The 56431-nt window shown below is 45.6% G+C and carries 63 protein-coding genes, 2 tRNA genes and 2 other annotated features (1 of these 67 cut by a window edge); of the genes, 46 read left to right on the top strand and 19 right to left on the bottom strand.

Annotation, left to right across the window (positions count from 1 at the left end):
* Positions 1-2140 (top strand): DEAD/DEAH box helicase family protein (locus AC1U9U_RS01335; RefSeq protein WP_479958749.1); only part of this gene is annotated, 2140 nt, incomplete at its 5' end.
* Positions 2141-2240: 100 nt separating this feature from the next.
* A complete protein-coding gene (locus AC1U9U_RS01340) occupies positions 2241-2807 on the top strand; it encodes a Uma2 family endonuclease (RefSeq protein ID WP_479958750.1) in 567 nt (188 codons plus the stop codon).
* On the opposite strand, the gene AC1U9U_RS01345 is transcribed toward AC1U9U_RS01340, so the two are convergent.
* The 8 genes from AC1U9U_RS01345 to AC1U9U_RS01380 form a co-directional block, all read right to left on the bottom strand.
* Positions 2778-2978: a YjfB family protein gene (locus AC1U9U_RS01345; protein WP_479958827.1), complete on the bottom strand. Its 201-nt coding sequence runs from the start codon at positions 2976-2978 to the stop codon at positions 2778-2780. The genes AC1U9U_RS01340 and AC1U9U_RS01345 overlap by 30 nt on opposite strands.
* Positions 2979-3109: 131 nt before the next feature.
* Entirely contained in the window at positions 3110-3958 is an 849-nt protein-coding gene (locus AC1U9U_RS01350) for a homocysteine S-methyltransferase family protein (RefSeq protein WP_479958751.1), read from the bottom strand.
* A 51-nt stretch (positions 3959-4009) separates the two neighbouring features.
* Positions 4010-4810 carry a helix-turn-helix domain-containing protein gene (locus tag AC1U9U_RS01355; RefSeq protein WP_479958752.1) on the bottom strand — a complete coding sequence of 267 codons (801 nt, stop codon included), beginning with the start codon at positions 4808-4810 and terminating at the stop codon, positions 4010-4012.
* Between the two features lie 188 nt (positions 4811-4998).
* On the bottom strand, positions 4999-6039 hold the full coding sequence (gene nrfD, locus AC1U9U_RS01360) for an NrfD/PsrC family molybdoenzyme membrane anchor subunit (RefSeq protein ID WP_479958753.1): 1041 nt from the start codon (positions 6037-6039) through the stop codon (positions 4999-5001).
* Positions 6040-6044: 5 nt separating this feature from the next.
* Positions 6045-6650: a 4Fe-4S dicluster domain-containing protein gene (locus tag AC1U9U_RS01365; protein WP_479958754.1), complete on the bottom strand. Its 606-nt coding sequence runs from the start codon at positions 6648-6650 to the stop codon at positions 6045-6047.
* A gap of 37 nt (positions 6651-6687) precedes the next feature.
* The gene (locus tag AC1U9U_RS01370; RefSeq protein ID WP_479958755.1) at positions 6688-8988 is read right to left on the bottom strand and encodes a molybdopterin dinucleotide binding domain-containing protein; all 2301 of its coding nucleotides are present in this window, start codon (positions 8986-8988) and stop codon (positions 6688-6690) included.
* A gap of 57 nt (positions 8989-9045) precedes the next feature.
* The gene (locus AC1U9U_RS01375; protein WP_479958756.1) at positions 9046-9804 is read right to left on the bottom strand and encodes a twin-arginine translocation signal domain-containing protein; all 759 of its coding nucleotides are present in this window, start codon (positions 9802-9804) and stop codon (positions 9046-9048) included.
* A 96-nt stretch (positions 9805-9900) separates the two neighbouring features.
* The gene (locus AC1U9U_RS01380) at positions 9901-10608 is read right to left on the bottom strand and encodes a TorD/DmsD family molecular chaperone (protein WP_479958757.1); all 708 of its coding nucleotides are present in this window, start codon (positions 10606-10608) and stop codon (positions 9901-9903) included.
* A 376-nt stretch (positions 10609-10984) separates the two neighbouring features.
* Between AC1U9U_RS01380 and AC1U9U_RS01385 the strand changes: the two genes are divergently transcribed.
* The 12 genes from AC1U9U_RS01385 to AC1U9U_RS01440 all read left to right on the top strand — a co-directional run bounded on the left by AC1U9U_RS01385 (position 10985) and on the right by AC1U9U_RS01440 (position 19414).
* Entirely contained in the window at positions 10985-12238 is a 1254-nt protein-coding gene (locus tag AC1U9U_RS01385; protein ID WP_479958758.1) for a DNA polymerase Y family protein, read from the top strand.
* Positions 12239-12453: 215 nt separating this feature from the next.
* A complete protein-coding gene (locus tag AC1U9U_RS01390) occupies positions 12454-12987 on the top strand; it encodes a nitroreductase family protein (RefSeq protein WP_479958759.1) in 534 nt (177 codons plus the stop codon).
* A 163-nt stretch (positions 12988-13150) separates the two neighbouring features.
* On the top strand, positions 13151-13882 hold the full coding sequence (locus AC1U9U_RS01395; protein WP_479958760.1) for a M48 family metallopeptidase: 732 nt from the start codon (positions 13151-13153) through the stop codon (positions 13880-13882).
* Between the two features lie 85 nt (positions 13883-13967).
* Positions 13968-14231, top strand: a complete 264-nt coding sequence (locus tag AC1U9U_RS01400; RefSeq protein WP_479958761.1) for a glutaredoxin family protein — start codon at positions 13968-13970, stop codon at positions 14229-14231.
* A 301-nt stretch (positions 14232-14532) separates the two neighbouring features.
* Positions 14533-14733, top strand: coding sequence for a hypothetical protein (locus AC1U9U_RS01405; protein WP_479958762.1), 201 nt, complete (start codon positions 14533-14535; stop codon positions 14731-14733).
* 12 nt (positions 14734-14745) lie between these two features.
* Complete coding sequence (locus tag AC1U9U_RS01410) at positions 14746-15402, top strand: hypothetical protein (RefSeq protein WP_479958763.1); 657 nt, start codon at positions 14746-14748, stop codon at positions 15400-15402.
* A 22-nt stretch (positions 15403-15424) separates the two neighbouring features.
* Positions 15425-15586 carry a hypothetical protein gene (locus tag AC1U9U_RS01415; RefSeq protein ID WP_479958764.1) on the top strand — a complete coding sequence of 54 codons (162 nt, stop codon included), beginning with the start codon at positions 15425-15427 and terminating at the stop codon, positions 15584-15586.
* Positions 15587-15794: 208 nt separating this feature from the next.
* Positions 15795-16652, top strand: a complete 858-nt coding sequence (locus AC1U9U_RS01420; protein WP_479958765.1) for an alpha/beta hydrolase — start codon at positions 15795-15797, stop codon at positions 16650-16652.
* Positions 16653-16680: 28 nt separating this feature from the next.
* On the top strand, positions 16681-17991 hold the full coding sequence (locus AC1U9U_RS01425; protein ID WP_479958766.1) for a GntP family permease: 1311 nt from the start codon (positions 16681-16683) through the stop codon (positions 17989-17991).
* A gap of 58 nt (positions 17992-18049) precedes the next feature.
* The gene (locus AC1U9U_RS01430) at positions 18050-18181 is read left to right on the top strand and encodes a hypothetical protein (RefSeq protein WP_479958767.1); all 132 of its coding nucleotides are present in this window, start codon (positions 18050-18052) and stop codon (positions 18179-18181) included.
* A 191-nt stretch (positions 18182-18372) separates the two neighbouring features.
* Complete coding sequence (locus AC1U9U_RS01435) at positions 18373-19146, top strand: YdcF family protein (RefSeq protein WP_479958828.1); 774 nt, start codon at positions 18373-18375, stop codon at positions 19144-19146.
* A 73-nt stretch (positions 19147-19219) separates the two neighbouring features.
* On the top strand, positions 19220-19414 hold the full coding sequence (locus AC1U9U_RS01440; RefSeq protein WP_479958768.1) for a hypothetical protein: 195 nt from the start codon (positions 19220-19222) through the stop codon (positions 19412-19414).
* Positions 19415-19458: 44 nt separating this feature from the next.
* Here AC1U9U_RS01440 and AC1U9U_RS01445 read toward each other — a convergent pair whose 3' ends face one another.
* A complete protein-coding gene (locus tag AC1U9U_RS01445) occupies positions 19459-19704 on the bottom strand; it encodes an isocitrate/isopropylmalate family dehydrogenase (RefSeq protein WP_479958769.1) in 246 nt (81 codons plus the stop codon).
* 140 nt (positions 19705-19844) lie between these two features.
* Between AC1U9U_RS01445 and AC1U9U_RS01450 the strand changes: the two genes are divergently transcribed.
* The 3 genes from AC1U9U_RS01450 (at position 19845) to AC1U9U_RS01460 (ending at position 21148) form a co-directional block, all read left to right on the top strand.
* Positions 19845-20147, top strand: coding sequence for a nucleotidyltransferase family protein (locus AC1U9U_RS01450; RefSeq protein ID WP_479958770.1), 303 nt, complete (start codon positions 19845-19847; stop codon positions 20145-20147).
* The gene (locus tag AC1U9U_RS01455; protein WP_479958771.1) at positions 20137-20484 is read left to right on the top strand and encodes a HepT-like ribonuclease domain-containing protein; all 348 of its coding nucleotides are present in this window, start codon (positions 20137-20139) and stop codon (positions 20482-20484) included. Before AC1U9U_RS01450 ends, AC1U9U_RS01455 begins: the two co-directional genes overlap by 11 nt.
* Before the next feature lie 118 nt (positions 20485-20602).
* On the top strand, positions 20603-21148 hold the full coding sequence (locus AC1U9U_RS01460) for a GNAT family N-acetyltransferase (protein ID WP_479958772.1): 546 nt from the start codon (positions 20603-20605) through the stop codon (positions 21146-21148).
* A 111-nt stretch (positions 21149-21259) separates the two neighbouring features.
* On the opposite strand, the gene AC1U9U_RS01465 is transcribed toward AC1U9U_RS01460, so the two are convergent.
* From AC1U9U_RS01465 to AC1U9U_RS01475, 3 genes are all read right to left on the bottom strand, one after another.
* Positions 21260-21583, bottom strand: coding sequence for a DUF1540 domain-containing protein (locus AC1U9U_RS01465; protein WP_479958773.1), 324 nt, complete (start codon positions 21581-21583; stop codon positions 21260-21262).
* 54 nt (positions 21584-21637) lie between these two features.
* Complete coding sequence (locus AC1U9U_RS01470; protein WP_479958774.1) at positions 21638-22180, bottom strand: NADH peroxidase; 543 nt, start codon at positions 22178-22180, stop codon at positions 21638-21640.
* A gap of 182 nt (positions 22181-22362) precedes the next feature.
* Positions 22363-24534 carry a transglycosylase domain-containing protein gene (locus AC1U9U_RS01475; protein WP_479958775.1) on the bottom strand — a complete coding sequence of 724 codons (2172 nt, stop codon included), beginning with the start codon at positions 24532-24534 and terminating at the stop codon, positions 22363-22365.
* Positions 24535-24904: 370 nt separating this feature from the next.
* Between AC1U9U_RS01475 and panB the strand changes: the two genes are divergently transcribed.
* Positions 24905-25741: a 3-methyl-2-oxobutanoate hydroxymethyltransferase gene (panB, locus tag AC1U9U_RS01480; RefSeq protein ID WP_479958776.1), complete on the top strand. Its 837-nt coding sequence runs from the start codon at positions 24905-24907 to the stop codon at positions 25739-25741.
* A gap of 120 nt (positions 25742-25861) precedes the next feature.
* Here the strand turns inward: panB and AC1U9U_RS01485 are convergent, their stop codons facing one another.
* Both AC1U9U_RS01485 and AC1U9U_RS01490 read right to left on the bottom strand, forming a co-directional pair.
* The gene (locus tag AC1U9U_RS01485; RefSeq protein ID WP_479958777.1) at positions 25862-26467 is read right to left on the bottom strand and encodes an NUDIX hydrolase; all 606 of its coding nucleotides are present in this window, start codon (positions 26465-26467) and stop codon (positions 25862-25864) included.
* Between the two features lie 135 nt (positions 26468-26602).
* A complete protein-coding gene (locus AC1U9U_RS01490; protein ID WP_479958778.1) occupies positions 26603-27832 on the bottom strand; it encodes an MFS transporter in 1230 nt (409 codons plus the stop codon).
* Positions 27833-28156: 324 nt separating this feature from the next.
* Between AC1U9U_RS01490 and rbr the strand changes: the two genes are divergently transcribed.
* Positions 28157-28741, top strand: coding sequence for a rubrerythrin (gene rbr, locus AC1U9U_RS01495; protein WP_479958779.1), 585 nt, complete (start codon positions 28157-28159; stop codon positions 28739-28741).
* Positions 28742-28957: 216 nt separating this feature from the next.
* On the opposite strand, the gene AC1U9U_RS01500 is transcribed toward rbr, so the two are convergent.
* Positions 28958-30241, bottom strand: coding sequence for an MFS transporter (locus tag AC1U9U_RS01500; RefSeq protein WP_479958780.1), 1284 nt, complete (start codon positions 30239-30241; stop codon positions 28958-28960).
* A gap of 212 nt (positions 30242-30453) precedes the next feature.
* On the opposite strand from AC1U9U_RS01500, the gene AC1U9U_RS01505 reads away from it, so the two are divergent.
* The 7 genes from AC1U9U_RS01505 to radA all read left to right on the top strand — a co-directional run bounded on the left by AC1U9U_RS01505 (position 30454) and on the right by radA (position 37804).
* The gene (locus tag AC1U9U_RS01505; protein WP_479958781.1) at positions 30454-30882 is read left to right on the top strand and encodes a universal stress protein; all 429 of its coding nucleotides are present in this window, start codon (positions 30454-30456) and stop codon (positions 30880-30882) included.
* Positions 30883-31156: 274 nt separating this feature from the next.
* A complete protein-coding gene (locus AC1U9U_RS01510) occupies positions 31157-31552 on the top strand; it encodes a hypothetical protein (protein WP_479958782.1) in 396 nt (131 codons plus the stop codon).
* A 154-nt stretch (positions 31553-31706) separates the two neighbouring features.
* Entirely contained in the window at positions 31707-32177 is a 471-nt protein-coding gene (locus tag AC1U9U_RS01515; protein WP_479958783.1) for a CtsR family transcriptional regulator, read from the top strand.
* 21 nt (positions 32178-32198) lie between these two features.
* Positions 32199-32693 carry a UvrB/UvrC motif-containing protein gene (locus AC1U9U_RS01520; protein WP_479958784.1) on the top strand — a complete coding sequence of 165 codons (495 nt, stop codon included), beginning with the start codon at positions 32199-32201 and terminating at the stop codon, positions 32691-32693.
* A 4-nt stretch (positions 32694-32697) separates the two neighbouring features.
* Positions 32698-33753: a protein arginine kinase gene (locus AC1U9U_RS01525; RefSeq protein WP_479958785.1), complete on the top strand. Its 1056-nt coding sequence runs from the start codon at positions 32698-32700 to the stop codon at positions 33751-33753.
* A 17-nt stretch (positions 33754-33770) separates the two neighbouring features.
* A complete protein-coding gene (locus AC1U9U_RS01530; protein ID WP_479958786.1) occupies positions 33771-36245 on the top strand; it encodes an ATP-dependent Clp protease ATP-binding subunit in 2475 nt (824 codons plus the stop codon).
* Between the two features lie 215 nt (positions 36246-36460).
* Positions 36461-37804 (top strand): DNA repair protein RadA, encoded by a 1344-nt coding sequence (gene radA, locus AC1U9U_RS01535; protein WP_479958787.1) that lies wholly within the window; start codon positions 36461-36463, stop codon positions 37802-37804.
* 231 nt (positions 37805-38035) lie between these two features.
* Here the strand turns inward: radA and AC1U9U_RS01540 are convergent, their stop codons facing one another.
* Positions 38036-38428, bottom strand: a complete 393-nt coding sequence (locus AC1U9U_RS01540; RefSeq protein ID WP_479958788.1) for a nucleoside triphosphate pyrophosphohydrolase family protein — start codon at positions 38426-38428, stop codon at positions 38036-38038.
* Between the two features lie 386 nt (positions 38429-38814).
* Here AC1U9U_RS01540 and AC1U9U_RS01545 point away from each other — a divergent pair, with 386 nt between their 5' ends.
* The 10 genes from AC1U9U_RS01545 to rlmB all read left to right on the top strand — a co-directional run bounded on the left by AC1U9U_RS01545 (position 38815) and on the right by rlmB (position 47897).
* Complete coding sequence (locus AC1U9U_RS01545; protein WP_479958789.1) at positions 38815-39291, top strand: CarD family transcriptional regulator; 477 nt, start codon at positions 38815-38817, stop codon at positions 39289-39291.
* 84 nt (positions 39292-39375) lie between these two features.
* Positions 39376-40536 carry a PIN/TRAM domain-containing protein gene (locus AC1U9U_RS01550; protein ID WP_479958790.1) on the top strand — a complete coding sequence of 387 codons (1161 nt, stop codon included), beginning with the start codon at positions 39376-39378 and terminating at the stop codon, positions 40534-40536.
* The gene (gene ispD / locus AC1U9U_RS01555) at positions 40529-41224 is read left to right on the top strand and encodes a 2-C-methyl-D-erythritol 4-phosphate cytidylyltransferase (RefSeq protein WP_479958829.1); all 696 of its coding nucleotides are present in this window, start codon (positions 40529-40531) and stop codon (positions 41222-41224) included. Before AC1U9U_RS01550 ends, ispD begins: the two co-directional genes overlap by 8 nt.
* A gap of 13 nt (positions 41225-41237) precedes the next feature.
* Positions 41238-41720, top strand: coding sequence for a 2-C-methyl-D-erythritol 2,4-cyclodiphosphate synthase (gene ispF / locus AC1U9U_RS01560; protein ID WP_479958791.1), 483 nt, complete (start codon positions 41238-41240; stop codon positions 41718-41720).
* Positions 41721-41871: 151 nt separating this feature from the next.
* Positions 41872-43332, top strand: coding sequence for a glutamate--tRNA ligase (gene gltX, locus AC1U9U_RS01565; RefSeq protein WP_479958792.1), 1461 nt, complete (start codon positions 41872-41874; stop codon positions 43330-43332).
* 171 nt (positions 43333-43503) lie between these two features.
* Positions 43504-43704 (top strand) — a binding site (T-box leader).
* Positions 43705-43734: 30 nt separating this feature from the next.
* A complete protein-coding gene (gene cysE, locus AC1U9U_RS01570) occupies positions 43735-44418 on the top strand; it encodes a serine O-acetyltransferase (protein WP_479958793.1) in 684 nt (227 codons plus the stop codon).
* Positions 44419-44422: 4 nt separating this feature from the next.
* Positions 44423-45859 carry a cysteine--tRNA ligase gene (gene cysS / locus AC1U9U_RS01575; protein ID WP_479958794.1) on the top strand — a complete coding sequence of 479 codons (1437 nt, stop codon included), beginning with the start codon at positions 44423-44425 and terminating at the stop codon, positions 45857-45859.
* 106 nt (positions 45860-45965) lie between these two features.
* Positions 45966-46439, top strand: a complete 474-nt coding sequence (locus tag AC1U9U_RS01580; RefSeq protein WP_479958795.1) for a Mini-ribonuclease 3 — start codon at positions 45966-45968, stop codon at positions 46437-46439.
* A gap of 24 nt (positions 46440-46463) precedes the next feature.
* The gene (gene thyX, locus AC1U9U_RS01585) at positions 46464-47135 is read left to right on the top strand and encodes an FAD-dependent thymidylate synthase (protein ID WP_479958796.1); all 672 of its coding nucleotides are present in this window, start codon (positions 46464-46466) and stop codon (positions 47133-47135) included.
* Positions 47136-47159: 24 nt separating this feature from the next.
* The gene (gene rlmB, locus AC1U9U_RS01590; protein ID WP_479958797.1) at positions 47160-47897 is read left to right on the top strand and encodes a 23S rRNA (guanosine(2251)-2'-O)-methyltransferase RlmB; all 738 of its coding nucleotides are present in this window, start codon (positions 47160-47162) and stop codon (positions 47895-47897) included.
* Between the two features lie 134 nt (positions 47898-48031).
* Here the strand turns inward: rlmB and AC1U9U_RS01595 are convergent, their stop codons facing one another.
* Positions 48032-48463: a hypothetical protein gene (locus tag AC1U9U_RS01595; protein ID WP_479958798.1), complete on the bottom strand. Its 432-nt coding sequence runs from the start codon at positions 48461-48463 to the stop codon at positions 48032-48034.
* Positions 48464-48738: 275 nt separating this feature from the next.
* Here AC1U9U_RS01595 and sigH point away from each other — a divergent pair, with 275 nt between their 5' ends.
* The 10 genes from sigH to rplL all read left to right on the top strand — a co-directional run bounded on the left by sigH (position 48739) and on the right by rplL (position 53757).
* Positions 48739-49392, top strand: coding sequence for an RNA polymerase sporulation sigma factor SigH (sigH, locus tag AC1U9U_RS01600; protein WP_479958799.1), 654 nt, complete (start codon positions 48739-48741; stop codon positions 49390-49392).
* Between the two features lie 205 nt (positions 49393-49597).
* Positions 49598-49681 (top strand) — tRNA-Tyr (locus AC1U9U_RS01605).
* A gap of 184 nt (positions 49682-49865) precedes the next feature.
* Positions 49866-49940, top strand: a tRNA-Met gene (locus AC1U9U_RS01610).
* Between the two features lie 134 nt (positions 49941-50074).
* The gene (gene rpmG, locus AC1U9U_RS01615; protein ID WP_479958800.1) at positions 50075-50224 is read left to right on the top strand and encodes a 50S ribosomal protein L33; all 150 of its coding nucleotides are present in this window, start codon (positions 50075-50077) and stop codon (positions 50222-50224) included.
* 174 nt (positions 50225-50398) lie between these two features.
* Positions 50399-50620 (top strand): preprotein translocase subunit SecE, encoded by a 222-nt coding sequence (gene secE / locus AC1U9U_RS01620; protein WP_479958801.1) that lies wholly within the window; start codon positions 50399-50401, stop codon positions 50618-50620.
* Between the two features lie 74 nt (positions 50621-50694).
* Positions 50695-51222 carry a transcription termination/antitermination protein NusG gene (gene nusG / locus AC1U9U_RS01625; protein ID WP_479958802.1) on the top strand — a complete coding sequence of 176 codons (528 nt, stop codon included), beginning with the start codon at positions 50695-50697 and terminating at the stop codon, positions 51220-51222.
* A gap of 31 nt (positions 51223-51253) precedes the next feature.
* A complete protein-coding gene (gene rplK / locus AC1U9U_RS01630; RefSeq protein ID WP_479958803.1) occupies positions 51254-51679 on the top strand; it encodes a 50S ribosomal protein L11 in 426 nt (141 codons plus the stop codon).
* Positions 51680-51728: 49 nt separating this feature from the next.
* Positions 51729-52421 carry a 50S ribosomal protein L1 gene (rplA, locus tag AC1U9U_RS01635; RefSeq protein WP_479958804.1) on the top strand — a complete coding sequence of 231 codons (693 nt, stop codon included), beginning with the start codon at positions 51729-51731 and terminating at the stop codon, positions 52419-52421.
* 64 nt (positions 52422-52485) lie between these two features.
* Positions 52486-52621: a sequence feature (ribosomal protein L10 leader region), on the top strand.
* A 91-nt stretch (positions 52622-52712) separates the two neighbouring features.
* Positions 52713-53243 (top strand): 50S ribosomal protein L10, encoded by a 531-nt coding sequence (gene rplJ / locus AC1U9U_RS01640; RefSeq protein ID WP_479958805.1) that lies wholly within the window; start codon positions 52713-52715, stop codon positions 53241-53243.
* A gap of 136 nt (positions 53244-53379) precedes the next feature.
* Positions 53380-53757: a 50S ribosomal protein L7/L12 gene (gene rplL / locus AC1U9U_RS01645; protein WP_479958806.1), complete on the top strand. Its 378-nt coding sequence runs from the start codon at positions 53380-53382 to the stop codon at positions 53755-53757.
* Positions 53758-53856: 99 nt separating this feature from the next.
* On the opposite strand, the gene AC1U9U_RS01650 is transcribed toward rplL, so the two are convergent.
* Both AC1U9U_RS01650 and AC1U9U_RS01655 read right to left on the bottom strand, forming a co-directional pair.
* Complete coding sequence (locus AC1U9U_RS01650; RefSeq protein WP_479958807.1) at positions 53857-54993, bottom strand: response regulator; 1137 nt, start codon at positions 54991-54993, stop codon at positions 53857-53859.
* Positions 54994-55039: 46 nt separating this feature from the next.
* Positions 55040-56431, bottom strand: the 3' portion of a protein-coding gene (locus AC1U9U_RS01655) for a response regulator (protein WP_479958808.1). It continues 1005 nt past the right edge of the window; only the last 1392 of its 2397 coding nucleotides appear in the window; its start codon lies off the right edge, out of view — the gene reads right to left on this strand; the stop codon is at positions 55040-55042.

Consider the following 56431-nt stretch of genomic DNA (forward strand, 5'->3'; position numbering starts at 1 on the left):
CCTTGTCAAACAGGCGAAGGATGATTTTAAGCATCATCTTCCCGATATGTCCTTATGCAACCTTCTTAGTAACAAGGATGATAAAAATGCCCGCATTGTCTTTTCTACCTATCCCACCATGCTCAACGCCATCGATACGGCGAAAACCGCCGAGGGGCAACGGCTTTTTTCCCCGGCCCATTTTGATCTCATTATTATCGACGAAGCTCACCGCAGTATTTTTAAAAAATACCGGGCGATCTTTGAGTATTTTGATGCTATTTTAGTGGGACTCACAGCAACCCCCAAGACTGAGGTGGATCGGAATACCTATGACTTTTTTGAAATGGAGCATGGGGTCCCGACTTTCGCCTACGCCTATGAGACAGCCGTTCAGATAGATCGGGTCCTAGTGCCTTACCACAATATCGAAGTCACCACGAATTTTTTAGAGCAGGGGATTACCTATGAGGAGCTTTCCCCAGAGGATAAAGCCCGCTATGAGGAGGATTTTACCGATGAAGACGGGGAGATGCCCGATTTTATCCCCTCGCCTGCCTTGAATGAATTTATCTTCAACCAAGCCACAGTGGACATGGTCCTTGAGGATTTAATGACGAAGGGGATCAAGGTTGCCGGTGGGGATCTACTGGGGAAAACGATTATTTTTGCCCAAAACAAAAAACACGCCCAATATATCATCGAGCGCTTCGATAAACTCTATCCCCAACTGCGGGGCAGTTTTGCCAAGCGGGTCATCTGTGATGATGCCTATGCCCAGACCATAATTGATGACTTCAAAATCCCTGAAAAACAACCCCATATCGCTGTGTCGGTGGATATGCTGGATACGGGGATTGATGTGCCGGAGCTTGTCAATCTGGTATTTTTTAAGCGGGTTCGCTCGAAAACGAAGTTTTGGCAAATGATCGGTCGGGGGACGCGGTTATGCAAAAATCTCTTCGGCGACGGTCAGGATAAAACCTACTTTATTATTTTTGATTACCTGGGTAACTTTGAGTTTTTCCGTGTGCATAAAGAGGGTTTAAAGGGTAACGATACCCAAAGCCTATCGGAAGCGATCTTTGCCAAACGGGTCAGGCTTATCCAATTTTTGCAAGAGGGGACTTTTAGTGACGAGCCTTATCAAGCTCTGCGCACTGAGCTAGTCGATACGGCAAGGCAGCAGATTGTGGCTTTAAACACGGAACTGGTCTCAGTGAAAATGCAGCTTCAGTATGTAGAAAAGTACAAGCAAGCCGCAGCTTTCACCTGCTTAACAGAAAGTGACAAGCATAACCTAGTTACCTTTCTGGCACCCCTAGTTTATATGGAGGATGCGGATGAATTTGCCAAGCGCTTTGATAATCTTATGTATGGCTTAATGATTGCTCAGATCGAGGCAAAGCCTCAGTTCAAAAAGAGTAAGAAACAGCTTATGAATCTCTGTCTCGAGCTCGCTAAGCGGGCCACGATACCACAAATTAAGGAAAAACTGGCAATTATCAATGATGTTGGGACTGTGGATTTTTGGGAGAAGCCGGGTCTTCTGGATTTTGAAAGGGTGCGGGTAGAGCTGCGGGAGTTGATTGAATTCATCGTGGGTGAGGGTGAAAGACCGATCATTTACACGAACCTTGCCGATCAGGTCCTTCGGGTTAAAGAGGGGGAGGCCCTAGACCCTGCCTATGACTTTGAAGATTATCGACTCAAGGTCAATCGCTATATCGAGAGCAACCGGGATCAGGTGGCCATCCATAAGCTGCGCCATAATATTCCCCTAACAGTGCTTGATTATCAAAGCTTGGAGCGGATCTTTACCGGAGAACTGGGGACCACTGAGGATTACCAACGGGAATTCAAAGACACACCCTTTGGTCTTTTGGTTCGCAAGGTGGGGAAAATGGAATATGCTGCTGCCACTGCGGCTTTTTCCGAGTTTATCAATGACCAATCCCTTAACCAAGCCCAGATCGTTTTTGTTAAAAAGGTGATTGATTACATCGTCCAAAACGGTTATATGGAAAATCCGGCTGAGCTCATGAAGCCACCCTTCGATAAACCCCAAAACCTCATGAAGTTATTTGATGGGTCTAAACAGAAGAAGATTTTGGAACTGGTGGCTAAGATTAAAGAGAATGCGATCAAGATAGTAGGTTAGGATTGCATTAGAAGTCGCACATCAAGTTATCATCAGCTGAAATTCGCATAATTATCTGCTATAATATGGGAAAGTGATGCTTGCTGAAAGGACTGATTAAATGCCACTACCACAGAAAAAGGGTGACTATTCCTATGCTGATTATCTAACTTGGTCAGAAGATGAAAGATGGGAAATTATCGACGGCACAGCATATATGCAGGCGGCACCATCTCCTCTTCACCAAGAGATATTAGCTAATTTGTTAACACAGTTTCATCAGTATCTTTCTGGAAAGTCTTGCAAAGTGTATCCTGCGCCTTTTTGTGTTAGATTGATTGAAAAAGAAGAGAAAAAGAAGGAAGATATTAGAACAGTTGTTGAACCGGATATAGTTGTAGTCTGTGATAGGTCTAAAATTGACGATAAGGGTTATAGTGGCGCTCCGGATTTGATCATTGAAATTGTATCACCATCATCGATTAAGATGGATAAGCTTATAAAATTCAATTGGTATGAAAAAGCGGGGGTTAAAGAATATTGGATCGTTGAACCAGAGGGAAAGCTTATTAGTATATTTATACTAAGCGAACAAAGATATGGTCGCCCCCAGATATACACTGAAGATGATAAGGTTAAAGTTTCGATATTCACGGACCTACTCATTGATTTGAAATCGGTGTTTTAAGGTGTAACGAGTTGTAAATCGAAAACGAACTATATAAAAAGACCGTAGCAAAGCCATTTCCATCAGGGCTTGGGTATGTTCCGTAGAGGTGTTCATAACCATCTTCATGACTGAAAGGGAAGCTTGCTGTTTAAGTTGTGCCTGATTAGAGATAATTGATAAAGCGGCTATATATCATTATTTGGTTAGTTTAACCAGCACTTATCTGTGCCGTTCATCAAGGTCTGGACCTCGGGAAAGGTTAGCGGATTGTTTTCAAGCTTGGAATGGCAAGACAGGAAAAATAAGATGCGAAAATACTTCTATATAGACAATACATCCCGGATAGCCCTAATATACTCCGGAGTTGTTCCGCAACACCCGCCAAACCATTTGACCCCCATCTCGGCCATGGCTTTGATATATTGGGCAAATTCTTCAGGTTTCACATTATATACTGTTTGCCCGTCGATCGGTTTTGGTAATCCGGCGTTAGGCTGAATTAGAATTGGTAGGGAGGTGGAAGCTACAAAAGCTTCAACAAGGGGCAGCATTTCCTTGGGACCTAAAGAACAGTTAGCCCCAACGGCGTCAACTCCGTATTCCTCTAAGGTCGTGACAACGGCTTTCACGTCATGGCCCATGATGGTTTTACCACGCTTTTGAAAGGTAAGGGTACAGACGACCGGTAGGGAAGAATGATCTTTCACAGCTTTAATGGCGGCTTTGGCTTCGTTTAGATCAAAGAAAGTTTCGACTAAAGCCAGGTCGACTTGCCCTGTTGAGGCTGCAGCCTTGACTTGACGAGCGTATAAATCATAAGCTTCATCGAAGGATAATTTTCCTAAAGGTTTAAGAAGCTCACCGGTTGGTCCCATATCCAAAGCTACTAAATTATCTCCGGCAGCTTTGCGAGCAATAGTCACAGCTGCCTGAACCACTTCTTCGACGGAATGCCCGACCCGCTCTAGCTTGGTTTCAATGGCACCGAAGGTATTGGTGGTGATGACCTGACTGCCGGCTTGAATGTAACTCTTATGAATTTCTTCGATTACATCTGGCTTCGTAATATTAAAGAATTCCGGAGGTTGGCCGGGGCTAAGCCCGTATTTTTCAGCCATTGTCCCCATGGCTCCATCAAAGATCACAAATGATTGGCTGTCTAATTTCATGATAAAGACCTCTCAGTAAATGTATTGATTAATCTCCGATTAATGCTTTAATCATTGAGTGCAAATAGTGTTTTCTTCGCAATTCTGCAAAAGGGATCTGTTACGTTTAAAGAACTGGATGAAATTCAAGATGAATTTCAAGTCTCCTGCATCCAAGTCACGTACCGCTCTTAGTACTGACTGTACCCTCGGATCACTTAATAACGATAAAAGATCAGAGTTCAGTGAGGATAGAAGATTCTCTACGTCTTCCCGCTCTAATAAAAAATAACAAACGGAGACTCCCAAGGCTTGAGCCACACATTCTAAGGTATCTAAAGATGGTTCGGCTTGATTGTTTTCAATCTGGCTGACCATGGCCGGACTAATCCCCGACTTATCCGCAAGAGCAACTCCAGTCATCCCTTGCTTTTCCCGTTCCTGGCGTACTCGCTCGCCAATAGATAGGGCATCGGTTGATTTCTCTAAAAAATAGCGGACGGTTACACTAAGGGAATTAGCCAGGTGGCTAAGGGTCTCCAAATCGGGTTCTAGCGACCCTTCTTCATAAGCCCGGATATTTTCCGGCGGAATGCCGGTGAGTTCGCTGAGCTCATCGATACTTAGGCTTCTGCCACGCCGGATAAAGGATATTTTTCCTCCTATAACCTTTTCGGTACCTATACCCAGAAGATATGTAGGTGATATATTTAAGGCGTCCGAAAGCTTCTTGACCATTGCCACCGAAGGTTTTTTAACTTCACGTTCGACAGCACTTAGAAAGGAGCAAGAAACTCCTAATTGATCCGATAATTCTTGTAAGGTCATTCCTCTTTGTTTGCGAAAATCACGAATCGTTTTGCCAAGGGCCATTCTTTAATCCTCCGGTTTTTATATAAGTTTAATGTTTCTGTTCCTTTTTTAAACTATTATACTATAACATGCTACTGATGATGATGTAAAATTTTGAACCCGTCGGGGTGGTTAATATTGCCGAATAAAATAAGCTTCTGTGTATGGAATCCTTACACAGAAGCTTTCTTTAAGTATGGGATTGAAAATTAGGAACTAAAGGAACGATTTGTCCTAGCAAAGGTCTTCTTACCCATTGTTATACGATTTACCAATCCAGGCATAATAAAAATCAGAAATACTGTAAGTATAAGAAGGATACTCACTGCGATCCATTCATTCACCTCACCAAAGGTATACAGCAATGTACCGGAAACAGGAAGTTCTTCGCCACCTGCTACAATATTGTAGCGAAGTGCAAACACTCCGATAAGACTTAATAGGCCGGAAATCCCAAGTGCTTTTGCGGAACGTTTACTCAATACAAGAATGACCAATGGAATAAGCATTCCTATGATTATTTGGACAAAAACGAAAGTAAACTGTTTGGGGCCAATAAGCAAATGCTTAACCAAAGCCCGCCCTGCATCATTTAACATGAAGATAGCGAGTAGGTGAAAGGCTAAAAGTGAGATTTCTAATACCACCATCCAGATCTTCATGGAATGAATCGCTTCTTCTGTTCCTTCTCCCGCGAGGTGAATTGTTTTTGGAAAGAAAGTTTGAACAAAGCTGATTAAGCTGAGTCCTGCTATGGAACCTGAGATAAGGAATAAGACTGGCAATAAAGCGGAATTCCATAATGGCCGCCCAGGAACTGCAGCCAACAAGAAACCCGTATATAATCCTAAGGCAGCAGCAAAAACAACACCCACTTGGCCCCAAGGCTTGCATCGCGTATCATCTGTCCAGAGGAACCAAGTATAAACTAGACAAACTAATCCATAAATCAGAAGGATAAAAGAACCCCAACTCATAACGGAGAAAGGATTTACATGGATGAATAGGGTTAGTGCTCTCAGTGGTTGTCCTAAATCCACTACCAAGGCCAGCAGCCCGGGTATTAATGTTGCCAAAGCCATTATACTAGCCGGTTTAGCTAACGGCACTAATGTTTTCTGACCAAAGACCGGGCCGCAGCTTGAAATGAGGAAGAGTCCCGCACTTAAGCCGGCGAGGAAAAAATAGACAACAATTAGGGGGCCAAAGGCCGCATGATGCTGAATTTGATACACATAAGCAATGTCCACGTTCCTTACCTCACTTTCACAAGGTTGGCATAATCTGCGCCGGCTAAGGCATCATCCAACCCAATATAATAGACACTGGGCCTGGTACCCATCTCACGTTTTAATACCTGAGCTGGATGCTCATTTAAGAGTCGGCTCACTTCACTATCGGGATCATTTAAATCCCCAAAGAATCGGGCATGAGCAATACATGTGCTGACACAAGCCGGAAGAAGCCCACCCTTGACCCGATGCAGGCAAAGATCGCATTTTTCCGCTGTTCCTTTTTTTGGATGCAAATAACGTGCGTCATAGGGGCAGGCCGATATGCAATAGCGGCAACCAATGCATTTTTTTTGATCTATGACAACTACGCCGCCTTCATCACGATGCGTCGCTTTAACCGGGCACACTTGTTCACAAGGGGCCTGTTCACACTGGTTACACAAACGCGGCAATTTAACCCTCGTTACGTTGGGGTATTTTCCTTTGTCCGCTTCGACCACCCAAGAGCGAAAGAATTTCTCCGGAACATTGTTTTCCATTTTACATGCTGCGGTACAGGCATGGCAGGCCACACATCGGCCCAGATCGATAACCATCCCGTAATGCGGTTCTAGCTCGGTGCTCATTCGTTATCCCCCTTAATAACTAAATTAATCATAGGATTTACGCCTTTTCTAATCTATACGCGCCACCATTTCGACTGGGAATGCCTGTACTCATTTCACTAAAACCAAAGATCGTCTTAAATGTAGGATCGATCAACCCGATTCCGCTTAAGAGGATACCCGTTCCCAGCGTAGCATCGCCACCGATATTGTTAGCCCCTACTTTATGGGCCCGGCTTCCGTACTCCCAGTGGCCATAACCGAATGCTACGGCAACCGTACCGGCTGCAATACCCGGCCGAGTCTTCAGGATTCCGACAACCTCCCCACCGGTGGCCGAAATAAGCTTAACCTTATCACCGTCCTTTAATCCGAAGCGTACGCAATCATCGGTGTTTATCTCGATATTATTGGTAGCGTTTAAATCACGCAGCATGGAGTTTACCAACATTGTTGCACTCCGGAATTTGGCCTTATATGAAACTCCTTTTAAGGGCCATTGCTCTTCCGGGAATGATTTACTCAAGGGTGTACCATCCGCAAAAGTTTCGGGGTTCCAGCCCAGGACACCGGAGAATGGTTTGCCTGTAATCGTATTCCGGGCGGTTGCCAAAGCCTCTGAGTAGGTTTGGAAGCAGCCGGGATTTGCATATTTATAATCGTCTCCGTCATAACCCGATCCGTATGGCTCAAACCGCCCCCCTCTAGATATGACATATGCGACTTTAGACCATTCCTCCGGTCTGACACTTTTTTTCCACATAGCTGCCAAGTTGTCTAAATCTTGAATTTTACTTTCCTCTGCGGAGAGATCAGGAACCGGGATATCATCGCATGCTATGTTAGCGATTTTTTTCAGGAAGAAGTCTTCGGGCTTATTTAGGGGATACATTTTTTGATCCGGGCCCGGGATTGCCTCATCTCCATAACCTGGAACCCCAATCATTTTAGCCACATCGATGAGATAGTTTTCGAAACAAGCATAACGCCCGTCTTTGAGTTTTGCAGTCAGAGGCTGAACGACCGGCCAACGGACGGTTGTTCCTTTACCGGCAAAATTCCCCCAAATGTATGGAAGTCCCCAACTTTCGTACTGTGTCGTATCCGGAATTATATAGTCTGCTAGGGCAGTTGTCTCACCCATAAAGGCGTCAAAAGCGATAAATAGGGGAATGCGTTCTACTTTCTTCATTTCATCGACGACTAATTGATGCGCAGCTCCCGGGGTAGAGAAAACTGGGTTGGCCATCCAAACCATTAGAACTTTGCACTGGTAAGGATAGCTGTTCACCATGGAAAAAATAGCTTGATTATCGGAGTTGCCGCCAACAAAACTCATCGTTCCGAAAGAGTACCAAGGGAGCTTTGAAGGGTAGGGATTTTCCCCCTTAGCTACTTTATTTTTATACTCGGTGGTTTGTTCGTAGACCCCGGTGCGGCAGATGGGCACTCCCTGCGGTGGCAGAGCCTTGGGTATTTCAAGTAACTTATATTGATTCATTAATAAGTTAAATGATGCGCCGCCAACACCGGGAATCATGCCGCCTTTTTTATAAAAAGCTCCTACTAAAGTCGCCAATACATGGTGCGCCATAGCTCCGTCCAGACCGTTCGCGGCAGCAGTGTTACCCATCCCATCAATCCCGACTTTGGTTCCGTGGGAAGTGAATTCTTTGGCAATTTCAATAATCGTTTTTTCAGGAACGCCGCAATCTTTGGCATACGCCGAGATTTCTTGACGGAAGGCGCTTTCCTTTAAGAATAAGAAGCCGGTTTGTACTTTGATTGCTACGCCGTTTTTATCTTTGACTTCACCGCTGAAAAAAAGATCCCCTTCCGCTGATTCGGTATAGACTACCGGTTTACCCTGAGCTTTATCCATTACGATAAAATAGTCCGGTTTTTCGGGAGATGTTCCAATCGATTGAGGCGGATCAGACTCGGGAAGGGAAGGCAAGGGAAGACCCAAGTCCTCAGCCCGCAGTATTTTTCTGTCATTCGGATGGTTGGGATCATTAATCACAAGATGGCAGGCATTGGTCCAGCTGTTGAATCCTCTTTCTTTCGCCACTTTAAGATTTGGGGCCGTCAGATAAGCCGCATTATAGCGATCATTCTCGATAATCCAGCGTATCATAGCCAACGCAAAGGCCCCATCCGTTGCAGGTTTGATTGGAATCCATTTTCCGGCGTCTCCGATTGGTGCGATCGCCCCCCCCAACATTACGGGGTCAATAACTACGAACTTCAAGCGTCCTTCCTGCGCCCCCCGTGTCACCTGTCGGGAAACCATCTGAAATGGCGATCCACTGTGTCCCGGAAACATCCCAAGGTAGATTATAAACTCCGCATTTTGCACATCCGGTTTAACTAGGTTACCGCTAGCTACCTGCGCCGCAGGTATTTTGGAACCGCCTCATGTATATCCATGGGTATACATATTTCTGGTTCCGAAAGCACTCGCGAAGCGGCCGCTGAAGACCGTACGGCCATCAAAACGTCCGCCGATCATAACTAACTGGTTAGTCTTAGGGCCTAATTCCGGCTGTTCCGGGTCAATAGGGGCGGCGGGATCATAGACATGTTTTAACCCTTCGATCGGCATGGTCTCACCAAGATGCTCAAAAGGAGTTCCTCCCTCGACTGTTTCTTTAAGGGCCTGCTCCCAAGAGATCGGCTCCCATTTGCCTTCCCCGCGCTTATCCGCACGTTTAAGGGGAACAAGCACTCGATAAGGATCATAATGCGCCTGCAGGGTTGCATTCCCACGGGCACAAAGGGTTGCACGGGCCTGATGTCCCTTGTCTTGATAGTGACTAAAGGCAAGGTAGCTTTCTGTTAAAGGTGCTTCAATGGGAAGATGTGGTTCCGCATTCGTTGGATTGTACGGATTTCCGAAAACACGGATAATTTGTCCAGTGCGTTTGTCAATCTTGACACGATTCCCGCAGGAACTATAACACCCTAAACAAGCGCTATTGCGCATTATTATATTAGGATTGAGTTCTAGTTCGCCTGACTTGGAATTTACACGGGCTTCCAGTTCCTGTCCAACCCCCGTTGCGGGAAAATGGTCAGGGGCTTGTTCGGCCAAACTTATCCTTTCCATGCCTAAACCGGCAACCGCGGCTGCGCCGAGTACAGCTGATAATTTAATAAAACTTCGCCGTTTCAAAATTGTTTCACTCCTTCATTTAAATAAATTTAGAATTAAAGGATCGCCAATTCCCAGTAATAATCCATCTCATACCCCCTTTCACCTTGCAGGGCTTTAGTTTTTATACCACTGCATTCCCTGGGGATTCGCATCGCGTTCCAGCTTGTTTAAATCCGTTGCGACCCAGATTTTTGTAGCAACAGCAGCTTGCGCATAGTAACCTGGGGCAAGATCAGATAAGGCTTGGGCAAAATTTTCGATCCATTGACAAAGATGTGCACGTAAGAACTTAATCCCGAAGTCCCGCCATTTTATAGCTTCGAAGGGATTATCCTTACTCCAAGCCGTTCGTTCCGCACCACAAAGCATTCCCATAAAGGCTAGCTCAAACCCCACATGATCCGGCAGGTGAGTTTCCTTTAGCGGTGTAAACACATTAAGTGTCCGGGGCTGAAAGTCTGCCGCGGCATAACATGCCGCAACATGGCTCGCCTCTATACTGTTCAGAGTTCCAAAGGGCTTTTTTTCCCCCGATTTATAGGTCAGTAAAGCAGACTCGTACGGCGGAACATATTTTCCGGACATCGGAACAAAAAAGCAGTCATAATATTCTTGATTAAGTCCCTCGGCTAATTTATAGCTATCGCCCGCGCTAACAGCTGAAAACATGTATGAAGGAGCTTCTAATTCCTTTAGTAAGCCTTGTAAATCATCAATAGATTTCAAAGACTGCGTAACTTTCGGTTCTTGAAGAAAGATTTTAGCTAAAAAGGTATAGATATTACCCCGCGTTTGGGTGTTAATCACCATATCCTTATACATAAAGTCACATATCCCCTTTCGAAGCTTTGCGTAAGCGCACACTATTACTCACTATGCTAAATTTTTAATCCCCGAGATCTTTGATCCTCGCTTAAATCAGTCCTCCTTGTAGCGGATTTCACACTCACAGACATAGACGGTTCAGATAAATAACACAATTACTTAATGTAGGTTCAAAAAAATAAACCGTTTAACTATTGGTGTAAAGGATTTGAACCAATAATTAATAATTTTGATAGAGTATATTCTGCAAAAGATAAAAAATTCCTTCCGCAAAATTAAAAATATTTTAACTACCTAACCCCGCCTATTACGATCTGAGTTTTTAAGTTAGAATATGTAATGAAGAACTTTTTAGTTAGGCTGGTGGAGGATTATGGAAAAGAATTATCCCAGTACCCCTCTTGATATTGTCCTCTTCGATGCCAATAGTTACTATGCTAGTTGCCATCAGGCAGTGGATCCGGAGCTAAGGGGTAAGCCTTTGCTAGTGGCAGGAGACCCGAAGAACCGGACGGGGATAATACTTACGGCTAGTTATGAGGCACGGCTCTATGGGGTTAAGACGGCCATGCCTTTGTTCCAGGCTAAGAAACTTTGTCCGGAAGCAGTGGTACTGTCCCCGGATTTTCGGCTTTATCTGGAGCTTAGTGAAAAGATGTGGCAGATCGTTGGCCGCTATACTGATGAAGAACACATTGAAGTGGTCTCCGTAGATGAATGCTTTGCGGATTTTCACGGGTCACACTTGCTTTTTGGCAGTACAGAAGAAATTGCCCGGCGAGTCCAGAGGGAAATCTTCGAGGAACTAGGGCTTGGTGTCTCAGTGGGAATAAGCTACTGTAAGATCTTTGCTAAATTGGCCAGTGACTATCAGCGGGACCCCAAGACAAGGATTAAGGTTCCCCGCAGTTTTACGGTCTTAGCACCTGAGGATCTGAAGAGTAAGATCTGGCCCTTAGGAGTGGGAGAGATGTCTGGAATTGGGAGACAGACAGAGAAGAGTCTCGAGGGTATGAACATCCGAACCATTGGTGATCTAGCTAAAGCATCCCCTCAAGTTCTGCAAAAACGCTTTGGTATCTATGGCGTAAAGATTTATGAATGGGCCAATGGCCGGGATGAACGTCCTGTGACCCAGGTGGACCAGGTGAAGGATCATTCCATCGGTCGCTCCATCACCTTGCCTCAAGATATAACCGATGGAGAGCAGGTGGCGGAAGTCTTGCTAACTCTAGCGGATAGCGTAGGGAGAAAAGTCCGGCAAGAGGGGGCTAAAGCTCAGACCATCACTTTATCCGTTAAAGACCCAGATTTTAAAACCCGTACCTATTCGGTTACCTTGTTTGAACCAACGGAGCTGACCGATGTAATTTACCAAGAAAGCCTGAAGCTCTTTGGAAAATGGCCTAAGGATAAGTCCATCCGTTTGCTGGGCATTACCGCCAGTCGCTTGCAAAAGGGAATGGAACAGCTCAGCCTGTTCCAGGAAGAAGTTCAAGAACAGTCTGAGCTGGATCGCACGGTAGATGAAATTCGTAATAAATACGGATCGGATATTTTGATGCGGGGGACCCAATACCTATCTTTAAGCCGCAAGCTGTCGGGGAGGAATAGTAAAAACAAATAGCTGGTGGCAGGACTTTGCGGTGCTTTGCACGAATCAGTTAAATAAAGGATATTCCATGCCTTTGCGAGTAGTATATGCATTACCGGCAGAACTATCAGAATATTCCATATATTTTTAGGTTTAGGGTTGAACATCAAAGGTACATACTTTTTATCCACGACAAAATTGGTCATAAATAACTAGCATAAAGAGTAATAATACGAGGAGGAAGAGAAATGAGTTTTTTGGAACTGGCACAAAAGAGAAGAAGTCTGAGGTCCTATAAGCCTGATCCTGTGGAGCAGGAGAAACTGGAGTATGTCTTGGAATGTGCTCGCCTGGCACCATCCTGGAAAAATCTCCAGTGCTGGCGGTTTATCGTGGTAGAGGAAGAAGCCCAGCGACAGGCCCTTACCACGGCTTATGCCGAGACCAATCCAGGTCGCAAAGCCTTATTACAAGCCCCCCTTATCGTTGTTCTCTGTGCACTTCCTAGCGAGTCAGAAGTCTGGGAAGGTAAGGATTATATGATGTTGGATGCGGGACTGGCCATGGAGCACTTGATCCTAGCGGCGGCGGAGCAGGGACTGGGAACTTGTTGGCAGGGACTTTTCTCAGAAGAAAAGGCTCGAGAGATCTTGAAAGTTCCGGAGAATGTTCGTATCCTAGCTATGACCCCCTTAGGCTACCCAGCTGAAGAAAGAAATCCAAGACCGCGGAAAGAGATGTCACAGATTGTATTTAAGGGTGTCTGGGGGGAGAAAATCTAGGTATACATACTTCTATGCCGCTTTACTGCATCACTGATGAATGGGAAAACGGTATCGGGTCAAGATACTTCACTGCGTTCAGTATGACAGGGTGCGGTGTCATCCTGAGCATATGCGAAGGATCTTTCCAGGATAAAAAGCATACCTTTAGGAGTAGGATAAAATGCCTTCATCTTTGAAGTTGGGTAAAACGATTATTCCTTATGAGGAAAGAAAAAGTAAGCAAATTAAACGCATTTCCATACGTATTACACCGGAAAAAGTCAGAGTATCGGCTCCCGCTCGCGCTTCCAAGGGCGAGATTCAAGCCTTTATCGAGAAAAATCGGGAGTGGATCCTTGAGAATTGGGCCAAGCTCCAGGAAACAGTTGTCCAACCGTCCCAGAGGGTTTATGAGGACGGGGTGGGTGTACCTTACCTGGGAAAAGGTCTAACCTTACGGATCTCCGATACACCCAATAAGATGATCAGTGCCTTTTATAAGATGGAGACGGAAACCTTAGATATCAAGATGCCCCAGGAGCTTCAAGGGGACAGGCGCCAAGAGGCGATTCGGGAAATTCTTGAAAAATGGTATAAGCAGAAGGCTCGAGCAGTATTTGTCCAGAAGCTTAATGCCTGGAGTCGGGAGATGGGGGTAAGCTATAACCAGTTCCGCCTCAAAGAGCAGAAGACCCGCTGGGGTAGTTGTTCCAGCTTGGGCAATATTAACCTCAATTGGCGAGCGATCCTGGCCCCGGAGCCGGTAGTGGATTACCTGGTGATTCATGAGCTATCTCATCTCAAATATATGGATCACTCCCGAGAGTTTTGGCAGAATGTCTCCCGTTATTGCCCAGACCATGCAATCTATCGCAAATGGCTCCGGGATAAGGGGCATACTTTGGTGTTGTAATTTTTATGTTCGGGGTTTGCCATACTGTACCCTGATTTTGGATAGAATATCTGAAGCATAAGAAGTTTTTAAGGAGGGTACTAAAATGAAACCCATCATTATGTTAACCATGGAATCTTGCCCCTATTGTAAAAAAGCTTTGCGATGGATGGAGGAGCTCAGGAGTGAGAATGAGGAATATCAAAAGCTAAGTGTTGAAATGATCGATGAAAACCTCCAACCACAGATTGCCAGTCAATATAACTATTACTATGTCCCCACGTTTTTTGTGGATAACGTAAAAATTCATGAAGGAGTTCCCACCAAAGAAATTATCCGCTCTGTTTTCGATAAAGCACTTGAACCTTGATTTACTTGAATAAATACGAACACCCCGCGGCAAGTGTTTAGCGATTTCGCTAACCTTGTGTGCGGGGTGTTTGTTCGCTATTCAGGGAGTATACATTGCATGGCGCATAAAGCAACCAGCGATTTCACCTTTCTGCACCTCATAAAGCCAGTTGGCATAATATGGATATATGGGTGTAGAGGGGGAACCACTGTGCCAGGGGAAAATTATGCGTTGTTTTTAATTCAATCGTATTGGGTAATATGGCTTGTTGGCTCCTTTGTCGTATCGATTCTTTTAGGCGGCGTTATTTTCCGTAACTATGGGGAAGTTAGGTTGGGTGGATGACATGGATGTAAATACATCGGCACCAGTGAAAAGGTTTTATGGGGTATGGCTACCTGTACCGACTTTTTTGGCCATTATCAATTCAATCTTTTGGACTGGGATCTTATTAAAGATGTTTGGTTATCAGGAAAATAGACTAGAAAAAGCTACCGAATGGATTAGTGAAAAGTTTTAAGGGGGTGGTTTCGTGTCACCTTTAAAGCATCGACAATACTACCCCTTAATCCAAGCAAAATTCATGAAGTGGTTTACAGATAAGTTAAACCCCTTTAAGCTTTGTCCCAACTCTTTGACATATTGGTTCCTCACCTATCCATATAATGCGATTGGTATATCCATTAATAATCTGAACAACATTACCATTACTTGGCGCCAGCAACTCGAGCCTAACGAAACAACGTACGTTAATTTTAATATCCTAGAGCTTGTTCCACCCTTTCCGATAACCTTGTTGGTGCTTTTTTCTGCTTTGGGACTCTGTCTTTCCGACGCAGCCAATCGCGTGTTAGAAGAAGTGCAAAGGACCAGTGAAACTGCGGCTTCTTCACTCGATCCCTTTCGTTTAACCCCGAGAGTGTCCATCTTTTTTCCAGTCAATGAATATACTTCGATTGGTTTTCTAACAATCGATTTTCGACACATCGAGTATAGTGTTGCCCAGGCCATTGAGCCAAATAAAAATATTCAGCTTTTTTTTAGATTTTTGGATTTATACTCACCATTTCCAATTCAGATCACTACCCTATGCCTTTCGGTAGGACTTTTTATTAACGGTATCATTTTTAGATACGGGCAAGGGGTCTGTGAGGATACTATCGGAGTAGTCAAGGGTTCACGCCGGTGATCCTTAAAATGAGGTTGATGACATGTCACTATGGTATTTATGGGCCCATGGAACGACCTTAGGGGCACAGCCCTTTGCATACTTTGCACCTCTGGTAGCTCTAGCGATTTTTACTATCGTCGTATTTATTATTACAGGGCTTAAACAAGTCATAGATAATAAAAACCAACACATTTTGTGGTAGGTTGCCGTTTCCTAAGGGTACGGCAACCTTTTGGTTGTTTGGAATAGCTCGAAAAGCGTTCAAGGCTAATATAAGAAAGAGGAAAAATCACCAATAATATGGTAAATTAAAAGTAACTGTTGAAATATTGCTGTTAATACGAAGAATGATAAATGATAAATAAACAGTATCGAAAAAAACATAAGCAGAGCAAAAGGAGTGGCCCAAATTGAAGCAGGATTATCAACATATTCAGACCAGCGATGGGATCAAGATCTACTATCGACAAAGACTGCCGCAAAATCCTAAGGCTATGGTGATTGTTAGCCATGGGTATGGGGAGCATTCAGGTTTTTATGTTCAGTTGCTTGAGGTTCTAGCGTCCCAGGGCTATGGGGCCTATGCCTTGGACCATCGAGGCCATGGACGCTCGGAAGCCGAGCGGGGTCACTTAGATCGCTTTGAGATTTTTACAGAGGATCTGGATGCTTTTGTAGATTTTGTCCGGAGCAGCCATCCTGACCTTCCTCTCTTCACCTTTGGCCATAGTATGGGAGGCCTGATCGCTTTTAACTATGGCATTCTTCACCCAGAGAAATTACAGGGACAGATCTTCAGCGGCCCTGCTGTAGGAAGACCGGTAGGAACAGAGCTTATTCCTAACTTTCTTTTTAAATTGCTTAATAAACCTCTGAATCGGTTTAAAATCTATCCGGTTCTGCGCACCAAAGGTACCCGGAACATGGAGATACGCAAATACTCCGGCGAGGATCCTTTGGTCTGGGAATATGCGACCTTGGGGTTCTTTTATCAGTTCGTCTCCCGGGGGGTGTCCTTTGCTCAGGAAAATGCTGGTCGCTTTCGGCTGCCTTGCTTTTTTCTTCACGGGACAGATGATCGCATCGTGCCCTGCAAAGCTTCCCAAAAAATCTCCCCGAGGCTTGCTTCAGAGGATAAGAAGCTTAAGCTTTATGAAGGGCTATACCATGAGCTGATTCAGGAGCCGGAGCGGGAAGAAGTGTTGGCAGATATTCTAGATTGGTTGGAAGAGCGGGTGGATAAAAACTCTAATACGGAAGTGAAGTGAAGAACATAAAATGACTTGGTTAGCATCTTTGGGTATATTGCTTTCAATAATACTTATCATTTATCTTGCCACAAAGGGTTATAGTATTCTCTTCGTTGGTCCTTTATGTTCTATTATCGTTATCTTAACGAACCAAATGGATTTGTTTTCAGCACTTATTTCAGGGCCTGACTCTTACATGATGGGCTTAGCTAAATTTATCGCAAACTTCTTTATTGTGTTTTTACTAGGATCTATTTTGGCTAAATATATTGAAGCAAGTGGTGCAGCAAAATCCATCGCGAAATTCGTTCTCAAGATTATCGGCGCGGAAAGTCCGTATTCGATGTTGGTGGCCATATTTGTAATTTGTAGCCTCTTAACCTTTGGCGGAGTGAGTCTTTTTGTTGTGGTTTTTGCAATAATACCCTTGGCAAGACCGCTTTTTAGACAAATGAATATTTCCTGGAGTCTAATCGCCATACCGATTGAAATGGGGATTTTGACCTTTACAATGACGATGTTGCCAGGCTCTCCTTCAATCCAAAATGTCATACCAACAACGACCTTAGGAACTACTTTAACTGCGGCACCTTTTCTTGGACTAGTTGGAACGGTAGTTGTTATTGTCTTTGGGCTTTGGTATATGAAGAGAGAACTCCATAAGTCACTGCTAAAAGGTGAAGTGTATTATGACCCGCTGGGCACAGTAGATACTGAGGTTAGCATTAACGAGGAAGAGGGCTTGCCTCCCATCGGAGTTAGTTTAACTCCCATACTACTGATTATTACGATTATATTTAGTGGCAGCTTTTTTAAGGTGCAAAATATTATTATAATCGCCCTGGTTGTTTCAATTATTTTTTCGGCGTTAACTCTTGGTAAATATACGAAGAGTCAAAAGGGAGTAATCAATGAAGGTGCGCAAGGGGCCATCTCGCCTATATTTTTTACAGCGGCAGCGGTGGGATTTGGTAGTGTTGTTACTTCAGCACCAGGCTTTAAAATCATAGCCGATTTAATACTGCAAATTCCGGGCAACCCTTTAATCAGCTTCTCCATTGTCACGAGTTTAACCTCCATTATCACTGGTTCTGCTTCAGGCACGCTGGGAATTATTATGCCGGGTTTTGCCCACACTTATCTTAATATGGGGGTTAGCCCTGAGGTACTCCACCGTATTGCAACGATGGCTGCAGGCCCCTTAAGTCTATTGCCTCATAGTGGGGTTGTCCTGACTTTTCTAGCTTTAACAGGGCTTAATCACAAGAATTGTTATAAGTATATATTCGTATCAACTGTCGTCGGGAGTTTGTTGGCGTTGCTGGCAGCTTTAGGATTGGCGATTATTCTGTATTAGCATATTTCGAGAATGATTGGAGATAATGAATGGGAAACCTAAAAATGAGGTGAAAGATTTGAAGAAGGACGCGCTTACTAGCGGTAATACCGCCAAAAAACAACCGGATCAAGGTACCTCGAATCGTGAGACGGATAATATCGTTCCGGCAAAAGATAAAAGTCCTGATGATATGGAAATATTCGATTAAAGGAGGGCAAGCAGATGCAATTAGCAGAACATGAACTGCATGATTTAAATGAGTTAATCCGTTTATAAAGAAAACCACGATTTGAGTCGTGATTTTCTTTTTCATATGTACAATAAAGGATATTGGCAAGCACATTGAGAATATATGGATTAGTACGACAGTTACAGGAGAGTGACTATACTAAAGTGAAAATGCAAAATAGAAGATTCACTTCCCGTCTTTACATCCTTGTGGGGATCATCGGGATACTAGATACTGCAATCATCGTCAGCCTCAAAGGTGGAATCAACCTGGGAACCCTTCTGCCTGCAGGGGTGGGAGTTGCCTTATTTCTGTGGGGTATGTTCGGAGGTCGGGTTAAGCACATTCTTAGGGACCGCTTTCCTAGGCTTCGTCAAGTCCTCCGCTTGGGCATTGCCCTGCTCTTGGGTTCTTTTATCCTAATTGAAGGTTTAATCTTATGGAATACCGAGGATCAGGTTCCAGACAATGGGGAGTATTTAATCATCCTCGGGGCGGGGCTAAATGGGGACCAGCTATCCTGGACCCTTTGGGAGCGAGTGGATAAGGGTTTAAAGATTCTTGAACAAAATCCACAGATGAAGGTAGTGGTCTCCGGTGGTCAGGGTCCGGGGGAATGGATTCCTGAGGCAGAGGCTATGGCCCGCTACTTAAAGGAACAGGGAATTGCCACTGAGCGAATTCTGAGGGAGGAGCAGTCCACAAGTACTATGGAGAATTTCCGTTACTCCAGAGCACTCCTAGAGCAAGAGGTAAACTTTGACCCTGCTGATCCGGTCTTAGTGATTACCAGTGATTTTCATATGTTTCGCTCCAAGATCTTAGCTAAGCGCAACGGATTCAGCCCTGTGGGGGTGCCTTGCTATACACCTTGGTATATTCGCCCGAATGTTTATTTGCGGGAGTATTTCGCCGTGGTGAAGTCATTTTTATTAGACAGGTGAGAAGAAAGAAAGCCAGAAATACATTATCGGCTGGTTAAGAACATATTTATATAATTATAATGGAGGGAATAAGATGACAGTTTCACCGCATTTTGGTATTGGGCTTTTCACATCATTCACGCTCTTACTTTATGTTGCCTTTTTCGGACTGGTTGTTTACTTTATGATCAGTGCTATTCGATTTTTTAAGAGAAAAACCCAAAATGACGAGGAATTAAAAAATAGGCTAGAAGAGCTAATTCTCGTGCTTAAAAAGAATAAGGAATAGGATCTTTTCCCCGCAGAAAGGCTTACGCTGCGGGGTGAATAAGCCTATCCCTGTGATCTTAATCTTTTACAGATTTCCACAGCAACCTCATTAGTCGATGCTTTACCCCCGATATCTGGGGTCTTAATTCCAGCGTCGCATACCTCTTCCATAACCTTGAGGACAAGTTGACCTAATTCTGCTTCACCGAAATGGTCAAGCATCATTTTCGCTGTCCAGATCTGCCCCATGGGGTTAGCAATTCCTTGTCCGTAAATATCCGGTGCGGAACCGTGGACAGGTTCGAACATAGAAGGGTAATGTTAATCTATAGGGGCCTCGAAGTTTCTGTCTCTCGTCGTCCCAGTTTATGGTAGATTATTTGTTGTGGGTCGTGCTATAATATTGGGTAAAGAAGGCTATTATACGGCGTATTAGGGAGGTAAGAGCTATGCTTGCCCAAAAGTATACAGTAGATGAACTTAAGGCTATTGTAGAGCCGATTGCTCGGAAATACGGTGTAGCTCGTATATACCTATTTGGCTCTTATGCCCGTGGTGATGCTACTGAAAAAAGTGATGTGGATTTGCGAGTTGATAAAGGATCTCTAAAAGGGATGTTTGCATTATGCGGATTTTATACAGAAATTGAAGAAGCTTTACGAACAAAGGTTGATGTTCTTACAACGGGGAGCCTCGATGAAGATTTTTTACGGAAGATTCAGCAGGAGGAGGTTCTTTTGTATGCAGATTGAACGAGACACAGATGTGCTCCGTCGAATCATATTTTATTGCGATGAGATTTCAGAGACTATTAAAAGATTCGGCGGGGAATATGCAATATTCGAAAGGGACTCGGTTTATAAGAATGCTACGGCACTTTGTGTCTTACAGATCGGCGAACTAACGACACACCTTACAAGTGATTTTAAGCAAACCTATAAGGAAATACCTTGGACGCAAATAAAAGCTTTACGCAATATTGTTGCTCATAATTACGGTAAAATAGACGATGAGAGTTTATGGGAAACTATCACAAGCGATATTCCAGGGCTAAAGGATTATTGCGTAAATATAATTCAGCAGTTATAGATTATCGGTTTTTAGACACGTTGGTCTGAATTAGATTAAACGTGTTATTTATATAATGCCACCCATGGAAGCTTTGAGGGTTCAAAATGAAGCACACAAGGAGTAGAGAGAGGTATATATGCTAAGTTTTACTATAAGCGAAGACATAAAGTTAAAGCTACAAAAAGTTGAAGATGCGGAAGAACTATTCGCATTGATTGAAAAAAACAGGTTTCATCTACGGCAGTGGTTATCTTGGGTCGATAGGGTAAAAAGCGTTGAGGATGTAAGGTCTTCGGTAGAAAGGGCGGAACAGCAATTTGAAGCTAATAACGGTGCGCAATTTGGCATTTGGGTGCAGGATAAGCTAGTAGGAACCATAGAGCTTCATTACTACGATTGGGCAAACCGTTCTACCAGTATTGGCTATTGGCTAAGTCAAGATTACCTGGGACAGGGGATTATGCTTAATTCTTGTAAGGCCTTAGTTGATTACGCTATTGCTGATTTGGATATGAATAGGGTTGAAATAAATTGCGCCCCCGGGAACGTCAATAGCAGAGCGATACCGCAAAATCTTGGCTTTAAGGAAGAAGGCATACGCAGAGAGGTACGGTGGCTTTACGACCATTTTGATGATTATGTTGTATATGGACTTTTGGCTAGAGAATGGAAAAGGACATAGCAAAGAGACCACCTATTATAGATTCTTAATTCTACAATAGGTAGTCTCTTTTTCTTTGTTAATTACTATTTACTTTCTCGTAAATAGAATTTTATTTTTCTTTAAAACTAATCACGCTTCCTCAGCGTCAAAGCTGGAACATGCGGTTTCCGTATAGATATGAGCCCCATCCCCTACTACTTGAATAGAATCTAAATTACAAAGCTTGTTTTCGTTATGTTGACAACTTATAACATTACAGGTAAGAGCATCACAGGGTCCCGAAGAATTGGTGTTATTGGTTAAAATGCTATATTCATATTTGTTTAAGAAGGAACCACATACAGTTCCACTCTCGGTGGATGCGGTAACCCCTCCAATATCAACCCGATTAGAATAGCAGACACCGGATTCATTATGTGAACAGGTCGTTGCACTGCACTGAATTTTTTGCACAAACACACACTCCTTTATATAAGCCTAAGAAATTAGCCCAAGAAATAATTTTTACTAGCTAAAGTGTCTATCAAGCAAGCCTTTAAAAGCTCTGCCATGTCGAGCTTCATCTTTACACATTTCATGAACGGTATCATGAATGGCATCCAGATTTTTTTGCTTAGCTATAGTAGCAAGTTTCTTTTTACCTTCACAGGCACCATATTCCGCTTCGACTCGGGCGGATAAATTGGATTTAGTATCAGCCACCACAACTTCGCCTAGAAGTTCGGCAAATTTAGCGGCATGCTCCGCTTCTTCCCAGGCAATTCTCTTATACGCTTCCGCAACCTCTGGATAACCCTCACGGTCAGCCTGGCGGGACATGGCAAGATACATTCCGACCTCAGTGCATTCACCCATGAAATTAGCTCTTAATCCCTCGAGTAATTCATCATCACAGCCATCGGCAGCGCCAATTCTATGTTCATCAGCAAAGTTCAATTCATCGGTCATTTCTTTGAATTTGTCTGCACCGGCTTTACAGATCGGGCAGATTTCCGGTGGAGTATCCCCTTCGTGGACATATCCACATACGGTACAAATAAATTTTTTCATTAAAAAATTCCTCCATAACAAAAATAGTCATTTAAAGAAAAAACCTAATTGATAGTATTACCAATAAAACCAAAGTTATTTGTTACGGATAAAAACAAGACTGAAAACAAAATAGCCATGACTTGGCCATAAGCCAAATCACAGCTACCTTTAAGCTCAGCGATTATAACCGCCGGGTAGATTTAGTTTCCCCACAAACCACTGAAAAAGTCATCCCAGAAGTCTTGAACGCTGCCTCCTTGGTTCTTGTTCTTATTGTTGTTTTTATCATTCTTTTTATTGTTCTTCTTATCGTTCTTTTTGCTGTCTTTTTTGTCTTTATCTCTGTCGGTATTCCCGTCTTTCCAGTTCTCCCAGTCATCCTTCCAATAGTCTGACCAATCATACCAATCCTTCACATACCCGGCAGGTACAGCGAAGGGCTTAACAGGAGTGTCCTTCAAAGCCCGGGAGAGGACTTCCCGGAAGACGATAGCCGGTCCGGAGCCGCCGGAAGTGGTGAGATAATGCTCCCGATCCGTTTGGTCATAGCCCATCCAGACTGCGGCAGTCAGTTCGGGAGTGTAGCCCACAAACCAGACATCCTTCTGCCCTTTGCTGATACCGCTAAACTCCTTGGTAGGAGGCAGTTCTACGGAACCGGTTTTACCGGCCACAGGCCGATTGCCGAAGGCGGCGTTCTTGGCAGTTCCCTGCTCCACTACGTTTTGGAGCAGGAGGGTCATGGTATAGGCATTATGGGCGCCGGTGACCTGGACGGAGTCCGGTTGGGCTTCGGCTAAGATATACCCATCGGTAGTTGTGACTTTGGTAATAGCATTAGCTGTATGCATGACCCCTTGGTTGGCAAAAGAGCTATAGGCTTGGGCCATGTCCAAAGGGGATACCCCTTCGGTAAGTCCGCCCAGGGCTAGGCTCAGGTGGATATCCTGATCACTAAAGGGAATCCCGGCTTTTTGGGCAAAGGCTTTGCCGGTTTCGATGCCGATCTGGTCCAAGAGCCAGACAGCGGGAATATTCCAGGATTGCTCAATGGCCTCCATCATTGTTACTGAACCGCGAGTCTGGTAGTCCCAATCCTTAGGCGAATAGCCATTGATATTGAGAGGGCCGTCATAGAGGGGAGTATCAGGCCGGTACCCAATTTCCAAGGCGGGGCCGTAAACCATCAAGGGCTTGATAACAGAGCCGGGCTGGCGCTTTAGCTGGGAGGCGCGATTAAATTGGCGGAAAGCACTTTCTCCCCGGTAGCCCACTAGGCCCCGGATTCCACCGGTAGCTTGATCGATGAGGACAATGCCGCTTTGGACTTTTTGGTCCTCCGTTCCTTTGGGGAAGAATTGGTCATCTTTATAGACCGACTCGGCGGCCTCTTGGACTTTGGTGTCCATTTGGGTATAGATCTGCAATCCCCCGGTGAGAATTTGATCTTCGGTAAAACCATAGCGATTAATGGCTTCCTCAATGACATAGTCCACATAGGGGGCATATTTCCCGGCTAAATTGTCGAGGGGCTTCTTGCGAAGGGCGAGGGGGGAAACCTTAGCCTGAGCTTCGGCCGTATCTGTAATAAATCCTTGTTCCTTCATGAGGGACAAAACCAGGTTTCGCCGTTCCATAGCCAGCTCCTTGTTTTTGAGGGGGGAATAGATGCTGGGACCTTTGAGGATTCCGGCTAAAAGGGCGGATTCTTCAAGCTTAAGGTCTGCGGCGTTCTTACCGAAATAGTAACGGGCAGCTTCTTGGATTCCCCAGCGGCCCTCGCCGTAATAAGCCTGGTTGAGGTAGGCTTCCAGAATTTCATCCTTAGACAGGGTAGCATCGATCTTGATGGCATAGCCTGCTTCCTTTAACTTACGGCTAATAGTTTTATCAGAGGTTAGGAAGAGGTTTTTAGCCAACTGTTGGCTGATGGTGCTGCCCCCTTCCGAGAAGTCCTTGGTGCGAAGATCCCGCATCAGGGCCCGAAGAATGGCCCGGAGATCCACCCCTTGGTGTTCATAAAAGCGTTTATCCTCAATGGCGATAACAGCCTTTTGAGTATGTTCGGGAATTTCCTTGATGGAGATAGGTTCAATCCTTGAGGAGGAAAGTTCGGAAATCTTGTTGCCCTCCCGGTCATAGATAAAAGTGGGCCTGGCAAGGGGGCTTTGGAGTTTGCTCACATCCAGAGTAGAAATCCAATAGGCACCGGTGCCGATGCTCAGGAGCAGGGTGAATAAGCCAAAGATACCTAGATTACGCCAAAATTTCGGGTTTTTATAGAAGGAAGGTTTTTTTAAGGAGCGGAATTTGGATAAGGCTTTGCCAAGCAGGTTTTGCCAATTCCCTTTAGAGTCAGGGGAATCTTTCATGATGGATCTTGGCCTCCTTTAGTTAGATTATAAGTATTACAAATGAAATAAGAAGAACCACCAGTCTTCCAGTGAGCTGATGGTTCCAATTTGATCCTTATTTGAGTATACGTGGACAGTGAAAAACTTTAGGGGGTGAGGTGGGTGGTTAAGTAGAATAGGACCTGCTATAATTAACCTTGGGCAGTATCTTATGAACTGCACCTTTCGTAAAAACCTTCCATTTATACTGCCTGTATCCAATACGGACCGGGACAGAGGGATAAAACAGTACTGGGTTTTATAAGTTCCTTCTGGCTAGGGGGGACTTTTTTGTATTATTCAGTGCCTGTTTTGTCTTCTCTCCTGAAAAAAGGAGGAAAAGAAAGCAATGAAAACCACTAAAGATTTCTCGGAAATGAAAAGAGAGGGTAAAAAGATTGTCATGGTTACGGCCTATGACTATCCCTCAGCCAGACAAGCTGAACAAGCAGGGGCGGATATGATTTTGGTGGGGGATTCCCTGGGTAATGTGGTGCTGGGCTATGATTCTACAGTCTATGTGACAATGGAGGATATGCTTCATCACGCTAAGGCCGCGAAGCGCGGTGCTCCCCAAACGTTTATGGTTGTGGATATGCCCTTTATGAGCTATCATCTTTCAATCAGGGATACATTAATAAATGGAGCAAGGCTCATTCAGGAAACAGGTGCCCAGGCTGTGAAAGTGGAGGGGGCAGAAGAAGTAATCCCCCATATCAAAGCCCTTGTAAAAGCCGGGATACCGGTTGTATCACATTTGGGGCTTACACCCCAATCGGCTGCGGTTCTCGGTGGTTTTAAAGTGCAGGGTAAAGATGTTGAAGCTGCCAGAAAAATGCTGAATGATGTGCAGGAGTGCCAGGAGGCTGGAGCCTTTGCGCTAGTGCTTGAATGTATTCCCAAGCAGCTCGCTCAGGAAATCACCGCTTCTCTATCCATTCCCACGATTGGTATAGGAGCGGGAGTCCATACAGACGGACAAGTCCTTGTTTATCATGACATTCTTACTTATGGAGTAAATCGAGCTCCCAAGTTTGTCAAGGCTTATGTTAATGCTGATGAACTCATGCTCAAGGGTTTGAAAGGTTATGTGGATGAAGTGAGAAACAAGATTTTTCCTGATGATGCCCATAGCTTTACTATGAAAGAAGAAGAATTAAAGACCCTTTACGGAGGTAGAGAGTAATCCTAACAGTCGCTTAAAAGTGATAGAAAAAAGATAAGCAGCATGGCCCGAGTTTATTGGGGCATGCTGCTTTTTTGCATTAATCTAGTCCGAGCTATTCCTTAGCCCGGGCTTAGGCGTTTAACCTTGATTTTCTAAAATTTGATATAAAACAGAACTTGGGCCGCCCACCATTTTAATCCCCGACTTAGGGTAAAAACCGGCCTTTGCAGCCTTAGTCGTGTTCAAAGAGCGAGAGGCTCTAATAACACTAAGGCTAAGCTCCGCAATAGGGAGGGAAGCACATTCTTCCAGGGTGAAAAAGCCGAGATCGCTTACCTCTTCCGGCTCTGCTGTCAGTTCTCCCCCCAGGTATTCAAGGAGGAAGACCACATAGGTATCATGTTTTTCCCCGGGGCGATCACGCACAGCGATGACGGAAAGGGGCTTGGTGTCGATTCCTGTTTCCTCCTGGATTTCGCGGACGATGGCATCGGCGATTTTTTCCTCTTGATCCACATACCCTCCCGGGATAGTCCAGACTCCTTTGCCGGGGTTATAAGCACGTTGAACTAAGAGGACTTTTTCCCCCCGCCAGACCACTCCACCCACACCGAGGGAGAAATTTCCCCAGAAGACAAAGGAACAATCGGCGCAGTGAGGATGGAGTTGACCGGAGAATTCGATGCTTTGCAGGGGTTTACCACATTGGGGGCAGAACAGATAATTATTTATAGGTAGCGGCATAATTAGTCATCCTTTTTTATTTCCTAAACTCTTTTTTGTATTCTCTAAGAGTGTGTATCGTTTATAAGACTTTCATGCAGCCAGGGCGGACTATTGATGGATGAAAATTCTCACCGGACGTTAACTGTTTCAGAGCTAGCTAGCAGGCTCATTAATTTCAATTCTTTGGCTAAAAGTTCTTTCCCGGCGTTGATAGAGATAGAAGGGAAGTACTGCCAAGATCACAAAAGCAAGGGCGAAGGCCCAAGCCGTTTGTCCGCCATAATGGTCAAAGGCATATCCCCCCAAGATAGGACCGAGGGCACGGCCGCCGGAGGAAGCTCCGGCTACCACTCCTTGATAGGTTCCGGTTTTTCCCTCGGGAGCGATCAAAGCAGCTGCTGCCGGAACACCGGGAAGGACCAGCATTTCCCCTAAGGTAAGGATGAGCATCATCAAGAAATAGGTGGGATAGGGGAGGTTAGCTAAGAGAATGGCGAAGCCGAGCGCATAGAACAGGCAAGACACATAGAATTGACGGGAGAGGGTAGGAGCCCAATGGCGGATAATCCAGCTAATGACCGGCTGAAAGGTGACGATGATAATACCGTTGAGGGTCCAGAGAATGCTGTATTGGGGAAAGGAATACCCTAATTCGGTCATGGTTACGGGCAGCACTGTGTTGACTTGGATATAGGCACCCCACATCAGAAAAATTCCCGCGGCAAGAGCAATGAGGACAGGGAAACCCTTGTCGCGAAAGATTGGTACTTTTATTTTAGGTTTGGCGGTGGTAGAGGTCTTTACCACCATATCCTTAGCCGGCAAAAGAAAGAGCACCATCAAAAGGTAAATGAAAAAGGAAAAGCCGTTAAGCAGAAAGACCAGTTTAAAAGAGATGGCGGCAATGAAACCGCCCATAGCAGTCCCTACCGCTACTCCGGCGTTATTGAAAACATAAAGAAGGTTAAAGCCGCGGCGTCCGCCCTCCGGCCACAGGGTGAAAATTAAGGTATTCAGAGGAACAAAGATAAAGGCGATGGCAAAGCCGAAAAAAAGAATGCATGGAACATAAACTTCCCAAATGGGGAATATGCCGATAAGGGTTAAGGGAATAATAGCTCCAATCAAGCCATAGATCATGACCAGGCGGGAGCCAAAGCGATCCGCCATGACCCCGCTGATGAATTGTCCCACCAAAGTAGCTAAAGCCTGAGCAGAAATAAGAGCACCCGCTATGGTTAAGGAACGGCCAAGAATATCATGAATAAAAATGCTGTTCAAAGGCCACATGAAGGAGTTACCCACGGAATGGACAAAGCCGCCGATGACCAGGATAAGAATTGGGCGCGGAATATTAAGTCTATTAATAAGCTGAATGTTCATTGCAAGGTCTACCTCTTCCTAGTATGTTTGAACGAGACTTCCTTCAGAGGGGGCTTCAACCACCACTGAAGGTTAGTTCAGTAATAAACATCACTTTTATAAAGTTATCATTTCTAAGTACTAAAAACAATGGAAAAATAGGCGGGTAATAAAACTTTAAACCGCTAAATAAAAACAATAATTATTAAGAAAAAGATATTATTAAGGAAGGATATATCAGGGTAAACGAAGAAAATAACTAGGGATATTTGAACAGCATAGGGACAACGGGACAACCAAAACTTGGTATAAGACCAAAAGAAGAAATAGGGAGGTTGAGCTTAGATGGATTTCAAAGATTCTAAAACGTTTCAAAACCTAGTCAATGCTTTTGCCGGGGAGTCGCAGGCTCGTAACCGTTACACCTTTTATGCCGGTATCGCCAAAAACGAAGGTCACCAGGCAATTCAGCAGATCTTCCTTTCCACCGCCGACAACGAAAAAGAGCATGCAAAAGTCTTTTATAAATTCTTGCAAAAGTATGCCGGCGACCAAGTGGAAGGGTTCCATGTCGATGGCGAGTACCCACTGAATCTTCGGGATACCCTAGCTAATCTCAAGTCCGCAGCAGCTGGGGAAGGTGAAGAAGTAGAAGTTTATGCCCAATTTGCTCATATTGCCGACGAAGAAGGATATAAGGATATTGCAGTGGCTTTCCGCAAGATTGCTTCTGTCGAAGGTCATCATGAAGACCGTTATGCACGATTGGCTGCCGACCTGGAGAAGGGTACCCTTTATAAAAAGGATGAAAGGATCCAGTGGAAATGTGAGAACTGTGGCTATGTTCATGAAGGCAGTAATGCGCCTGACCTTTGCCCGGCTTGCCAACATCCACAGGGCTACTTCAAGCCCCTGCCGGAAGTCTATTGAGTTAAAGGGGACAGGTCGCGCGCCACGCAAGGGTGCACCATATAGTGGGTGGGAATCCCACTGAGTAAGATTTAGCAAATCACTCATAGCGAGTCCTGGACATCATCAGGTAACTTATGATGTTAAGGGTAGACAGCAAGGTAGCAGGCCATAAGGACGTTTCGTTTGGTACAGTAGTGCCGGCGAAACGTCCTTTTTATTGTTTAGCCACTTCACTTAACTTACCCCCGCGGTCCCCTCGGGTTCCCGCATCAGGAGAACGGCAAGGAAGCCTAAGGCAGCCATACAGAGGATAACCCACCAAGCTATACCGGCATTGCCACTGTGGTCCAAGATCAGACCGATGGTTAAGCTGGCTAGGGAACTGCCGATGAATTCCGCCATATTGGTGACGGCCGTAGCGATTCCGCTATAGCTTAAGGAATTGACGGCGGTAACATTGGAAAAAGCCAGTATGTGCGTCATGATTAGAATTCCAAACAGAAAGAAAATTGCGGGCCAAAGCTGAACAGGTGGGCGACCACCGGCAATGACCGTAATGTAAATCCAGAGCAAGAGGTTAAGGCCGGTTCCGGCTAAAAGGGCGGGACGGATGCCTTTTAGCAAACGGACCCAAAGAGAGACCAAAGGAGCGCCAATAATAAAGCCGAAGGTGGCAAAAGTCACATATCCCGCAGCAGTAGTTTTATCCAGACCGTAGATCTGGGTAATCAGGGGAATTCCCCAGAGTCCCAGTAAAGTAGTGCTGGAACCGGTAAAGGCAAAGAGGATAAGGATATTAGGCCAGGTTTTAGTATTTTTGAGGACACTGGACAGGCTTTCTTTAAAGAAGGTCGCAAAGGAAAGAGGTGCTTCGGAAGAAGCGGCTGCCTCTTGGGACGATGTGCCGGATTTCCTTGCAATGGTCCCGGCTTCTGTGCCTTTGCATTTGGCCGGTTTGGCATCCCGCACTCCCCAAAGAACCAGCAAGGCAAGTGCCAGGGACACCCCGGCCATCCAGTAGAAGACATTACGCCAACCGAAGGTTAAGGATAGGAAAGTTAAAGGGTAAAGGGCTAAAAGAGAGCCAAAGTTGCCAAAGAAGGAAGTAAGTCCGGAAAGAGTGGAAAAACGGGAGAGAGGAAACCAGGTGGCTTGTATCTTAAAAATGGAGACGATAATTACGGAGGAACCGATTCCTACTAGAAAGCGGGAAAGGTAGGCGGCTTCCAAGCTATGGGCAAGACCAAAGAGAATACTTCCGGCCGCAGTAATCAATAGTCCGCAGAAGTTGATTTTGCGGACCCCGATGCGATCGACTAAGATTCCCACCGGAACTTGCATGAGGGCGTAGGCATAATAGTTCATAGCGGTAAGGTTGCCTAGGGTCACCGAATTCATAGGAATTTCCCGGGTCAGCTCATCAGCCACGGAACCAACGGAGAGACGATGAAAAAAGACCGTAATAAAGGCCAGGACTAAGATACTCCAACTGCTCCAGCCATAGGAAAAGTTTTTCATAGACGACTGCAATTTCTCCACTTCTTTCTACATCTAATAAATCTCTTTTTATTTGTCTCTTCTAAAATTTTAAAAGGAGTATTAATTATTAATGCTGCAAATGTAATTCCAAAGCTCTATTATAAGTTGCATTTTAAGATAAAACTACGTAAAATTAAGGCAAGGAGAAGATTTTCACAAATTGAGAATCTTCCAAAAAAGGAGGGAACTTTATGTATAAAAAAATCCTTGTTCCTACCGATGGTTCAGAATACTCCGTAAGGGCTTTCAAAGCTGCCCTCGAGCTGGCCAAGCGTTTTCAAGCAGAAATAATCTTAATTCACGTTGTTTTTAACCCGGAAACACTTTGGGGATATACTTTATCCTATAGGTACACCATATCCGAAGAAGAGATTGTTAACAACGGCCAACTGGTTTTGCAAGATACCACGGCGGATATCTCTACAGAGAGTGTTCCTATCCGGACCGTACTGCACATGGGTCACCCCGCAACGAAAATCCTTGATCAGATCAAAATCGACAATATTGACTTAGTGGTGATCGGCAGTCATGGTTATGGCCCCATTACCGGGTCGGTCCTCGGAAGCGTCAGTCAGCGTGTCCTACAAAAATCACCTTGTCCGGTTCTTCTTGTAAAGTAAGTCTATTAAGAATGAAGATTATTTCCTTAAAATTGTTATATAAAGAATTTATGAGCATAGATCCTCAACGAAAAGGATTTTGTAAGACTAGTAATAAGAAATGTTGAACCATAGCAAAAATGGTATAAAGTTCTCAGTTAAAATAGGTCTTAAGCCCTGCTCCTTGCGGCAGGGTTTTACTATTTTATAGCGAATACCAAAATGTGTAAGACCAAAAACCAAAGGTTTTACGAAGACGAGTGATTAAGACATCCCAGCAACAGGAGCGTAGGACATGAAGGAAAAAGAAATTCGTTTAACATCTCAGGAGATTGACTATTTATTAAAAGGAACAATTCAATGGGACGACATATTATCCCGGCAGCAAAGCTCCTTGCGAAAACCACTCGACATATCGAAAAAAGTACAAGAAGATAAGTGGAAAAGTTGGAAGCCCGAAGAACTTGAAGAATTAAAAGGCGGGGACTTTCGCCGAAAGGACAGCTCGTCTCGGGATTTCTCGAATAAAGGCAATTGTTCTCCAAAGGACTCCCAAGAAGGTGATAACCGCCCCCAGGAGAATGAGGAAGAAAATGACATACCCCCTTTATCGGGAACCAAGGTCTATGTGTTATTATCCCTTATGGCCTGCATCGTCTTTGGAACTTGGATATACTTCGTTTTTGCTTAATGGCGAAAACGGAGTTTTTTTATTTGTATAACAGGAAAAACTATAAATAATTCCTAAAGTATTTGCAAAAGAAACATTTTAGAGTAAAATAGAATCAAAGGTCAAAGAAGGTCATAAAGTCAAAGAATGTCATAGTTAAGAGGAGTGTCGCCAAGTGGGAAATCTTGCAGATCGCATCGAGCGTTATTTAAAGCAGATTCTTGAGCAATCGACGGAAGGTTATATAATATTGCAACGGGGCGTTCTAGCTGAGGAATTCTCATGTGCTCCATCTCAGATTAATTATGTTCTGGAAACCCGTTTTTCTGTAGAGCGGGGGTATTTGGTGGAAAGTCGCCGAGGAGGCGGTGGATATTTGCGGATTGTCCGCTTGGGCTTTAACGACGAAGGGGATTTTCAGAATATAATGAGGCAGCTTATCGGTAACCAAGTAACCGAGAACCGGGCCTTTAATCTTCTCCAGCGTCTCCGGGAAGATGGCTTAATCACCCGGCGTGAAGAAGAGATTATTCGTACGGTTCTAAGCAGGGATGCTTTGGGAGCGGAAAATCCCACTACTAATAGTCTAAGAGCCCATATGATGAAACGAGTCCTTCTGACCTTAAGCCGTGAGGATTTGCAGTGATAGGAAGGGGAGGGAAAAACCATGCTCTGCCAACATTGCCAGCAGCGAGAAGCCAACGTTCAATTCACCAAGATCGTCAATGGTGAGATGGTCAAATTTTATCTATGTGATCATTGCGCAAAGAGCACCCCGGAGATGAGCCTTGTGTTTAACCCGGGGATTTTACCTGATTTTTTACAGTCGCTTTTTAATTTTACGAATCCTCAGGCCTTAAAGGAAGAAACCTGCCCTCAATGTGGACGCCGGCTTTCCGAGATCACTAAGGCGGGAAAACTGGGTTGCAGTGGCTGTTATGATAAATTCCAAGCGGAACTGGAGCCGATTTTGCGCAAGATTCATGGGGGAGGAAGGCATGTCGGTAAGATTCCCGCTCGTAAAGGAGCGGTGATCCGGGAGAAAGTTGAGATTGAAAAGCTCAAAGAAAAGCTTCAAGGGCACATTCGCAACGAGGAATTCGAAGCAGCGGCAGTGGTTCGGGATCAAATTCGGGAACTCGAGCAGAAGCTAGGGGGATAAAGACATGCAGAGGAAAGAACATTTACTTCGCCATAGTGAATGGATGAAGGAAAGACCGGATACTCCCGTGGTCTTGAGCAGCCGGATTCGTTTGGCTCGCAACTTGGAAGGGGTTCCTTTTCCTCTAGGCCTTTCCGCGGAAGCTTCCCAGGAGGTTGAGGAAAGGGTGGCCGCTCAACTGAGGTCCATTGCCATCGACGGGGAAAAGCTGACCTATTATTCCATGAAGGATTTAACTCCCATTGAGCAATACGTTCTGCTTGAAAAACACTTAATCAGTCCGGCTCTCGTTAATTCCCGGGGGTCACGGGGAGTAGCGATTAACCCGAATCATCGGGTCTCAGTGATGGTCAATGAAGAGGACCACTTGAGAATTCAAGTTCTACTGCCGGGGGACCAGTTAAAAGATGCCTATCTATTAGCCGGTAATATGGACGATGAGTTGGAGGAGTGTTTGGATTTTGCTTATCGGGAGGCTCAAGGGTATTTAACTTCTTGCCCTACTAATGTGGGAACAGGGATGCGTGCCTCAGTTATGGTGCACATGCCGGCCTTAGTCATGACCAACCGTGTCCAGCAATTGCTGGGGGTCCTAAATCATCTGGGCTTAGCAGTGCGGGGGTTATATGGGGAAGGTTCCCAAGCCTTCGGGCATATCTATCAAGTATCTAATCAGATTACCCTGGGTAAGAGTGAGGAGGATACCATTACCCATCTGGAAGCGGTGACCCGTCAGATCATCGAGCAAGAAGTACATGCCCGAGAGGGTTTGGCTAGGGAGGCCAAGTTGGCACTGGAAGACAAAGTCTGGCGGGCCCGGGGAATCCTGGCGAATGCCCGGCTTTTAAGCTCGGAAGATGCCCTCCAAAATCTATCTTTGGACCGGTTGGGAGTGGATATGGGAATACTGCCTCCTCATCAACGGAGCTTTACCACCTTGCTGGTGGATACCCTGCCGGCCTCTTTGCAATATGTTCTTGAGCAGGAGCTAAGCCCGGAACAACGGGATGAAGAGCGGGCCAATTTTGTCCGCAAAGCCATGAGTGAAGTGAAAGAATAAGGAAGGTGAAAATCACGATGAATGAAAAGTTTACGGAGAAAGCAGTTAAAGCCCTGCAATTTGCCACGGAAGAAGCTAAGAGAATGGGCTCTAATGTTATTGGTACAGAACATCTCCTCCTGGGTTTAGTGGCGGAAGGAGAAGGAATCGCCTCCAAATCCCTGATGGGAATTGGGGTGACGCCGGAAAAAATCCGGGAACAAATCGGTAATTTAACCGGCATCGGCCAGCCCTATACAGGGGAAGTCAACCTCACCCCTCGGGTTAAACGGGTTTTGGAGTTAGCTAACGAAGAGGCTCGCCGCCATGGGGTAAGCTATATCGGTACCGAACATCTTCTGCTCGGCCTGTTAATGGAGGGAGAAGGGGTAGCTGCCCGGGTCCTTCACAATCTCAATGTAAGCCCGGACAAGATCTGGAAGCAAGTAGTTCAGCTTTTGGGTGGCCAGCCGGATGAGCTGCCTATGCCTAATAACTCATCCGGCAATGGTATCCCTAAGAGTGCCGGTTCTTCTAATACTCCCGCCTTGAATGAATTCGGCCGCGATCTGACCTTGCAAGCTCGGGATGGTAAGCTGGATCCGGTGGTGGGACGGGAAGATGAGATTGAACGGGTAGTTCAGGTCTTAAGCCGTCGTACCAAAAATAACCCTGTTCTTATCGGCGAGCCGGGAGTAGGAAAAACCGCCATCGCCGAAGGCTTGGCCCAGCGGATCGTCAATAACAAAGTGCCGGAGACCCTGGCCGGCAAACGTGTGGTCACCCTCGATCTTTCCGCAGTGGTAGCCGGCAGTAAATACCGCGGAGAGTTTGAAGAGCGGCTGAAAAAGGTTATGGAAGAGATTCGGGTGGATGGAAATATCATCGTTTTTATCGATGAACTTCATACCCTTATTGGCGCCGGGGCTGCCGAAGGAGCCATTGACGCAGCCAATATTCTCAAACCCGCCTTGGCTAGAGGAGAACTCCAATGCATCGGAGCCACCACTTTGGATGAATATCGAAAATATATCGAAAAAGATCCGGCGCTGGAACGCCGGTTCCAACCGATTACGGTAGGCGAGCCTACCATTGAACAAGCCGTTCAGATTCTCTATGGGCTAAGAGACCGTTATGAAGCCCATCATCGGACCAGAATCACCGACGAAGCTGTGGAAGCGGCGGTAAAGATGTCCGATCGCTATATCTCCGACCGTTTCCTTCCGGATAAGGCTATCGACTTAATGGATGAGGCGGCTTCCCGAGTACGTCTGGCGGCTTTTACTGCTCCGCCGGATCTTAAGTCTTTAGAAGAAAAGATCGAGGCTCTCAAAAATGAAAAAGACGCCGCCGTACTAAGTCAGGAATTCGAAAAAGCGGCGAAAATCCGCGATGAAGAGCATAAACTGCGCCAAGAGTTGGCGGAGCTGCGCAATAACTGGGAAAGCAAGCGGGATGTTCATCAAAGCCAGGTAACAGCAGATGATATTGCCCAGATCGTGGCTAGCTGGACGGGTATCCCGGTGAAGAAACTGGCTGAGGAAGAAAGCGAGCGACTCCTGCACTTGGAGGATACCCTTCACGAACGGGTAGTGGGGCAAGAGGATGCAGTGAAAGCGGTATCCCGGGCCGTGCGTCGGGCCAGGGCCGGGCTGAAGGACCCCAAGCGTCCAGTAGGCTCCTTCATCTTCCTTGGTCCCACAGGGGTAGGGAAAACCGAGTTGGCAAGGGCCTTGGCTGAAGCCTTATTTGGGGATGAAGATGCGATGATTCGCATCGATATGTCTGAGTATATGGAGAAACATGCCGTCTCCCGTCTGGTGGGAGCACCCCCCGGATATGTCGGTCATGATGAAGGCGGCCAGCTCACTGAAGCAGTACGCCGTAAGCCTTACAGCGTCGTACTCCTGGATGAGATCGAAAAGGCTCACCCGGAGGTCTTTAATATCTTGTTGCAAGTGCTGGAGGATGGACGTCTTACCGATACCAAGGGAAGAACCGTGGACTTCCGCAATGCCGTGATTATCATGACCTCCAACGTAGGTGCCTCTTTCATGAAGAAGGAAGCTTTGGGCTTTGCTTCCCGCCGGGATGCCGATACCGAGCATAAGAATATGAGTTCCCGGGTAATGGAGGATTTGAAAAAGACCTTCCGTCCGGAATTCCTCAACCGGGTTGATGAAATCGTTGTCTTCCACGCTCTCCAAACCGAAGGCCTTATGAAGATCACTGAGATCTTGATGAAACAGGTCAGCAAACGTTTAGCTGAACAAGGCTACGACCTGCAAGTGGAAAAGAGTGCCTTGGAGCTGATTGCTAAGGAAGGCAATGATCCCACTTTCGGTGCCCGACCCCTCCGCCGTGCTATCCAACGCTTGATCGAAGATAATCTCTCCGAAAAGATTCTCCTTGGAGAATTCAAAGCCGGTGATAAGATCAAGGTGGAAGCGGTCGAGAATAAGATGAAATTCAGCAAGGTAAAGGCACGGAAGAGTAAGAAGGCTCAAGCCTGAGTCTTGTTTGGGAACTCTACGGAGCTATGTTATAATTAATGGGCTAACCTTCGGGTTAGCCCAGATTTTATTTCTCTTTCAAACCACTAAAATGCCGGGGGATTTTCGTATAGTGGTTAAAGGTAGGTTATAAATGTCCGGTGCATTGGTGAATAAATGGACAAACAATAAGTAAAAAAATATATTTAGAATAACCCTTGAAAGGGGGGAGTTTGTTGGCAAAGGTGAAGACGCGGTTTTTCTGCCAAGCCTGTGGTCAAGAAAGTGCTCGCTGGTTCGGAAAATGTCCGGGCTGTGGGGAATGGAATACTTTGGTGGAAGAGGTCCTGGAGCGTTCGACGAGCAAGCGCACACTCTCGGGAGTCAAAGCAACCCCTTTGACCGAGATTCAGATCCGGGAGGAGGAGCGGGTTAGTTCCGGAAGTCAGGAGCTGGATAGAGTTTTAGGAGGAGGCGTTGTACCGGGTTCTTTTGTCCTTTTAGGGGGAGAACCGGGAATTGGCAAGTCTACCCTCTTATTGCAGACGGCGGGTTTGTTGGCTAAGACCATGGATGTGCTCTATATTTCCGGAGAGGAATCGGAAAAGCAGATCAAGCTGCGGGCAGAGCGTTTAGGGATTAAAGAATCCCGTTTGCATATTTTAACGGAGACTCGTTTGGAGGTTGTTCGGGATTTGGCTGTGGCTATGCGACCGGCTTTATTAATCGTGGATTCCATTCAGACCATGGTTTTAGAAGAGCTTCAAGCAGCGGCGGGCAGTGTCAGCCAAGTCCGGGAGGGTGCGGCCTTTTTAATGCGGTTTGCCAAAGAAGAAGAGATCCCTATTTTTTTGGTGGGCCATGTGACCAAGGAAGGTGCCATTGCCGGACCTAGAGTCCTTGAACATATTGTGGATACGGTCCTTTATTTTGAAGGGGACCGGCATCATGTGTACCGGTTGCTGCGGGCCGTAAAGAATCGCTTTGGCTCCACCAATGAAATCGGGGTTTTTGAGATGCATGAAGATGGCTTGGTGGAGGTGACTAACCCTTCCCGAGTCTTTTTAGGAGAGAATTCCGCCACTGCCCCCGGCTCGACCGTGGCGGTAGTCATGGAAGGGTCCCGGCCTATGCTGGTAGAGATTCAGGCATTAGTCACTCCCACTGCTTATGGACCGCCGCGGCGAACTACTACGGGAATTGATTTCAATCGGGTGCTGATGCTTTTGGCCGTTCTGGATAAAAAAGTAGGTTTTCATCTTGGAGCCCAGGACGTATTTATCAATATTGCCGGTGGTATTCGCATCGACGAACCGGGGGTGGATCTGGCTTGTATTGCCGCTATTGCCTCCAGTATGCGGGAATGCCCTCTGAAGCGCTATGCCCTGATTGGGGAAGTGGGACTCACCGGCGAGGTCCGCGGGATTTCTCAGATTGAGAACCGGGTGAAAGAGGCTATGAAGCTTGGTTTTGAGGGCTGTATCATTCCCCAAGTCAATGCCGCATCTGTAAAGCCCCCGGGAAATTTTACGCTTATTCCGGTCCGGACAGTGGAAGAAGCGGTACAAGTAATGTTTTGAAACTAGGGTGAAACAAGGGGACAGGTCCCTTGTTTCAGAAATTATGTCATCCTGAGCATCGGTGAAGCATGGCGAGTAGAGGCGGCAAAGGAAGGTCCTTCAAAATAAAAAAGCCGTACTCCACAAGTAACGGCTTGAATGTCTAACTGAAATTTCATGCTGGTGCCAAAGGATCAGGGATGGGTTTGAGTCGGAATATTTGTAGGGAACGACTCCTGTGTCGTTTCTCGCTTAGGTGAGGTTGAAGATGGTCAAGGTGGAGAGCCGGTTTTCTTCCTTTTCAATTACTTCATTTAGAGAAATACCCAAGGTATTTGCCAAGGCGGCTATGTAAAAAAGCTGCTTACCGAGTTCGGTTTCTATAATATCCTTGCAATTTTCGCAAAGCTTGCCGTCCAATTGGCTGTCTAGCAAATTCTTTAAGTCACTCAAACCCGCTTCTTCCGGCAAGGGCTTCTTATGGGCATCGATACCTTGGCAGCCGCAATTGGTTACGGTCTTCACTACGGCCCGATTCACGCGAGCGGAGGCTTCTTGGCTTTTGGTCAGAATGTCCAAAATGCTTTGGTGGCGAATTAAAAGGGATTGAACGTGAGCTTGATAGCGGTCTGTGAGATTTTCCATTGAGTTTTCCTCACTCCTTTCTGACATCTTAATTATAGCGAGGTGACAGGTGCGTTGTCAATTTTCTACAGACTTGACAGATCAAGTGATTCTTAGCTTGAGACGGAGTATACCTAAAAGGAGTGCTTACTCCGGCTGAAGCTTAGAAGAGCTCTCCACGCCGTGCCCGAGTCAGCCGTTACCTCAGCGTCACCGTCAGAGCCATACGACCGGTAGTCATCGGAAAAAATAGAGTGCCTCCCTGAGGACTATCTCTGATGGTCGCTTCCTTGCAAGACAGGAAACAGGAAAATGAAATTGACAGAATAGCTTGTCTATGATATAATTAAAAAATTTTTGACCCCCAATTCAATTATTGTTATAATGAAATATAAGGGGGGATCGGAATGTTCGATATTGGTGATAAAGTGGTGTACCCTATGCATGGTGCGGGTGTGATTGAGTCTATCGAAGAGAGGGAAGTTTTGGGAGAATTTCATCAATACTATGTCATGAATATCCCTGTAGGGAATATGAAGGTCTATATACCCTTGAACAATGTTACTCAGTTGGGCATTCGGGGAGTGATTTCGCCTGAGGAGGTTCCTCGGGTCTTTGAAATATTAGAAAATGAAAGCACCTTGCCTACTTTAGCTTGGAATAGGAGATACCGGGCTAATCTGGATCGGATCAAGAGTGGGGATATATATTCTGTTGCGGAGGTGGTACGTAGTCTATTTCAGCGGGACCGGGAGAAGGGTCTTTCTACTGGGGAGAAAAAGATGTATGATAATGCCTATCAGATTCTCGTCAGTGAATTGATCCTTGCAGAAGGTATCCAGGCAGAGGAGATGGATGAGCGAATAAAGGGACTTCTTGCCTAAAATTTCGAATTGAAAATAACTGGGAATAAGGAGTATAATGGAAAATGGTTTCAGCCAAAATATAATTATAAAGGAGGTGAAATGATGATTCGCAACATTGTACGCGGTATCATCACCATATTATTTGGGGCTTTAGGATTTTATTTGGACGTTATTCTCTTAAGGCTCAATCTGCTTCAATCCTTAGGGTGGGAGTTTTCCCCGATTTGGACTTATGTAGCGATGGTAGCTGTTTTTGCAGCTATTGGTTTTCTGATTGCTCCGGTCAGCATTCGAGTTTTTCTTGGGACTATGTCTTGGCTCGATACTCGCATGACCAAGGTTCCTACACACGATTTGATCGGTGGAGCAATTGGGGTTATTATCGGACTTATAATTGCTAGTTTATTAAGTGACGCCGTAAGAGCGATTCCGATTATCGGTTCTGCTGTCTCCATTATTTTAAGTGTTTCTTTTGGTTACTTAGGCCTGATTATGGGTGTTAAGCGTAGAGAAGAAATATTTGGTTTTTTCACTTTTCTCCCTAAATTGAAAGGAGAGAAAGGTGATAAAACTAAGAGTAAGGACGGGGCCTCAGTGGCTGCCGCTCAGCCCAATTATAAAATTCTGGATACCAGTGTGATTATCGATGGACGGATAGCCGACATCGTGCAGACCGGGTTTTTGGAAGGGACACTTTTGATTCCGACCTTTGTCCTCGAAGAGTTGCAGCATATTGCCGATTCTTCTGATCTTTTAAAACGCAATCGGGGCCGGCGAGGTTTGGATATCTTAAATCAAATTTCCAAAGAAAAGTTGAATAACAGTGTGGAGATCATGGAAGTGGACTTTGACGATATTGCCGAAGTGGACAGTAAATTAGTCCGGTTAGGGCAAAATCTTGATTCGCCGATTCTTACTAATGATTATAACCTGAATAAAGTGGCGGAACTGCAAGGGGTTAAGGTTCTTAATATTAACGAATTGGCCAATGCCATTAAGCCTATTGTTCTTCCCGGTGAAGAAATGGAAGTACAGGTAATGAAAGAAGGCAAGGAACTAGGTCAAGGTATTGCTTATCTTGATGATGGCACGATGATTGTGGTGGATACCGGCCGTCGTTATATGGGACAAACCATTACCGTATTAGTAACCAGTGTTTTGCAGACTGCTGCCGGACGAATGATTTTTGCAAAGCCGAAAGCACTTGCCGAAAAAAAGTCGGTTGGCCTGTCAGCGACGAATGAGGTGAATGTCCTTGGTTAAGTTGGGTGTGGTAATCCCTGCTGCAGGCCGAGGAAAACGCATGGGAGCCTCAATCAACAAGCAATTCCTGACCTTAGGGGGTCGTCCGATTCTCGCCCACACCCTTGCTCTTTTCGAGCAATCTGATTACGTGGCCGAGATCATCATTGTCGGCTCCCAAGGGGAACTGGAACGAATCAGGGACTTGGTTCAGACAGATGGATTGCGAAAGGTTTCCGCAGTTACCCTAGGTGGTAAAGAACGACAAGAATCAGTATTTGCAGGGGTAAAAGCTCTTAGCCCATTGATCAAAAGGGTGGCGGTCCATGACGGGGCTCGCCCCCTTTTGACGTGCTCTGAACTAAACCGGTTTTTTACAGAGGCGGAAAAATTTAGGGCTGCCATCATGGTTGTTCCGGTAAAGGATACCATCAAAAAGGTGGATTCTCAAGGCAGAGTCCTCGAGACCCCTCCTCGGGAAACCTTGCGGGCTGTGCAGACTCCTCAGGTTTTTGACCGTGCTTTACTTGAGGAAGCACATCTTAAAGCCATAGAGGCAGGCTATTTGGCAACAGATGACGCCGCCTTAGTGGAATGGCTGGGTTACCCGGTCCAAACCCTGCCGGGCTCAATGGCAAACATCAAAATAACCACCCCTGAAGATCTGGACCTAGCTGAATCCATCCTCGGCAAACGCCAGTTAATTTAAAGGAGAAATAATTATGCTTAGAGTAGGGATTGGCTATGATGTTCATGCTCTGGTGGAAGGACGTCCACTGATATTGGGGGGGATCGAGATTCTCCACGAAAAAGGCCTTTTAGGCCATTCGGACGCGGATGTCTTAACTCATGCCATTATGGATGCTTTGTTGGGGGCCTTGGCTCTAGGAGATCTGGGGAAACATTTCCCTGATACAGATGAGCGGTATCGGGGGGCTTCCAGTATTAAGCTTCTGGAACATGTGATGACCCTAGTGGAAGAACGTGGATACCAATTGGGTAATTTGGATTGTATAATCGCTGCCCAACGCCCTAAATTGGCTGCTTACATACCGCAAATGCGGGAAAAATTGGCCTTTACCCTCAAAACTACCTTGGAAAATGTATCTGTTAAGGCCACAACTACGGAAAAGTTGGGCTTTGAAGGCCGCGAAGAAGGAATAAGCTCCCAAGTAATCGTATGCTTGTTTAGAAAGAACGAATAATATATACCGACGGGTGGGACAGGTTCCTTGTCCTCAAAATATGGTCAAACTGAGCACCAGCGAAGTATCTTGACCCCAACAATCTCACAGTTATCTTACACACAAACCGAATGAAATATTGATCAGCTAAATTAATTCTAGGAGGATCCTTATGCTAAAAGTTCGTTTTGCCCCCAGCCCAACCGGTCCCTTACATATTGGCGGGGCTCGGTCGGCCCTCTTTAACTACCTGCTGGCCCGTAAGGAAAACGGGGTGTTTATCGTGCGCAGTGAGGATACGGATCTGGAGCGTTCCAGCCGGGAGTCTGAACATAATATCTTAGAAGCCTTGCGCTGGCTTAATATTCAATGGGATGAAGGAATCGAGGTAGGCGGCGATAACGGCCCTTATCGGCAAACGGAACGCCTGGCTCTTTATCAGGAATATACCGATAAGCTCTTGGCCGGTGGTGATGCCTATTATTGTTACTGCTCGGAAGAGGAGCTGGAGCAGGAGCGTCAGGATTTGATCGCTAAAGGAGAGACCCCGCGCTACCTTGGTAAATGCCGCAATTTGACGGAGGAAGAACGTAAACGTTACGAAGCGGAAGGTCGCAAGCCGGTGGTTCGTTTCCGGGTGCCCGAGGGTCAACAAATCATCATTAATGATCAAGTGCGGGGAGAAGTGATTTTTGACAGCGACGGCATCGGTGATTATGTAATCGTCAAATCCGATGGCATTCCAACCTATAATTTTGCCGTGGTCATAGATGATACTACTATGAACGTTACCCATGTTATTCGCGGGGAAGAGCACCTTTCCAATACCCCTCGCCAGGCGTTGATTTATCAGGCTTTGGGATTGTCTGCTCCTGAATTTGCTCATATTTCCTTGATTCTTAATACTGAAGGAAAAAAAATGAGCAAGCGGGATGGGGATACTGCTGTGATCGATTATCAGGCCAAGGGGTATTTGCCTGAGGCTGTGGTGAACTTTATTGCTCTCATGGGTTGGTCTCCCGCCGGGGAGGAAGAGTTCTTTACCCTTGAGGAAATGGCTCAAGCCTTCTCCTTGGATCGGGTCTCCAAGAGTCCTGCTGTTTTTGACCTCAATAAATTAAACTACATGAATGCGCATTATATTAAAAAGGCAGACCCGGACCGTCTGACGGATTTGGCTATACCTTATCTTCAAGAGGTCGGCGCGATTCCCCAGGGAGAGCTTGCTCAGCAGGAGCGGGCTTGGGTAACTCATTATGTCCAGGCGATTATTAACCATCTATCTTACTTGGCGCAAGTCAAGGATTTTGTCCATTACTTCCAAGGCGGAGAAGCTATGGTGCCGGAAGGCGAAGCTCTGGAAATCCTGCAAGGGGAGCAAGTTCCGGCAGTTCTCGATCTTTTCGTGGAAAAACTAAAGGGACTGGATGCTATTACCGTAGATTCGGTAAAGCCTTTGTTTAAGCAAATCACTAAGGAACTGAAGCTAGGTGGTAAACAAGTCTTTATGCCTATCCGAATTGCTTTGACCGGGCAAATGCATGGACCCGAGCTTTACGATCTTGTACCTCTCTTGGGTCTGGATAACGTCCTCAGTCGTTTAGAGGGAAGCAAAAAATATTTGGCCACCTGAGCCCGGACGTGTCAACTAGACTGCATAGGTGCTAAAGCACCCATGGAAGTCTCCTATGTTGACAGGATTCAGCAGATTTTTTATACTAACAACATGAACCTTAGTTGCATATAATGCAATCGAGATTATTTTTCTGTGCTAAAACTTGCGACTACTGCAAGCATATTGAGATTGAACGTGATGAAGGGAAGAGTAGAAAGAATTCTTTGCCTAGAGAGGATGGATAAGGTGGAAGCCATCCCAAAGGAACTTTTGAAGTGCACCCCGGAGCGAGCGAAGAATGGGCATTCTTCCGTAGGGCTGCGTTAAGGCTTTAAGTGGAACAGGAAACTGTTCAAACAGAGTGGAACCGCGGAAATCTTCGTCTCTGGACGATAGGTTTCCGTTTTTTCTATTATTTTGATGAAGGTGATATATGTGTTTCGCCAAGTAAAGCAGGATATTAAGGTGATTTTTGACAGAGATCCGGCGGCCAAAAGCATGGTGGAAGTTATCCTTTGTTACCCGGGTCTTCATGCCCTTATTGCCCATCGGCTTGCTCATTATTTATACAAAAAGAAGCTGATTTTACTTCCCCGGCTCATTTCTCAAGTCTCCCGGTTTTTTACCGGAATCGAGATCCATCCCGGTGCGAAAATCGGCCAGGGTCTCTTTATTGATCACGGTATGGGCGTGGTCATCGGGGAAACGGCTGAGGTGGGGGATAATGTGACCATTTACCAAGGTGTAACTTTAGGCGGGACCGGTAAAGAAAAAGGAAAAAGACACCCGACAATTGGGAATAATGTATTTATCGGTTCAGGGGCTAAAATATTGGGTTCGATTAAAATCGGCGATAATGTTAAGATTGGAGCAGGCTCGGTAGTGAACAAGCCTGTGCCCAGCAACACTACGGTGGTGGGTGTGCCGGGAAAAGTAGTGGCCCGGCATGGGGTTCCCATTAAGGAGCTGCAAGTGGTCACAAAATCAGTATGTAATAAGGAGATCAGGGTAGAAGAAATGCCGGATCCCGTTCAAGAAATGCTTCAGTATCTGACAGACCGAATTGAAAGCTTGGAGAAAAAATTAAAGGAAAAGGAGAGCTAAGCCCATGTCTTTGCGACTCTACAACACTATGAGCCACCAAAAAGAGGAATTTAAGCCTCGGGAGGAAGGCAAGGTGGCCATGTACACCTGCGGGCCAACGGTGTACAACTACTTTCATGTGGGAAATGGACGGATGTTGGTTGTTTTTGATATGATCCGTCGTTATCTTCTTTATAAAGGCTATGATGTAACTTTTGTTCAAAATTTTACCGATATTGACGATAAAATCATTCAGCGGGGCCATGAAGAGGGTATGGATCCCCTGGAATTAGCACAAAAATATATTGAGGAGTACTTTGCGGATGCGAAGGCCCTTAACCTCATGCCGGCAACCATTCACCCCAAAGCCACTGATCACATTCCGGAGATGATCGAAATTATTAAGGGTTTGGAGGAATCGGAACTAGCCTATGCTGTTGAAGGGGATGTTTACTTCGCAGTGGATAAGCTCCCCACTTACGGTAAGCTTTCCGGCCGAACTCTTGAGGATATGCAGGCTGGGGCTCGGGTGGAAGTGGGGGAACGCAAACGCCATCCCATGGATTTTGCCCTATGGAAAAGTGCCAAACCCGGAGAGCCTTTCTGGGAAAGCCCCTGGGGAAAAGGTCGCCCCGGCTGGCATATTGAATGCACCGCCATGTCCCTGAAATACCTGGGGGCCGGCTTCGATATTCATGGTGGCGGTGGGGATCTGGTTTTCCCTCACCATGAAAATGAAATCGCCCAATCGGAAGGCTATCTCCACGGCGGGACCTTTGCCCGCTATTGGATGCATAATGCCTTCTTAACTGTGAATCAGCAAAAAATGTCGAAGTCCTTAGGCAACTTTTTTACCGTCCGGGAAATTTTGGAGCATTTTCCCGGCGAAGTGATCCGTTTCTACCTCTTAGGTACCCATTATCGCAGCCCCCTGGACTTTGATGATGAGAACCTGCGGATGGCGCAAAAAGGCCTGGAAAGGCTCCAAACCAGTATCCGCTTAGCTGATGAAGCCCTAGGCCGCCAAGGTCAAAAGGCCGCTAATGAGGCGGCTGAGGACAAGCTTAAGAACGCGGCGGAAGAAGCTGGAAGAGAATTCGAAAGTGCCATGGACGATGATTTTAACTCAGCCCTGGCTTATGCCGGTCTTTTTGAACTGGGAAAAGCCATCAATGCCCATGTCCAAGCTTATCCTTACAGCTCAGCGAGCCTGCTTAAAGCTAGAGCTACCCTTTGGGAATTAGGGGATGTGCTGGGTTTTGACTTTGCTAACCCTGCCCAAAATGGGGAAGGGTCTAATGAAAAACTGAAAGAAGTCATGGAATTGCTTCTGGAAGTACGGGCCATCGCCCGCGAAAAGAAGGATTGGGAAATGTCCGATCTTATCCGGGACCGCCTGAAAGACTTAGGGGTTATCCTTGAGGATACTCCCCAAGGTGCCCGGTGGACTCTGAAAAATTGACAAGTTTGGTGAGTGAAGAAAAAGGCATTTTGTTAAAGGTTACTTAAAGAGCTTAGATAAAAGTTAGTAAAGTTTTGAAAGGAGGTAGGGTATTCTGTCCGAACCTATGCCGAGATCATGGCAAGAGATGAATGCCCTTACCCTAGCCTATTTAGGAGATGCGGTCTATGAACTATGGGTCAGGACTCATCTCTTAAGTTTAGGTCATGTAAAGGTTAAGGAGCTTCACCACCTCGCCACCCAATATGTCCGCGCCGGGACCCAAGCTAAGCTCCTTCATCACCTCCTCCCGGACTTAGATGAGCAGGAAACCTCTGTGGTTCATCGAGGGAGAAACGCCAAAGGTGGTCATCCTAAAAGCACTGATGTGGTGACCTATCGCCATGCCACAGCCTTTGAGGCCCTAGTGGGCTATTGGCAATTAACAGATAATCGGGAGCGGATGTTCTGGGCCTTTAATCAGGTAGAAGGATTTATCCCGAATGAAGAAGATGAAAAGGTTAATGGCGAGTTCCCGGTGGAGGAAGAGACTCACGATGAGGAGGCTCCTAACATGGCACAGTTTGATATTGACTGCTAGAGAGGAAAATAGGGGGGAAGATAAGTGAATGTTGAACTGATTCAATACACTCCGGACCCGGAAAAGGTTATTGCGGCGGCTGCTCGCTTATGCTATTCGCCAGATCCGGTTCCCGAGCTGCTGGAAAGATTGGACGATGAAAGGGCAGCCGGCTTTGTGCAAAAACTCCGCTCCATGGGGCATCTTTCGCCCTTTGAGCATGTGAGCTTTCAATTCTCCATCGATGGTGTGTCCCGTGCCTTGTCCCACCAACTGGTCCGCCATCGGATCGCCAGTTACTCCCAACGCTCCCAGCGTTATGTGAAAGAAGCAGGGTTTGAGTTCGTCACACCCCCGAGCATTCGCCGCAACCCTCAAGCCTTAGAGCGGTTTGAGCGGATTATGGCCAACCTGCAAGAGGAATACCAGGCCTTACTGGAAGTAGCCCCTGCCGAAGATGCTCGCTATATCTTACCTAATGCCTGCACTACTTCCTTAATGGCCACCTTTAATGCCAGATCATTAATGAACTTCTTCGAACATAGAACTTGCATGCGTGCCCAATGGGAAATCCGCATAATGGCTGAAAAGATGCTGGACCTAGTTCGCGAAGTGGCCCCCAACGTCTTTGGACAAGCCGGCCCCACCTGCGTTACCCAAGGAGTCTGCCACGAAGGAGCCATGAGCTGCGGTCGGATCAAGGCGTTGAAGAAGTAGACAAACGAAAGGGTGACCCAACTAATGAACGATGAAATCGTATACGGCCGTAATGCCGTCTGGGAACTTCTCCAGTCCGGCAAACCAGTCAACAAACTCCTCTTCCAATCGGAAGGTACCGGCGGTCGCTTCCAGGACATGGTCAGCCATGCCCGTGGCCAAAAGATCCCTTTCCAATTCGTAGATAAAGCCGCCCTGGACCGCTTGACTGAGAAAACCAAGCATCAAGGGGTGCTGGCTTATGTCTCTCCCCGTGAATACGCCGAAGTGGACGACATCCTCGCTCTAGCAAAAGAAAAAGGTGAAGACCCCTTCATCCTTGTGCTGGATGAAGTGGAAGACCCTCATAATCTCGGAGCTCTCATTCGCACCGCCGATGCGGCAGGTGTCCATGGGGTCATTATCCCGAAGCGGCGTAGTGTCTCTTTGACCTCCACTGTGGCTAAGACCTCGGCCGGTGCTGTGGAGCATGTCTTGGTGGCTCGGGTAGGGAATCTGGTCCAGACTCTCAAAGATCTCCAAAAGGCCGGTTGCTGGGTCTCCGGAGCGGAAGCAGGGGGAACAGAGGTTTATCGCTCAGATCTTACCGGGGCAAGAGTCATCGTGGTAGGCAGTGAAGGTAAGGGACTGAGCCGCTTGGTCAAGGAGACCTGTGATGAAATAGTGAGCCTCCCCATGAGAGGAAAGATCAATTCTTTGAATGCAAGTGTCGCCGGGTCAATCTTACTGTACGAAGTTGTCCGCCAACGCAATCTACGATAGGGCTATAGATATAACGGTTCTAAAGGAATAGTGAAACGCAAAGCGGGACAGAAAAAAGCTCCTCCTTGTAATTGACAGTTATATTATTTATACTGCCTACCACAAGAGGGGCATATCAATAATCCCGAAGAACTCTAGGGCAATATGGGGCTGAATTCTATCCGCGCCGGTAAGGCATGAAGTGGGAAAGCAACAACGATCACGCTTGAATTTGAAGATTCGACAATGTTATGGGGAGTGCGGTTGGGTTCAAGAATATATTTGTTAATCGGGGTCCATACAATCTCACCATAGCCTGTTGTTTGTTTACGGAATAACTCATACTCTTTACGCATCCTTTTCTCAAATCGAGCTAAGGTTGCAGGCATTTCTTTAATGAAGCCGGCTTCGGGAGGAGAATAATAACTCGGTGGAGTGATACTATATTCTTTATATAATTTCTCCATGACTTCGTTTTTCGTGGTAAGGTTGCCGACCCTTTGGTCAATGTCATTTGCAGTTGCAAACACAGAGAGTAAGAGGACTAAGAATGTAATGCAACAAAGTGTAATAAATGATTTGCTCATCGTTCATCCCTCCTTTATTCTTTGGCATTAGTTTAATATGAATAATGATAAGGAATCAACCATATTTGGAAGATTCGGTAAGTTTCTAAGAATTGATACAACAAAGTCCTAAGCCAAAAAGCCTAAACTCAGCTTGTAGAGTGCATGAGACGACACAACATCTAAAACTTCGCCTTGACGCTTCCGAATTTCCCAAGGTATAATGAGTATGTTCTTGCGGACAAGTGCGATATCCATTGCAACATCTTCATCACCATGATACGGGAGGGATCGCTTTGACACTTAACGCCCAAGTCGAAGTGTTGGTAGAGTGCGACACGAATGAAGTCATTGTGGATGAAGAAGTCGTAGAGCTGGCCAAAAACGGTGATGCCGAAGCACAGGAGTACTTAATTAATAAGTACAAGAATTTTGTTAGAGCAAAAGCAAGATCGTACTTCCTCATTGGGGCAGATCGTGAAGATATTATCCAAGAAGGGATGATTGGGCTCTACAAAGCGATTCGAGATTTCCGTGGTGATAAGCTCTCTTCATTCCGAGCTTTTGCGGAGCTGTGCATTACCCGGCAGATTATCACAGCCATTAAGACAGCTACTAGGCAGAAGCACATCCCATTGAATTCGTATGTGTCCTTAAATAAGCCAATCTATGACGAAGATTCGGATAGAACCTTACTGGATGTGATTTCGGGAACGAAGATAACTGACCCCGAAGAACTGATCATCAGTCAAGAAGAATTCGATGATATCGAAGAAAAGATGGGTGAAATCCTTAGTTCTTTAGAGTGGAAAGTCCTGATGGCTTATCTGGAAGGAAAGTCCTATCAAGAAATAGCGGTAGATCTACATAGGCATGTCAAATCTATTGACAATGCTATCCAAAGGGTTAAAAGGAAATTGGAACGCTACTTGGAACGCCGGGATGAGTAAGCTCTGAGGTTCGAGGTTCAGGCTAGTGATACGGCTTGAGAAAAGAGTTTTTATTTATGCCGAGATTTATCAGTACCAGGTATCGAAATTTTGAATTAAGAATTAATTAAAGTATCATGGCCGACTCTAAAGTCGGTTTTTATTTTGGGGAAATAACTGTATACTTTTTCGCCAAGATGGTATATACTATATAAGTGATGCATCTGGGTAGGTGGCCGAGTGGTTAAAGGCGGCAGACTGTAAATCTGTTCCGAGAGGTACGGTGGTTCGAATCCATCCCTACCCACCATACTCGAAGTTCGTGGTGCGAGGATCGGGGTACGGGGCTTAGCTCTGTATTAAGATTGTAGTGCTGCAATTAGTACAATAATGATACGCGAATTTTTGAGTAATAAAATTTAGTAAGAGGAATACGAGAGTTCGATCATCGAACATCGTGCCTCGAATATCGTACCTCGAATATCGATTATCGTCGCGGAGTGGAGCAGCGGTAGCTCGTCGGGCTCATAACCCGAAGGTCGTCGGTTCAAATCCGGCCTCCGCAACCAAAGCAATAATTCCCTAGGCCAAAGCCTAGGGCTTATTTTTTTCAAATTCTTGACATGATAATTTACTTGTGATAATGTATTATGAGCATGGATTGAATGCGGATTTTTAGTTGTGCCCAGGGAGGTGTTCGTAAATGCGTGTTGGCATTACTTTAGCTTGTACTGAATGTAAAAACCGGAATTATGCTTCTATTAAGAATAAGAAAAACAACCCGGATCGTTTGGAGATCAAAAAGTATTGTAAGTTTTGCAAGACCCACACAGCTCACAAGGAGACTAAGTAATTTTTGCCTTGAGGTTTGGGCAATTATTTTTTCTTTTTCCTAAATGTCTGTACGCCGGGCTGCGTTGGCTATTAAGAAAGAATAAGTTTGTGGACGCATAACGCAACTAAGGCAGCCGCCAAGTATTGTTTATTAGTAAGGGTGGTTTTTAGAGTCTTGTAAGGATGTGATTGGATGGGCGCAGTTAAGAAGCAAACGAATGCTCCTGGCACAAGAGAGAAGTCTACAGAGTACTTCAAAGGAGTATGGAGTGAACTTAAAAAAGTACACTGGCCAGACCGTAAACAGCTTTTGACGTATACAGGAGTGGTTTTAGTCGCTGTAGCGATCGTAGCCGTGTTGCTGTGGATCGTGGATAGCGGGTTCGGTATTGTAATAACCAAGATTCTCGGATAGGTACTTAAACTAGCTTACCTTAATCCCTTGTCAAGTTAGTTTGGGGCCTGGTATTGGAGGTTCCTGTTCGAAATATGACAAAGAACTGGTATGTTATTCACACTTATTCCGGCTATGAGAATAAGGTGAAGACCAATCTTGAAAAACGCGTAGAGTCCATGAATATGGAAGATAAGATCTTCCGTGTTCTTGTTCCCATGGAAGATGAAATTGAAATCAAAAATGGGAAGAAGAAAGTCGCCAAACGTAAGGTTTTCCCAGGCTATGTTCTTGTGGAAATGGATATGACGGATGATTCATGGTATGTGGTACGCAATACGCCGGGTGTGACAGGCTTTGTCGGAACCGGAGCGAAGCCGATACCTTTGCTGGATCATGAAGTTAAAGCCATCTTACGTCAGATGGGTGTGGAGGAAGTCCGTACCCGTGTGGATTATACAGTTGGTCAAAATGTACGCGTCACATCGGGTCCTTTTAAGGATTTCATCGCTACCGTTCGGGAAATCCTTGAAGATAAAGGAAAACTACGGGTTTCTGTTTCCATGTTTGGCAGGGAAACCCCGGTAGAACTTGATTTTGCTCAGGTCGAAAAAGTCGACTAAAGCTTAATTACCCTATTAAGGAGGTGTAAATATGGCAAAGAAAGTTGTTGGTTTGGTTAAATTAGCTATTAACGCAGGTAAAGCAAATCCGGCACCTCCGGTTGGTCCGGCACTCGGTCAGCACGGGGTCAACATCATGGCCTTCTGCAAAGAGTACAACGAGCGCACCAAGGATCAAGCGGGATTGATTATTCCGGTTGAAATTACCGTCTATGAAGACCGTTCCTTTACCTTTATTACCAAAACTCCGCCGGCATCTGTGTTATTGAAAAAGGCTGCGAACATTAACTCCGGTTCCTCAGAGCCTAACCGTAAAAAGGTGGCTCAAGTGAGCAAGGCTAAAGTTCGTGAGATCGCCGAAACTAAGATGAAAGACCTCAATGCAGCAAGCGTTGAAGCAGCGATGAGCATGGTTGAAGGTACTGCACGCAGTATGGGAATCACCATCGTCGAATAATTATTACGTGGGAGGGGCAAGCCCCGAAGAACCACTAGGAGGTTAAAGAATGGCCAAAGTAGGAAAAAACTATCAAGAAGCAGTTAAAGCTTTTGACCGTGCTGCTCTTTATGAGCCTACTGAAGCTTTAGCTATCGTTAAAAAGGTTGCTAAAGCAAAGTTTGACGAAACGGTAGAAGTAGCATTTAAGCTCGGTATTGATACTCGTCATGCTGACCAACAAATCCGCGGAGCCCTGGTGCTTCCGAACGGAACCGGTAAAACCCGCACTGTTTTAGTTTTCGCCAAAGGCGACAAAGCTAAAGAAGCTGAGGCTGCCGGTGCAGAGTTTGTCGGTGCGGAAGATATGATCGCCAAAATCGAGCAAGGTTGGTTTGGTTTTGATGTTGTTGTTGCGACTCCCGATATGATGGGTATGGTCGGTAAACTGGGTCGTGTGCTCGGTCCCAAAGGACTTATGCCAAACCCCAAAACCGGTACTGTAACCTTTGAAGTAGCAAAAGCTGTCAAAGAGATCAAAGCCGGTAAGATTGAATACCGTGCTGACAAAGCCGGCATCATTCATGCCCCAATCGGCAAAGTTTCCTTTAGCGAGGAGCAACTCTATGAGAACTACAGAGTTCTTGCTGAGACCTTAGTTAAAGCGAAACCGGCTGCAGCAAAGGGTCAATATATGCGCAGTGTTACCGTCTCCTCAACTATGGGACCCGGAGTGCGGATTAACCCTGTCAAAGCTCTGTAAGTAGATTCACATATTGTCTGGAATACTTCTTGACAGGTTTGCATAGATAAGATATACTCTACTAGAATTGAATAACCTTCCACTGTAGACAGCAGGGGCTTTTAAGCTTAATGTCCTGCCGAGGTTGGAGAAATAGCCTTAAGTTTATTATTGGGCCTTCTTAACCTCTGCAGTCAAAGCGGAGGTTTTTTGATTAGTGTGGGCAATCCACGCAGTGGACATGTCAACTAGACAGCAGATGATTTACATCTGCAGTAAGTTTCCTATATCGCCGGAAGGAGGTGGACTTAAATGCCAAATATCGAAGAAAAAGCACAAGTGGTTGCTGAGATTAAGGAAAAGCTCCAAAGCTCCTCAGGGGTGGTTCTCGCAGACTATCGTGGTTTGACCGTTTCCCAAGTTACTCAATTGCGTGCCCAACTGCGTCAAGCGGGAGTGGAATATCGCGTATTGAAAAACACTTTGGTTCGTCGCGCAGCTCATGAAGTCGGTATCGAAGGTTTGGATGGTTATCTTGAAGGGCCTACAGCCGTTGCTTTCAGTGCCGATCCCGTCGCTCCTGCTAAAGTATTAGCTGATTTTGCTAAGGCTACAAAGGTCAAGACCTTTGCTATCAAAGCAGGTGTTGTTGAAGGAAAAGTCGTTGACGAAGCAGGAGTTAAAGCGCTTGCAGAGCTTCCTTCTCGCGAAGTTCTTCTTGCCCAAGTTCTACGAGGAATGCAAGCACCCCTCGTCGGCATGGCCAACGTACTTCAAGGACCGATCCGCAAAATGGGTTATGCCTTGGAAGAAGTGCGTAAGCTCAAAGAAGCCCAAGCATAAGCGGGGTTCCAAGTATGATGTTCGAGTTATGATGCTCCGGCCTTGCCAAAAGGCATCCTAACTGAATAATAAGAAGATCAAAACTGACTCAAAAACAAAAATTAATTTAAAAGTGATATTAGGGAGGAAAATTTCAATGTCTAAAACTGCTGAAATTCTTGAAGCCGTAAAAGGCTTAACCGTTCTCGAGCTTGCCGAGCTCGTCAAAGCTTTCGAAGAAGAATTTGGTGTAAGCGCTGCTGCTCCTGTTGCTGTGGCTGCTGCTCCCGGCGCTGCCGCTGCTGCTCCTGCTGCTGAAGAAAAAACTGAATTCGATGTTATCCTTACTAACGCTGGTGCTTCCAAAATCAACGTGATCAAAGTTGTTCGTGAAATCACCGGTCTCGGCTTGAAAGAAGCTAAAGAACTCGTTGACGGCGCTCCAAAGCCTGTTAAAGAGAAAATTAGCAAAGATGATGCAGAGGCTATCAAAACTAAGCTTACCGAAGCTGGTGCAACTGTCGAAGTTAAGTAATTTGCCCATAGGCAACAAAGGTGCTCTCCAAGTGCGGAGGGCATCTTTTTTTAGGCGTAACAGCAGCACGGTTCATTATGATTATTGTAAGCGTGTCGGTCAGCTTGAATTTGGATTGTCCATGAATGCACTGTACAGAGCTTGTATAGATTTGCCTGGCTCAATGCCCAATTCAGCTTTGAACAGTGTCTGTACGGCATGATAATGCGTAATAAAGGCGACCCGATCCTCTTTTAAGAAATAACACCTTAAAAGCATTTCATGGACAGATTCATCTAAAGGAGATCTTTCAAGGATACTGTGCAGAAGTTTTTCCGCCTTGCGATAATCATTGCGGAACATATAATACTTAACGGCGGAAGAAGAAAGTTTGCAGTATTTCTGATAAAAGTCGCTTCTTTTGGACAAAGACCATAGATAGTCATTTTCCTCTAAGTAATCCCCTCGATAGAGGGATAAAGCCTGTTCATATTTTTCAATGGTACTTTCATCCACAGGAATAGAGGAAGAAGCACAGCTGTTAAACTCAACTATATCGATATAAGTCTGAGGAAGGCTCAGCCAATAGCATCCATTACTAAAACTTAACTGAAAAGGGATATTAGCCGAGGCCAATATCTTTTTTAATTTGTAAACGGTAGTGTGAAGTTGAATATCTACCTTTTCTATATTGTATTCCGGCCAAAGTGCCTCACAGATTCGCCACTTGGGAACTTCTTTTTCCAGATTTTGCACCATAAAAGCAAAAAGCTCTTCGGACTTGGATGTCCGCCATTTCACAGGCTTTTTGCTTGTAGGACCGTACACAGTGAATTTGCCAAAGCTATAAATGCCCCCTCCGCCTGTAGCTTCTTGGGTGGAGTTTTCCGATAATCCTCTTATTTTGACTAGACGCTCGATAGCTTTCTCTACGTCTTTCTGGGAGAGGGGCTTAAGTAAATAATCCAAAGCATTGACCTTAAAGGCGTTCAGAGCATATTGATCATAGGCGGTAACAAAGATGATTTCAATATTGCTGTTCATAGTCTGAATATAACCGGCAAGCTCCAGACCGCTTGTTTCCGGCATCTCAATATCAAGGAAAGCAACATCCGGTCTGGTTTGCTTTAGATAGGTTAAAGCATCCGCCGACCTGAGAAAGCTGGCCACAACCGTGATCTGTCCGGTTCTTTCCAACAGGATCTTCAGAACATTAATCGCCGGTTCTTCATTTTCTACAATAATCGCTTTCAGCATAGAAACTCATCTCCAAAAGCATTTGTAATTATTGGTATGGTATATGTCAACAGGTTTTTGCCGGGATCTTGAAGGAAACGGTTGTTCCACAGTTTTCTGTACTTGAGATATTCAATGTAGTACCATAGAACCTTAACAGTCTCCGATTGATATTGGATAACCCTACGCCTTTGCCTTCCGGTTTTGAATTCGTTAGATCTTCTAGGACAAAAGCAGGAATACCGGCACCGTTATCAATAACCTGGACATGAATCTGATCTTTCCACAGCTCCAAAGACAGAGTAACCTTTCCTCCCTTGCTTCTTTTCAGCAAACCATGACGGATGGAGTTTTCTACGATGGGCTGGAGCATGAGGGGAAGAATATAGAAATTTAACACGGAGTGATCAATGGCGTATTCCACTTCAAGCTGTTTGCCAAACCTGGCTTGTTCAATGGCTACATAGGCCTTGACTATCCTAAGTTCTTTTTCAATGGTTATAACGGAAGTTGTGCTGGAGAAATCAAAACTATTCCTTAAAAAAACCCCCAATTCCGCAAGCAGATCTCCTGCCTTGTCGGGGTCGGTATAACAAAAAGAGTGGATGGTATTCAAAGCGTTGAAGAGAAAATGAGGCCTAATTTGTGCTTGCAAAAAAGCGGTTTCCTTTTTTACCAGCAAGTCCATGGAACTTTTTAATTGGACAAGGGTCCTGACACGGCACTTAAGCTCTCCGGCTTCAAAGGGCTTTTCGATAAAATCGTTGGCTCCTGCCCTAAAACCAATATCAATATCTTCCGGCAAAGCTTTAGCGGAAAGGAGCAGGATCGGAAGCTCAAGAGGGGAATAAGTCTCCCTGATTTTTCGGCAGACTTCATAGCCGCTCATACCCGGCATCGTGACATCGAGAATGCAAAGATCATAGTTAAGAGCCCCTTTAAGGAGCTGCAGGGCTGATTCCCCATTTCCGGCCACGGTGACATTGTATTGATTGGCAGTCAAGATATTCATGATGGCCTTCAAATTGGAGAATTCATCGTCAACTGCAAGGATGGAGAATTCTCCGCCGATATGGACTGTTTGGGGCAAAGGTTCAACGATTAAAGACTGAGATGCATTCTGCTCTGCCAAGTTGGCCGGTGATGTTTGGAAAAGGTTGCCCTCTTTGGCAAGAGGCATAGGGAAAGTAAAGGCAGTTCCTTGACCGGTCCGTGAAGGGACAAAGATCTGTCTATATTTTTCGGACATATATAAGGCCAATGACAGAACAAAAATCGGCTGAAATACGGGAAAGAACAGATTGGATTCCCAGAGCAGAATAATATTGGCAAGACCGGTCAATAAAGCAATCAGCGAGCTTAATACAGCGGTATAAAGATAGTACCGGCCTTCATTATCGCCCTGAGAGCTTTTGGCAAGGATAACAATAATTAAGGAAAGTGCATAAATATGGCCGAT

Source organism: Desulfitobacterium sp. (assembly GCF_982384815.1).

Bases quoted from the DNA above. Each gene is read 5' to 3' on its own strand.
- rplK (WP_479958803.1), top strand. From the start codon at position 51,254: ATGGCAAAGAAAGTTGTTGGTTTGGTTAAATTAGCTATTAACGCAGGT.
- AC1U9U_RS01355 (WP_479958752.1), bottom strand. From the start codon at position 4,810: ATGGCCCTTGGCAAAACGATTCGTGATTTTCGCAAACAAAGAGGAATG.
- ispF (WP_479958791.1), top strand. From the start codon at position 41,238: ATGCTTAGAGTAGGGATTGGCTATGATGTTCATGCTCTGGTGGAAGGA.
- nusG (WP_479958802.1), top strand. From the start codon at position 50,695: ATGACAAAGAACTGGTATGTTATTCACACTTATTCCGGCTATGAGAAT.
- AC1U9U_RS01450 (WP_479958770.1), top strand. From the start codon at position 19,845: ATGCTTGCCCAAAAGTATACAGTAGATGAACTTAAGGCTATTGTAGAG.
- AC1U9U_RS01475 (WP_479958775.1), bottom strand. From the start codon at position 24,534: ATGAAAGATTCCCCTGACTCTAAAGGGAATTGGCAAAACCTGCTTGGC.
- gltX (WP_479958792.1), top strand. From the start codon at position 41,872: ATGCTAAAAGTTCGTTTTGCCCCCAGCCCAACCGGTCCCTTACATATT.
- AC1U9U_RS01385 (WP_479958758.1), top strand. From the start codon at position 10,985: ATGGAAAAGAATTATCCCAGTACCCCTCTTGATATTGTCCTCTTCGAT.
- AC1U9U_RS01490 (WP_479958778.1), bottom strand. From the start codon at position 27,832: ATGAACATTCAGCTTATTAATAGACTTAATATTCCGCGCCCAATTCTT.
- AC1U9U_RS01580 (WP_479958795.1), top strand. From the start codon at position 45,966: ATGCCGAGATCATGGCAAGAGATGAATGCCCTTACCCTAGCCTATTTA.
- AC1U9U_RS01550 (WP_479958790.1), top strand. From the start codon at position 39,376: ATGATTCGCAACATTGTACGCGGTATCATCACCATATTATTTGGGGCT.
- AC1U9U_RS01390 (WP_479958759.1), top strand. From the start codon at position 12,454: ATGAGTTTTTTGGAACTGGCACAAAAGAGAAGAAGTCTGAGGTCCTAT.
- AC1U9U_RS01525 (WP_479958785.1), top strand. From the start codon at position 32,698: ATGCAGAGGAAAGAACATTTACTTCGCCATAGTGAATGGATGAAGGAA.
- secE (WP_479958801.1), top strand. From the start codon at position 50,399: ATGGGCGCAGTTAAGAAGCAAACGAATGCTCCTGGCACAAGAGAGAAG.
- AC1U9U_RS01505 (WP_479958781.1), top strand. From the start codon at position 30,454: ATGTATAAAAAAATCCTTGTTCCTACCGATGGTTCAGAATACTCCGTA.
- rplJ (WP_479958805.1), top strand. From the start codon at position 52,713: ATGCCAAATATCGAAGAAAAAGCACAAGTGGTTGCTGAGATTAAGGAA.
- AC1U9U_RS01350 (WP_479958751.1), bottom strand. From the start codon at position 3,958: ATGAAATTAGACAGCCAATCATTTGTGATCTTTGATGGAGCCATGGGG.
- AC1U9U_RS01445 (WP_479958769.1), bottom strand. From the start codon at position 19,704: ATGTTCGAACCTGTCCACGGTTCCGCACCGGATATTTACGGACAAGGA.
- rpmG (WP_479958800.1), top strand. From the start codon at position 50,075: ATGCGTGTTGGCATTACTTTAGCTTGTACTGAATGTAAAAACCGGAAT.
- AC1U9U_RS01530 (WP_479958786.1), top strand. From the start codon at position 33,771: ATGAATGAAAAGTTTACGGAGAAAGCAGTTAAAGCCCTGCAATTTGCC.
- AC1U9U_RS01455 (WP_479958771.1), top strand. From the start codon at position 20,137: ATGCAGATTGAACGAGACACAGATGTGCTCCGTCGAATCATATTTTAT.
- AC1U9U_RS01540 (WP_479958788.1), bottom strand. From the start codon at position 38,428: ATGGAAAATCTCACAGACCGCTATCAAGCTCACGTTCAATCCCTTTTA.
- AC1U9U_RS01415 (WP_479958764.1), top strand. From the start codon at position 15,425: ATGTCACTATGGTATTTATGGGCCCATGGAACGACCTTAGGGGCACAG.
- AC1U9U_RS01545 (WP_479958789.1), top strand. From the start codon at position 38,815: ATGTTCGATATTGGTGATAAAGTGGTGTACCCTATGCATGGTGCGGGT.
- AC1U9U_RS01395 (WP_479958760.1), top strand. From the start codon at position 13,151: ATGCCTTCATCTTTGAAGTTGGGTAAAACGATTATTCCTTATGAGGAA.
- AC1U9U_RS01400 (WP_479958761.1), top strand. From the start codon at position 13,968: ATGAAACCCATCATTATGTTAACCATGGAATCTTGCCCCTATTGTAAA.
- AC1U9U_RS01440 (WP_479958768.1), top strand. From the start codon at position 19,220: ATGACAGTTTCACCGCATTTTGGTATTGGGCTTTTCACATCATTCACG.
- AC1U9U_RS01520 (WP_479958784.1), top strand. From the start codon at position 32,199: ATGCTCTGCCAACATTGCCAGCAGCGAGAAGCCAACGTTCAATTCACC.
- AC1U9U_RS01510 (WP_479958782.1), top strand. From the start codon at position 31,157: ATGAAGGAAAAAGAAATTCGTTTAACATCTCAGGAGATTGACTATTTA.
- rlmB (WP_479958797.1), top strand. From the start codon at position 47,160: ATGAACGATGAAATCGTATACGGCCGTAATGCCGTCTGGGAACTTCTC.
- AC1U9U_RS01435 (WP_479958828.1), top strand. From the start codon at position 18,373: ATGCAAAATAGAAGATTCACTTCCCGTCTTTACATCCTTGTGGGGATC.
- AC1U9U_RS01470 (WP_479958774.1), bottom strand. From the start codon at position 22,180: ATGAAAAAATTTATTTGTACCGTATGTGGATATGTCCACGAAGGGGAT.
- AC1U9U_RS01595 (WP_479958798.1), bottom strand. From the start codon at position 48,463: ATGAGCAAATCATTTATTACACTTTGTTGCATTACATTCTTAGTCCTC.
- AC1U9U_RS01340 (WP_479958750.1), top strand. From the start codon at position 2,241: ATGCCACTACCACAGAAAAAGGGTGACTATTCCTATGCTGATTATCTA.
- AC1U9U_RS01365 (WP_479958754.1), bottom strand. From the start codon at position 6,650: ATGAGCACCGAGCTAGAACCGCATTACGGGATGGTTATCGATCTGGGC.
- AC1U9U_RS01650 (WP_479958807.1), bottom strand. From the start codon at position 54,993: ATGCTGAAAGCGATTATTGTAGAAAATGAAGAACCGGCGATTAATGTT.
- AC1U9U_RS01405 (WP_479958762.1), top strand. From the start codon at position 14,533: ATGGGGAAGTTAGGTTGGGTGGATGACATGGATGTAAATACATCGGCA.
- AC1U9U_RS01460 (WP_479958772.1), top strand. From the start codon at position 20,603: ATGCTAAGTTTTACTATAAGCGAAGACATAAAGTTAAAGCTACAAAAA.
- cysE (WP_479958793.1), top strand. From the start codon at position 43,735: ATGAAGGTGATATATGTGTTTCGCCAAGTAAAGCAGGATATTAAGGTG.
- rplL (WP_479958806.1), top strand. From the start codon at position 53,380: ATGTCTAAAACTGCTGAAATTCTTGAAGCCGTAAAAGGCTTAACCGTT.
- AC1U9U_RS01485 (WP_479958777.1), bottom strand. From the start codon at position 26,467: ATGCCGCTACCTATAAATAATTATCTGTTCTGCCCCCAATGTGGTAAA.
- panB (WP_479958776.1), top strand. From the start codon at position 24,905: ATGAAAACCACTAAAGATTTCTCGGAAATGAAAAGAGAGGGTAAAAAG.
- rplA (WP_479958804.1), top strand. From the start codon at position 51,729: ATGGCCAAAGTAGGAAAAAACTATCAAGAAGCAGTTAAAGCTTTTGAC.
- cysS (WP_479958794.1), top strand. From the start codon at position 44,423: ATGTCTTTGCGACTCTACAACACTATGAGCCACCAAAAAGAGGAATTT.
- AC1U9U_RS01500 (WP_479958780.1), bottom strand. From the start codon at position 30,241: ATGAAAAACTTTTCCTATGGCTGGAGCAGTTGGAGTATCTTAGTCCTG.
- AC1U9U_RS01380 (WP_479958757.1), bottom strand. From the start codon at position 10,608: ATGTATAAGGATATGGTGATTAACACCCAAACGCGGGGTAATATCTAT.
- rbr (WP_479958779.1), top strand. From the start codon at position 28,157: ATGGATTTCAAAGATTCTAAAACGTTTCAAAACCTAGTCAATGCTTTT.